Here is a 56642-nt window from a genome sequence, read left to right on the forward strand (position 1 = left end):
TGCTGCGCGCGGGCGCCTTGCAGCCAGCCCCTTGGCGAAGCAACGCGATCCCCTTGCGTAGTGTTAACAGGCCCTAGACACCGCGTTGTTGCGCTCGCGAAGCACCGCGTCGAAGCGCTCGATCCGCGCCAGCGCGAAGGCCGGGCGCTGCTGCACGCGCTGCCACCAATCCGCCAGGCGCGGGCTGCGCTCGCTCGACAGCGCCTGCGGCGCGAGTTCGGCGATGCGCGCCACGAAGGGCACGGCCGCGATGTCGGCCAGCGAATAGCGCCCGCCGACCAGCCATTCGGCATCGGGCTGCAGCATCGCCTCCATCTTGTCGACCAGCGCCAGCAGCTTCTCGAGCGCGGCGGCTTTCTCTTCGTCGGTATAGGGCTGGCGGGCGATGCGCAGCCAGGCCTCGCGCCGCTCGGGCGTGGGCACGCGGTCCAGGCGTTCCTGCAGCTGGGCGTCGCTCCACTGGCTCGCGCCGGGCTGCAGCGCGATGCTCCAGTTGAGGATCAGCAGGTTGGGCAGCGATTTCTCGTCGGTCCAGCGGACGAAATTGCGCATCACCGCACGCTGGTACGGGTCGGCGGGGCGCAGCGGCGGGGCGGGGTGCAGGTCGTCCAGGTACTCGCAGATCGTCGAGCTTTCGTAGAGCGATTCGCCGTTGTCGAGCTGCAGCGCGGGCACCACGCCGTTCGGATTCATCGCCAGGTAGGCCGGCGAATGGTGTTCCTGCCGCCCCATGTCGATCGGGACGCTCTCGTAGGCCAGCCCTTTCTCGGCCAGGCAGAGGCGCACGCGGCGCGAGGCGCTGGAGAGCCAGCCGTGGTAGAGCTTCATGGGATGAGCACCGCGGCGCCGGTGGTGGCGCGGCTTTCGAGTTCCTCGTGCGCGCGCCGCACGTCGGCGAGCGCATAGCGATGGCCGACCGCCAGCTTCACCTGGCCGCCCAGCACCACGTCGAACAGCGCCGCAGCGCCGCGCCGCAGGTCGGCGGCCGTGGAGATGAAGGTGCGCAGCGTCGGGCGCGACACGCTGAGCGACTTCGCATGCAGCCGCTGCAGGTCGAAGGCCTCCACGTCGCCCGATGCGGTGCCGTAGTTGATGGCCATGCCGAGCGGGCGCAGGCAGTCGAGCGACGGCAGGAACACGTCCTTGCCGACCGCGTCGTAGACCACGGCCACGCCCTGGCCGTCGGTGGCCGCCAGCGTGCGCGCGACGAAGTCCTCGCTGCGGTAGTCGATCACGTGGTGGCAGCCGTGCGCCAGCGCCACCGCCTTCTTCGCCTCGGAGCCGACGGTGCCGATCACGATGGCGCCGAGCGCGCGCGCCCACTGCGACAGGATCACGCCCATGCCGCCCGCCGCCGCATGCACCAGCACCGCCTCGCCGGGCTGCACCACGTGGAGCCGGCGCAGCAGGTACTCGGCCGTGAGGCCGCGCAGCAGCGTGGCGCCCGCCACTTCCTCCGACACGCCCGCCGGCAGCGGCACCACGCGGTGCGCCGGCACGTTGCGCACCGCCTGGTAGGCGCCGGGATGGAAATACGCCACCGACTGCCCCACCCGCAGGCCCGCAGTCTCGGTGCCGGGCCCGAGGGCGTCGACCGTGCCCGCGCCCTGCGCGCCGAGCACGACCGGAAACGCGGTCACCGCATGCGGCCCGTGCGAACCGCGGCGCTGGTAGATGTCGGCGAAGTTGAGCCCGATCGCCGACTGCCGGATGCGGACTTCGCCCGGGCCGGGCTCGCCGACGTCGACCTCGACCGTTTCGAGCACGTCGGGGCCGCCGTGGCGCTGGATTCGAATGGCTTGGGTGCGCATGGTGTCAGGCCTTGCTTGTCGACTTGCGCCGGCCGGTGGCGGCGCGCTGCGTCACCGCCAGTGCATCGGCCGCGACCTCGGGCGTGGCGATCGGCGCCGCCACCGGCACGCCGTGCGGCATGCTGGCGATGGCGTCGGCATACACGTTGCCGCCGCTCGAGATGTGCCCCGTCATGCCGCGGTCGGCGGCATCCTCGTCGCCATTGAGGATCGCCTCGAGCACCACGCGGTGCTCGGCCAGCGAGTTGCGGATGCGGCCGGGCCGGTCGAACAGCGTGCGCTGCGGATGGCGCATGCGCAGCCGCATCGCACGCAGCTGGCGCGCCAGCACTTCATTGAGGCTGCCGTCGTAGATGATTTCGTGGAAGCTGCGGTTGGCCGCGCCGTAGAGCTCGGCATCGTTCCTGGCGGCGGCATCGCGGCAGGCCTTGTCGGCCTCTTCGAGCAGCTTGCGCTGCACCGCCGGCATGCGGCGCGCCGCGAGCCGCGCTGCCAGGCCTTCGAGCTCCATCAGGATCTCGAGCATTGCGACGTATTCGGGCACCGACAGGCTCGCCACCACCGCGCCCTGGCGCGGCACCGTGGTGACCAGGCCCGCCGACATCAGCTGCAGCAGCGCTTCGCGTGCGGGGGTGCGCGACACCTCGAAGCGCTCCATCAGTTCCTGTTCGTCGATGCGGGAGCCGGCCGTCAGGTGGCCGGAAGTGATTTCCGCCTCGAGGGCGGCGCGGATCTTGTCGCTGAGGTTGATGCGTGTCGATGGGGGCATGGGCGTCTCCGATGGGTTGGATTCTACCTAGCACCGTGCACGGAAGATCGATTTAAGAATACGTATAAACCCGTTATGTATTTTTATAAGTTTCATACGTACACTGAAAAAGAGCCGGCGCATTTCGCCAACGACCCCGGCCACGGAGACCCCCATGCCACTGAACAGACGCCATTTCCACGCCCTGGCCGGCGCGGCCGCATCGGCAGCCGCGCTCTCGCCGTGGCTTGCCGCGCACGCCCAGGCCTCTTCTTCCTCGTCGCTCGACGCGCTGCACGAAGCCGCGAAGAAGGAGGGCGAACTCACCTGGTACATCGTCTACCTGCCCTCGGAAGATGCCGAGCTCATGTCGCGCACCTTCACCGCGCGCTATCCGGGCGTGAAGGTCAACGTGGTGCGCACCACCGCGCAGGTCGCGTTCCAGCGGCTCAACCAGGACCTGAAGGCGAAGACGGCCAACTGCGACGTCTTCTCCTCGACCGACGTCGCGCACTACCTCGACCTCAAGAAGCGCAAGCTCCTCGCCAGGTACGTGCCCGCGGCCTCTGCGTCGATGGACAAGCGGCTGCAGAACCTCGACCCCGACGGCTACTTCCACGTGGCGAGCGTCGCGATGGTCGGCCTGGTCTACAACACGCAGAAGGTCAAGCCCGAGGACGCGCCCAAGAGCTGGAACGACCTGATCGACCCGAAGTGGCGCGGCCTGGTGTCGGTGGGGCATCCGGGCTTCAGCGGCTTCGTGGGCGTCTGGGCGATCGAGATGCGCAAGCTCTATGGCGACGGCTGGTTCAAGAAGCTCGCAGCCAACAAGCCACAGGTGGGCCGCTCGATCATCGACACGGTCACCACCGTGACCTCGGGCGAACGGTCGATCGGGGCCGGTCCTATCAACCTCGCGGCCATGATGGCCAACAAGGGCAATCCGCTCGCCATCGTCGCACCGAAGGAGGGGCCGGTGCTCATGCTCTCGCCCTCGGCGATCATGGCCAACGCGCCGCATCCGAATGCGTCGAAGCTGTTCATGGAGTGGCTGCTCGGCAGCGAAGACGTCGACAAGCTCTCGATCGAGCGCTTCGGCGTGCCCAAGCGTGCAGGCGCCAAGCCGCGCCCGGGCGTGCTGGGCCTCGACGACAGCAAGGCCGCGCTGCGTCCCGATCCGCAGGAATCGGTGGACGGCGTGCCCGAAGTCATCGACCTGTGGCGCGATGCCTTCGGTGTCTGAGGCGGTGGTGCCGTCCTCCGCGCAGGTGCTGCGCGCACCGGTGCCGTCGCGGTTCGCCGATCCGTCGCTGTGGCTGTTCGGCATCCTCGTCGTGCTGCTGGTGCTGCTGGTCGCCAACCCGATCCTGCGGCTGGTGTGGGACAGCTTCAGCGCCACCGACGGCGGCGCCACGCTGCGCAACTACACGAGCGCTCTCGGGCGCAGCCGGAACCTGCAGGCGCTGCTGAATTCGCTGTACCTCGGCGGCGCGGTCACCGTGCTGGCGCTCGCGCTCGGCGTGCCGCTCGCGCTGGCGGTCTCGCGCACCAACATGCCGTTTCGCAACCTCACGCACATGGGCGTGCTCGCGGCCTTCGTCATGCCGAACTTCCTCGGCGCCATCGCGTGGATCCTGCTGGGCGGGCCGAACGCGGGCTGGCTCAACCGGCTCTGGCTCGGGGTGTTCGGCGGCGACGCGGGGCCCTTCAACATCTACAGCTTCTGGGGCCTGGCGTTCGTCATCGCGCTCTACACCTTTCCGCTGATCTACGTCTTCACCAAGTCGGCGCTCGACCTGATCTCGACCGAGCTCGAAGACGCCGCATCGATCCACGGCGCGGGCAAGTTCCGCACGCTCACGCGCGTCACGCTGCCGCTCGTCTTGCCGTCGATCGTGGGCGCGGCGATCCTGATCTTCCTGGAATCGGTGGCGCTCTACGGCACGCCCGCGCTGATCGCGATTCCCGCGGGCATCAACCTCGCGACCACGCAGATCGTGTCCTTCTTCGAGTACCCGATGCGCGTGGAGCAGGCGGCGGCGTTCTCGATGCCGATCCTGGTGCTCACGGTGGTGATGCTCTGGGTGCAGCGCCGGCTGCTCTCGCGCAAGGGCTTCGTCTCGGTGTCGGGCAAGGGGGGCGAGCGCCGGCCGTTCGACATCGGCTGGTGGAAGTGGCCGCTGCTGGGCTATGCCGCCTTCGTGTCGCTGCTCACGGTGGTGATGCCGCTCGCCATCCTGGTGACCGCATCGCTGTCGAAGGCCTGGGGTCGCGGGCTCGCCAGCGGCAACCTCACGCTAGCCAACTACCGCGCCATCTTCTTCGAGCAACTGACGGTGCGCGAAGCCATCGTGAACACCGTGCTGTATTCGGGCGCGACCGCGCTGGTCTGCGTGCTGATGGGCCTGTGCGTGGCCTATGCGGTGCAGCGGCGCATCACGCCGTGGCCGAACGTGGTGCAGTTTCTGGCGCTGGCGCCGATCGCGGTGCCGGGCCTGATCCTGGCGATCGGGCTCTACGCCGCCTACGCCGGGCCGCCGTTCTCGCTCTATGGCACCGGCACGCTGATCGTGGTGGCCTTCACCACGCGCTTCCTGCCGATCGCGGTGACCGCCTGCGCCGCCGCGGTGCGCTCGCTCAACCCCGAGCTCGAGGAAGCGGTGCGCGTGCTCGGCGGCGGGCGCATCACGGTGCTGTCGCGCGTGGTGTTCCCGCTGCTCAAGACCACGCTCGTGGGCGTGTTCATCCTGGTGTTCGTGATCTGCACCAAGGAGCTCTCGACCGCGGTGTTCCTCACGGGCCCGGCCTCGCGCGTGGTGTCGGTGCTGACGCTCGACCTCAGCGAGCAGGGCAACTACGAGGTGCTGGCCGCAATGGGCGTGGTGCTGGTGGTGATCACCACGCTGGTGGTGGCTGCCGGGATGCGCATCGCGGGGCGCGACTTCATGCTGCGCCGCGGCTGAACGAAACGAAGAACGAAACGAAGAACGAAACGAAGAACCCACCCATGTCCAAGCTTCGACTGCAGAACATCCACAAGCGCTACGGCGCCACCGCGGTGGTCAACGACCTGAGCCTCGAACTGCGCCAGGGCGAGCTCGTCACGCTGCTCGGCCCCTCGGGCTGCGGCAAGACGACCACGCTGCGCATGATCGCGGGCTTCATCGAACTATCGGAAGGCGCCATCGAGATGGACGGCCGCGAGATCTCGGGTGCCGGGCGCACCGTGCCGCCCGAGCACCGCGGCATGTCGATGATCTTCCAGAGCTATGCGATCTGGCCGAACATGACGGTCGCCGAGAACGTGAGCTTCGGCCTCGACGTGCGGCGCACGCCGGCCGAGGAGTCGAAGCGCCGCGTGGGCGAGATGCTCGAGGTGGTGCACCTGTCGCACCTGGCCGAGCGCTATCCGGCCGAGCTCTCGGGCGGCCAGCAGCAGCGCGTGGCGCTGGCGCGCGCGATGGTGGTGCGGCCCGAGGTGCTGCTGCTCGACGAACCGCTGTCGAACCTCGACGCCAACCTGCGCGAAGAGATGGCCGGCGAGATCCGGCGGCTGCACGACGAGTTCCGCTTCACCACGGTCTACGTCACGCACGACCAGTCGGAGGCGATGACCATCTCCGACCGCATTGCGGTGCTCAACCTCGGCCGGCTCGAACAGGTCGACACGCCGTGGAACCTCTACAACCGGCCGCACACGCCGTTCGTGGCGGGATTCATCGGCCGCACCAACCTCGTCAACGCGACGCTGAGCGCGGGCTGCATCCGGCTCGACGGCCTGCACGGCGAAGTGCCGGTCGACGGCGAGGCCGCCCGCGACCGCGCCGACGCGCGCGTGTCGATCCGTCCGCAGTCGCTCTATCTCGGCACACCCGTGAGCGGCTCGCTGCCGATGGGGCAGGTGTCGGTGGTGGCGCGCACCTACCTCGGCGAATACTGGGACTACGTGGTGCAGCCGGTGGGCGGCGGCGGCACGCTCAAGGTGCATGCGCCGCCGTCGAGCGTGCTCGAGATCGGGCACGAGTCGGCGCTGTCGCTCGACCCGCGCGGCGTCGCCGTGGTGAGCTGAGCATGCAGCTGCCACATCAAAGAAAGCACATGATGTCCGATACAGCCACTCCGTCCCCACTGCCGCTCTCGCGCTACAAGGTGCTGGACCTTACGATTGCCCGTGCCGGTCCCGTGGCCGTGCGGCTGCTGGCCGACTGGGGCGCCGACGTGACGCGCGTCGACCCGCCGCCCGCGCAGGACCGCGGCTCCGTCACCGGCCGCCGGCGCGGGTCCGACGAGCAGAACCTGCATCGCAACAAGCGCAGCCTCTGTCTCGACCTGAAATCGCCGCGCGGCGCGGAGGTGCTGCGGCGGCTCATCGCGCGCAGCGACGTGGTGGTCGAGAACTTCCGCGCCGACGTGAAGGAGCGGCTCGGCCTGGGCTACGAGCAGCTCCGTCGCATCAACCCGCGCATCATCCTCGCGAGCATCTCGGGCTTCGGTCAGGACGGGCCCTACAGCGACCGGCCCGGCGTCGACCAGATCGTGCAGGGCATGTGCGGGCTGAGCTCGGTCACCGGCGAGCCGGGCCGTGGGCCGGTGCGCGTGGGCATCGCCATCTCCGACACCACGGCGGGCATGTTCCTCGGCCAGGGCATCCTGCTCGCGCTGCTGCACCGCGAGCACACGGGCGAGGGCCAGTGGGTGCATACCTCGCTGATCGAGAGCATGCTCAACAAGCTCGACTTCCAGGCCGCGCGCTATACCGTCGACGGCGAGGTGGCGCAGCAGCAGGGCAATTCGCATCCCACGCTCGCACCCATGGGCACCTACCGCGCGCGCGACGGCATGGTCAACATCGCGGCCACAACGGCCCGAATGTGGGCGGGCTTCTGCGAGGCGCTCGATGCCCAGGCGCTGCTCGCGCACCCCGACTACCAGGAGGCTGCCTCGCGGCTCGCGCACCGCGCACAGCTCGATGCCGACATCGACGGCATCACCTCGCGCTTCGACACCGCCGAATTGGTGGCGCGGCTCAACCCCGCGGGCGTGCCGTGCGGCCCGATCTACGACATCGGCCAGGCCTTCGAGGACGCGCAGGTCAGGCACCTCGGCATGACGCGGCCCGCACGGCATCCGGTGCTCGGCGACATCGCGCTGCTGCGCTCGCCGATCAACCTTTCGGCTTGCCCGCATCCGGCGCAGTTCCACCTGGCGGGGCCCGACCCCGGCGCGCAAAGCGACGCGCTGCTCGAAGAGCTGGGCTACGACACGGGCGCCATCGAGGCGCTGCGCGCCGAAGGGGCAGTGGCATGAACCGCCTTCAATTGGCCACGCCGAAGATCATCGCCGAGATCGAGGACGGCGTGGGCTGGCTCACCTTCAACAACCCCGAGCGCCGCAACGCGGTGTCGCTCGAGATGTGGCAGGGGCTCGGCGATGCGGCCGAGGCCTTCGAGGCCGACCCGCAGGTGCGCGTGGTGGTGATGCGCGGTGCCGGCGGCCGGTCGTTCGCGGCCGGGGCCGACATTTCGGAGTTCGAGCAGTTCCGCGCCAATGCCGAGCAGAAGGCCGCCTACGGCAAGGTCGCCGCGCGCGGGCAGGGCGGGCTGGCACGGCTCAGCAAGCCGCTGGTCGCGATGATCGAGGGCTTCTGCATCGGCGGCGGGCTCGCGCTGGCGCTGACCGCCGACGTCCGGATCGCCACCGCGGGCTCGCGCTTCGGCATTCCCGCGGCCAAGCTGGGTCTGGGCTACGAATACGCGGGCATTGCGGGGCTCGCGCGGCTGGTGGGGCCCTCGGCCACGAAGGACATCCTGTTCAGCGCGCGTTTTCTCGAGGCTGACGAGGCGCATCGCATCGGCCTGGTGAACATGATCGCGGCCGACGGGCCGCAGCTCCTCGAACAGGTGCGCGCCTATGCCGCCGGCATTGCCGGCAACGCGCCGCTCACGGTCCATGCGGCCAAGGCGGCGGTGCGTGCCTTCGAAGGCTACTCGGCCACGCCCGAGGCCGAGGCGATCGAGGCATTGGTCGACCGCTGCTTCGACAGCGAGGACTACCGCGAAGGCCGCCGCGCCTTCATGGAAAAGCGCACCCCGGTTTTCAAAGGACGATGACAAAGATGGGCATTCCCGAACTGACGATCGACGGCGCCGTGGCGCGCATCACGCTTCGACGCCCCGCGCAGGCCAACCGGCTCGAATCCGATGACCTCGCGGCCATCGCCGCGCACATCGCGGCGGTGAACGCGAAGCCCGAGGTGCTGGTGCTCGCGCTGCAGGCCGAAGGAAAGTACTTCTGCAGCGGCTACGACATCGGGCGCATCGGTGCCTCGCGCGACGTGGCCTTCGACGCGGTGGTGAACGCGCTCGAGGAGGCCCGGCCCGTGACGCTGGCGCTGCTGCAGGGCAGCGTCTACGGCGGCGCCACCGACTTCTCGCTGGCCTGCGACTTCCGGCTCGGCGTGGTGGGCATGGACATGTTCATGCCGGCCGCGCGGCTCGGGCTGCACTTCTATGGCCGCGGCCTGGAACGCTACGTGACGCGGCTCGGCCTGGACAACGCCAAGCGGCTGTTCCTCACGGCCGAGCGCATCGGCGCCGAGGAGATGAAGGCGATCGGCTTCCTGACGCACCTGGTGCCTGCGGCCGAACTCGCGGCGGTGGGACAGCGCCTGATCGACACGCTCTCGGCGATGGCGCCGATCCCGCTCGTCGGCATGAAGAAGCACCTGAACCGCATCGCATGCGGCAGGCTCGACGCGGCCGAGCTCCAGCACGACATGGCGCAGGCCGCCCGGTCGGAAGACCTGCAGGAAGGCCAGCGCGCCTGGGCCGAGAAGCGGGCGCCGCGCTTCACCGGACGGTAGCGCAGGCGCACGCGACCGGTCAGGCCATGCGCTCCGACAGGAAGTCGAGAAACGATGTGATCCGCGCCGACAGCTGCGTGTTGCGGTAGTACACCGCGTTGACCGGCTGGCGCACGTCGACCGTGTCCCTGGGCAGCAACTGCACCAGGTCACCGCGCGCGCGGTCGGCCGCGGTCATGAAGTCGGACAGGCACACGATGCCCACGCCGGCAAGCGCGAGCTGGCGCAGCGTCTCGCCGCTCGATGCCGAGAGCGACGGCGTGATCGTCCATTCGTCGCCATGCAGGCCGCGCAGCGGCCAGCGGTTGAGCGACTCGGGCTGCGTGAAGCCGAGCAGCGCATGCCCGGCCAGCTCGGCCACCTTGCGCGGCTTGCCGTGCGCCGCGAGGTAGGCCGGGCTCGCGAGCACGCGCAGGCGGTGGGTGCCGAGCGGACGGGCATGCAGCGTGGAGTCGCGCAGCGGCCCGATGCGGATCGCGATGTCGGTGCGGCGCTCGAGCAGGTCGATCGGCAGATCGTCGGTGTCGAGCTCGAGCGCGATCTGCGGAAAGCGCCGGCGGAATTCCGGCACCAGCGGCACGATCGCATGCAGCATGAAAGGCGACGCTGCGTTCACGCGCAGCCGCCCGGCCGGCTGCTCGCGCCGCGCAGCGAGCAGCTCTTCGGCCTCGTCGATCGCATCGAGGATGGCCCGGGTGCGCTGCAGGAAGGCGGCGCCTTCCTCGGTCAGTTCGAGCCGGCGCGTGGTCCGCCGCAGCAGCGTGGTCTGGAGCTTCTGTTCGAGCCGGCTCAGCGCGCGGCTGACGCCCGAGACCGTCTGCGCGAGCTGCTCGGCCGCGGCCGTGATCGAGCCGGTGTCGACCACCGCACGGAACGCGGCCAGTTCATCGAGCGTGGTCTTCATGCGGCGCTTCGCCGGTGTTGCGGCTCGTGAGTGCCGCGAGCGCCTCGCTGTCGGTGCGGTAGCTGAAGAGCATCGGCCCCGGCGCGAGCAGCCCGGCGCGCTCGAGCACCTGCAGCGCCGGCAGCTTCAGGCCGCTCAGGTGCAGGCGCACGCCCTTGGCTTCGAGCATGCGGCGGATCGAGCCGAACACTTCGGCACCCGTGATGTCGATGCGGTTGATCGGCTGGGCGAACAGGCACACGTCGGTCAGCTCGGGCCGCTCGGCCAGCGCGACGGTCAGGGTGCGCTCGAGCGTGGAGGCAGTCGCGAAGTCGAGCTCGGCGTCCATGCGCAGCGCATAGAGCTGCGGCGCCAGCGGCGGCAGCTTCCAGAGCTGGCGGTCGCGCAGGCTGCCGTCGGGATGCAGCCCCACCTCGATGATGCGCGGATGCAGGTGGCGGTACATGTAGTGCGCCAGGCTCGCGAGCAGCCCGCCCAGCACGCCCCAGTAGATGCTCGGCGCCGTGGCGATGGTGAGCACGAAGGTGCCGAACGAGATGCCGGCCTCGATGCGCGACACGCGCCACAGCGCCACGAAGCTCGCCGGCCTGACCAGCCCGAGGATGGCCGTGACCACCACCGCCGCCAGCACCGCCTGCGGCACGTGGTAGAGCAGCGGCATCAGCCAGAGCAATGCGCCGGCCACGACCACCACGCTGAACAGCGTGGCCCAGCCGGTCTGCGCGCCGGCATAGAGCGTGATGGCCGAACGCGAGAACGACGAGCTGGTAGGGAACGCGCCCGAGAAGCCCGAGGCCAGCTTGGCCAGCCCCTGGCCGATCAGGTCCTGGTTCTCGTTCCACAGCGTGCCCGCGCGCGCGTTGTCGACCTTGGCGCTCGAGGCGGTCTCGAGAAAGCTAACGAGCGTGATCATCAGCGCCGGCAGCACCAGCGCGCTGAAGGTGTCCAGGGGCAGCAGGCTCGGCCAGTAGAAATCGGGCAGGCCCGAGGGCAGGCTGCCGACCACGGCACCGCCGCGCAACGCGTAGTCGATGGTCCAGCTGATGGCCGCCGCACCCGCGACCAGCGCCATCGTGGTCGGAAAGCGCGGCACCAGCCGCTTGCCGAGCCACAGCACCGCGATGCCGCCGAGCCCGAAGGCGATTGCCACGAAGTCGGGCGGTGGCCCGCCCTGCAGCACCTGCGGCAGGGCGCGCCCCGTGTAGCCGAGCAGCGCCGGCAGTTGCGAGATGGCGATCAGCACCGACGCGCCCTGCGTGAAGCCGATGAGCACCGGCGAGTTGACCAGCCGCAGCAGCCAGCCGAAGCGCCCGACGCCCAGCACGATCTGGATCACACCCGACATCAGCGTGAGCCACACCGCCATCGCCACCCATTCGGGGCTGCCGGGCACCGCGAGCGGCGCCAGCGAAGCGCCGACCAGCAGGCTAGTGAGTGCCGTGGGCCCGACCGACAGCCGCTGCGACGAGCTGAAGATCACTGCGATGAGCGCCGGGAACAGCGCGGCATACACGCCCGTGACCAGCGGCATTCCCGCGAGCGCCGCATAGGCCACGCCTTGCGGCAGCACCATCAGCGCCACCGTGATGCCGGCGATGGCCTCGTTGCGCAGCAGCGCGGCAGAAGGGCGGGGCCATGCAAGGCAGGGAACCCAGCGCGACAGGCGCTGGCGCAGGGAGGGCGAAGAGGAGGAGGCTGCGGAATTCATGAAGGGGAGATGGCGACCGCGTAGCACCCGCCTGTTGTGTTCCTAGGGCCTGCGGAACAGCAGCACGGAATTGGTTCCGCCGAAGGCAAAGGAGTTGCTGATGGCGGCTTCGATGCCGGGTGCGGCCGCATCGCCGGGCCTGACCAGGTCGAGGCTGCAGGCGGGATCGGGCGCGTCGCAATGCGCGTTGGGAGGCAGCTCGCGCCGGTGCAGCGCGAGGATGGTGATCACCGCTTCGATCGCACCCGCCGCGCCGAGCATGTGGCCGTGCAGTGCCTTGGTCGAGCTCACGCGCAGTCGGTCGAGGTCGGGGCCCCAGACTTCCGCGAGTGCGTTGCGTTCGACCACGTCGCCGATGCGGGTGGCCGTGCCATGTGCGTTGCAATAGCCCACGTCGCGCGGCTGCAGCCCCGCTTGGCGCAGCGCGGCTCGCAATGCGCGGGCCTGGCCCGGCGCGTCGGGCTTGGTGAGGTGGGTGGCATCGCTGTTCAGGCCCCAGCCGGCCAGCGTGGCATGGCTGCGGGCACCGCGGCGGCGTGCGCGTTCGGCGGATTCGAGCACCAGGAAGGCTGCGCCTTCGCCCAGTGCGAATCCGCTGCGGTCGCTCGCAAAGGGCCGCACCGAACTGGCCGCTTCGCCCGGCGCGAAGGTGGCCAGGGTCTGCATCGCCTGCCAGGCCAGCACCACGCCGGGCACGATCAGCGCCTCGCTGCCGCCCGCGATCGCGAGGTCGACCTCGCCGCGCTGCACCGCCTTGGCAGCTTCCGCGATGGCGACCGACGACGAAGCGCAGGCGACCGAGTAGGTCAGCACCGGGCCCTGCACCCCGTTGCGCATTGCGACGTGCGCCGCGGGCGCGTTGGGCATGAAGGCCGGAATGGTGAGCGGCGGTACGCGCATGCCGCCGCGGTAGGCGGCCTCGAGCGCCGCTGCACCGCCCATGCCGCAGCCGGCATAGACGCCGATGCGCTCGGGATCGGTGTCGGCGCGGTCGAGGAAGCCTGCGTCGTGCAGGGCAAGGTCGGCGGCGGCCACTGCGAGCTGGCTCACGCGGTCGACGCCCGCGAGCTGCAGCTTGGTGAACCAGCGGGTTTCGTCGAAAGCCACGGTGGCCGCGGCCGCGGGCTTGGGCAGGTCGGGAAAGACGGGCTGGATGGCCGAGCGGCCGTCGAGCAGCGCCTGGAACAGTGCGTCGGGCGCGCTGCCGTGCGGCGCCATGACGCCGAGCCCGGTGACGCTGACCTCGTGGTTCACGCGACCTTGGCGGCCCTGACCTTGTCGACCAGCAGCGCGAGCTCGCCCAGCGTGTCGATGTTCGCGTCGTCGTCGGGCATGGTGATGCCGAAATGGTCTTCGATGGCGAAAAGGAACTCGGCCAGGGCCAGCGAGTCGAGCCCGCCCGTTTCGCGCATCGATGCGTCGGGGTCGAGTTTCGACGGTTCGATACCGTACTTCTCGTGGATCAGGTCCTGCAATTCCTTCAGCGAACTCATCGTGCGATGCCTGTTGTCATTTGCCGTCGCTGATCGATCGGGCCGCCGCAAGGTGCGCCATGGGATCGACCCCTTCCTCGCTCGGCATGTGGTCAGTGATTGCCAATGATATCCGCTCCGACCGGCACAGTGCTCCGCTCGGCGCGCCCCGGCCGCCAGCGCAGCGACGGGTAGGCGAAGGCGATGCCGAGCAGCGCGCCGGCCAGCGCATCGAGCACCACGTGCTGTTTGACCGCCAGGGTCGAATACGCAATGGCCGCGAACCAGACCCAGTTGGCCACGCGAAAGGCCACCGGCGTGCGGGTCTCGCGCAGCACATGGTCGAGGCGGATGGCCGTGAAGATCGCCACCGCCACGTGCATCGAGGGGCAGGCATTGCCCGCGGCGTCCACGCCCTGCAGCATCGCGAAACCCGGGTAGCCCGACACGTCGATCGTGAGCGGCGGGATCTGCGTCGGCCACAGGTAGAACAGCCCCAGGCCAGTGAGGCACAGCGCGCCGATCCAGAGCCCGTACACCAGCAGTTCGCGGAAGTTCGGCAACAGCCCGGGCGCGAACCCGACGTAGAACCAGAGCGACAGGTACGCGCCGAGCGCGTAGGGCTGGAACGGGATCAGATGGTCGAGCGCGGTGAGCGGCATCACCGTGACGGGGTACGCCGGGTTGCGCAGCAGGTGGAAGTAGCCGATGAAGAACAGCCAGGTGAAGGCCGTGGTGCCGATCGCCTTGAGCCAGAAGAGGCGGCGCATGCGCGCACCGATGTCGGCGGTCCAGGTGGGGGGGCGATGCGGTCGGGAAGGGGGCGCCATGGGGCTGGTTTGTGGTCCGTGGTTTCGTCTTGAAACCCGCCGATCTTGCCAGAGCGCCATGACGGCGCCGCCTGCGCCCTCAGGCGAGCGCCGCGGAACGCTTCTTGTGCTGGAACGAGGTGGGCGAGCGCCCCGTGGCGGCCTTGAACATTGCGCAGAACGCGCTGTCGGTGGCATAGCCGCTGGCCGCCGCCACCTGGCTCACGGCCATGCCGCGCGCCAGCAGCGGCAGCGCGTGCGCCATCACGGCCTGCTGCCGCCACTGCTGCCAGCTCATGCCGAGCTGGTCGCGAAACAGTCGCGCCACGGTGCGCTCGCTGGCGCCGATGGCGGCGGCGCGTTCGGCCAGCGTCGCGCGGTCGGCGGGGTTGCGCAGCAGCACTTCGCACAGCTGGCGCAGCCGCTTGTCGGCGGGCAGCGGCACGTCGATGCGGATCTGCGGGGCGCGCTCGAGCTCGTCGATCAGGAGCGGCGCGATCATGCGTTCGCGCTGCGGCGCATGCGCATCGGCCAGCGGCAGGCCGTCGGGCGTGGTGTCGAGCGCGAGCATCAGCGCACGCAGCAGCGGGCTGATGTCGAGCACTTCGCATTTTTCCCACGGGGGGCCGAGCCAGGCATGCAGGTACACGGTGCGCAGCTCGGCGTCTTCGATCAGCATGATGCTGTGCGGCATGTCGGCCGGCACCCAGACCGCCCGCGACGGCGGCACGATGTAGCTGCCGTCCTGTGTGTTGAGGCGGATCACGCCGCGCGTCGAGAAGGTGAGCTGCGGCCACGGGTGCTGGTGCAGCTCGACGAAGGTGTCGGCGCTCAGGAAGTGTTCCTTGGCGCGAAGCGGCCGCACCGCGTCGGGCGCATAGAGGTGCGGCGTGAGCGACGCCACGCTGGTGACGGGTGACGGAGACGAAGGCGGTGAAGAAAGTGCGCGTGGCATGGTTTCGACAAATGTTGTCGCTGTATCGCCATTCTGCCGCGGCGCGCCCGCATAGCATCGGTGCCTGCCCTGGTTTTTTGTAAGCAATCCAATGTCCTCCCCGACTTCTACGAACGCCGCGCCCGCAACCAACCTGCGCGGCGATGCCCAACTGATCGGCCTCGTCGGCCTGGCCCATGCGATCAGCCATTTCAGCCAACTCATCCTCGCGCCGCTGTTCCCCTGGCTGAAGGACGCGTTCGACGTGAGCTACACCGAACTCGGTGCGGTGCTGACGGTGTTCTTCGTCGTCTCGTGCGTGGTGCAGGCCGCTTCGGGCTTCGTGGTCGACAAGCTCGGGCCGCGGCCGGTGCTGTTCGTGGGGCTCGGTGCGCTGGCGCTGGCGGCCTTCGGCTATGCGCTCGCGCAAAGCTACTGGATGCTGCTGCTGGCCGCGGTCGTCGGCGGCATCGGCAACGGGGTGTTCCACCCGGTCGACTACACCCTGTTCAACCGCAAGGTGGCGCCGACCCGGCTCGGCCACGCCTACAGCGTGCATGGCATTACCGGCAGTCTGGGCTGGGCGCTGGCGCCGGCTTTCGTGGTGCCGATCGCGATCGCCTTCTCGTGGCGCGTGGCGCTGGCTTCGGCGGGCGTGCTGGCGGTGGTGGTGCTGCTCGTGCTCTGGTTCTACCGCAGCGTGCTCGCGGTCGACGTGGCGGCGGTGCACAAGGCCACAGGGCAGGACGGGCCGGCGCCGATCGGCGGTGCGTTCGACTTCCTGCGCATTCCGGCCGTGTGGATGTGCTTCGGTTTCTTTTTCTTCTATGCCGTGGTGATCAGCGTGGTGCAGACCTTCGCGCCGGTGGCGGCCGGCCACCTGCATGCGGTGCCGGTGGCGCTGGTGGCGGTCTGCCTAACGGTGTACATGGTGGCGAGTGCGGCCGGCATGGTGGTGGGCGGCTTCCTGGCGTCCGATCCGAGCCGCTGTGAGCGCATCGTGGGCACCGGCTTCGGCGTGGCCGCCGCGCTGGCACTGGTGCTGGCCTTCGCGGAGTTTCCGCCGGTGCTGGTGCCGGTGCTGTTCGGCGCGATGGGCCTGGTCACGGGCGTGGCGGGGCCTTCCCGCGACCTGCTGGTCAAGCGCTCGACGCCGCCCAATGCCACCGGGCGTGTCTACGGCGTGGTGTATGCGGGGCTCGACATCGGCCAGGCGCTGGCGCCGCTGGTGTTCGGCCGGCTCATGGACCACGGCCAGTACACGAGCGTGATCGTGGGCCTCGCGCTGGTGCAGGGCATGCTGATCGCGAGCGCGTTCAACGTGACGCGCGCGCGCCGCACCACGCTCGTGGCCGCCTGAAAGAGACGCCCTTCAGCCCGCGCCGCGCTCCCAGCCCGGCACGAACGGAAAGCGCGCGGCCCAGAACGCGGCCAGGCGCGGATCGGCATCGACGCGCTTCACGGGATCGGCCATGCGCGGCGCCTCGCGGTAGAAGCGCTCGCGGTGCGGTGTCCAGCGCGACACCACGGCCACGTACAGGTCGAGCATGCTCAGGCGCTCGCCGAGCAGGTAGGGCGCGGGCGTGCCGATCTGCGCGTCCATCAGGCGCCAGCATTCGGCCACGCGCTCGGCGGTGCGCTCGAGCAGCGCGGGCTGCGCCGCCGGATCGGGCGCGAGCCGCGAAGGCGCGTCGCGCACCCAGAACATCGAATAGATCGCGGCCGGCACATAGACCATCCAGCGCAGGTAGCGCGCACGCAGCGGGTCGCCGGGCGCGGGGCAGAGGCCCGCCTCGGGATGGCGGTCGCCGAGCCAGAGCAGGATCGCCGCGCTCTCCGTCATGAGCTCGCCCGACGGCAGCACCAGCGCCGGCACCTGCCGCATCGGATTGACCGGCGCGATGCGCTCGCGCTCGGCGTCACCCTCCCAGGGCGCGACGTCGACGACGTCGACCTGCGCGCCGATCAGCGTGAGTGCGGCATGCACCGGCGTGGCGCCCGAGCCGGGCGCGCCGTAGAGGGTGTAGCGGTCGTTCGAAGGCGTGGAGGCGGAAGTCATCCGCCCAGATTACGCCAGCCGGTGACCGGTTGTCACGCGGCCAGCAGCGCGTCGACCTTCTTCAGGCCCTCGAGCGTCTTCACGCAGGCCTCGGCCACTTCGGTGCCCTTGACCGCGAAGTGGCGGTGGAAATATTTGCGGTGTTCCACATGCTCGTGGAAGTGGTGCGGCGTGAGCACGGCCGAGAAGATCGGCACGTCGGTCTCGAGCTGCAGCGACATCAATGTGCTGACGACGGTGCTCGCGACGAACTCGTGGCGGTAGATGCCGCCGTCGACCACCAGCGCGCAGGCGACGATGCCGGCGTACTTGCCGGAGCGCGCGAGCCGTCGCGCGTGCAGCGGGATCTCGAACGCGCCGGGCACGTCGAACACGTCGATCGTGTCGCGGGCCACGCCGAGCCGCTCCATTTCTTCGAGGAAGGCGTCGCGCGCCTGGTGGACGATGTCGGCATGCCACTGCGCCTGCACGAAGGCGATGCGCTGGCCGCGCGGTTGGCCCGACGCGTCGATGGCCGAAAGGGGAAGGTCGTTGATCTGACTCATGGTGTGCCTCTTGAAAGCAGGTTTCCTGAATCAGGGCGCACGAAACCGCAGGGCAGCCGAACGCGCTTTTCGCCATGGCGAAGCACGCGGGGCCGGCCCGCATTTCGCGCTCTCTTTCATCCGGACTGTGACCGTCGGCTTCGGAATCGCACCGAAATCTGCTGACCCCGCAGCCCTTGTCGGACTGCGGGCGCTCGCGGGCTCGTGCGGTCCTTCTTGCGAAGAGAACCGCCATGACCGCCGGTGGGGAATTTCGCCCCGCCCTGAGAACGCTGCCCCGGCTTGCACCGGAGCGGGGCCATTCTAGGCAGGACAGCGGCGGCACGCTGTCACCCATGAGCCAAAGCCCCTCGCCGGCCGAGGCGAGCGGATGCGGCGCTCAGCGCCGAACTAGAAACTGCGCCATGCGTTCGAGCTCTTCCTCGAGCCCGCGGCGGAATGCCGCATCGCGTGGCGCCTTGCCGGCATATCCCAAAGCGGGCTGCAGCCCGCCGGCGCCGGCCGCGGCATTGGCCCAGCCGATCACGCGGTCGCCCCACAGCATCGGCAGCGCGTAATAGCCGAACTGCCGCTTCGGCGCGGGCATGTAGGCCTCGAACTTGTACGACCAACCCCAAAGCTGCTCGAAGCGGCGGCGGTCCCACACCACCGGGTCGAACGGGGCGAGCAGGCGCACCGCGTCGTCGGGCGCGTGCCGCCGCGAGGCCGGGTTCTCGTCGGCGGGCCAGTACCAGGTGGTGCCGTCGATGCGGCAGCTGGCGAGCATATCCTCGCGTGCGATGCGCAGCGCGGCCTGGGTCTGCGCCGAAAGATGCGGCGCGCCGTAGCCGAGCAGCCGCACGAGATACGTCAAGCTCGCCGCGGGCAGCGGTGCGTATTTGCGCACCACCAGTTCGATCAGTGCGGCGGCGCGCAGGGCGCGGCCCGCGGGGCTTTCATCGGCGGGTGGATGGGCCACGGCCGCGTACACGCGCGTGCCGCTGTCGCGCCGCACCACGCGCAACTGGCCGCGGTAGTGCAGGCCGTCGAGCAGCCGCGTCGTCGCATTGCTCGAGCCGCCCCAGTAGTTCTTCACGCTGCCGTGCGCAAAGTGCTGTTCGACTTCGCGCGGATGCACGGCCCCGCGCTCGCGCACGAAGGCGAGCACGTCGGCAGCCTTGCGGCGGGTGTCTTCGTCCCATTGCGTGCGGGCTTCGCGCGGATGCATCAGCGCCAGGTGCTCGCGCGGCAGGAAGCCGTAGTTGACGAGGCAGTCTTCCTCGACTGCCAGGCGGGTGTAGCGGCTTTCCAGGTCGCCCGCGCGGTAGTCCTTCACGCGGTGGCGCAGCGTGAGGTCTTGTGCGCGCGCGGGTGCGCGGATCGGATCGGCCTGCACGAAGCCGAGCTGGCGGATCGCGGCCGGCAGCGTGGTCGGCCGGAAGAGGGTGCGCGCCACCGCGTAGCGGCGCAAGTCGTCGAGGGTCGGGTCAGCCATGCGCCGAATTGCAGCACAGGCGGGGAGGCCTTGCTTCGGCTGCCCGATCCTTGGGTCTACACCGCCGAACGGTGCCGCTCGATGCAGGTGTCGAGCGTCTCGGCGCCTGGGCGCTGCCACCAATCGAGGTTGGAGAAGATCTCGACTTCGCTGAAGCCCGCGAAGCCTGCGGCCTCGACCCAGCCGCGGATCTTCTTGAGCTCGACCACGCCGTCGCCCATCATCCCGCGGTCGGACAGCAGGTCGCGCGTCGGCGTGCGCCAGTCGCACACGTGGTAGGCCAGCAGGCGCTCGCGGCCGGCGCGGGCGATCTGCTGCTCGAGCTTCGGGTCCCACCACACGTGGTAGATGTCGAGCGCCACGCCCAGCATGCCGCTCTTGTCCGCGTCGAGTTCGTCGCAGATGTCGAGCGCATGTTCGAGCGTGTTGATGCAGGCGCGGTCGGCGGCCTGCATCGGGTGCAGGGGCTCGATCGCCAGCGGCATGCCGACCTCGCGCGCGTAGTCGAGCGACGCGGCAATGCCGTCGCGCACCTCGCTGCGGGCGCGCGCGATATCGGTGTAGGCCGCCTTGCCTTCGAGCGCGCCGGGCAGGGCGCCCACCACCAGCACGACGCAAGGGGCGTCGAGCGTCTTGGCTTCGTCGATGGCACGGCGGTTGTCGTCGAGCGCGGCCTTCAGGCCGGCCGCATCGGGTGCCGGGAAGAAGCCGCCGCGGCAGTAGCCCGACAGGCCGATGCCGTGCGCCTTCAGCTGCCTGGCCACCTTGTCGAGCCCGACCGCCGCCACCTGGTCGCGCCAGGGGCTGATCGCGCGGATGCCGCGCTCGGCGCACTGGTCGATGATGCGGTCCAGCGGCACCTCGGCGCCCGACTGCTTGCGCACCGTGGCGGTGTTGATCGACAGCCAGTCGTGGTTTGGCGAGAAATCGCGCATCGGCCGCTCAACTTTCCACGCCGTGCAGCGCCAGCAGCGTTTGCATGCGCTTCACCGCGAGTTCCGGCTGTTCGAGCAGGTTGGCCGCGTCCGCAAGACGGAACAGCTCGGCAAAGTGTTGCAGCGAGCGCGTGCTCTGCTGGCCGCCCACCATCGTGAAGTGCTTCTGGTGGCCGTTGAGCCAGGCCATGAACACCACGCCGGTCTTGTAGAAGCGCGTGGGCGCCGCGAAGATGTGGCGCGACAGCGGCACGGTGGGCCCGAGGATCGCGTGGAACTTCTCGGTGTTGCCTTGCGCGAGCGCACCGAGCGCGGCACTGGCCGCCGGCGCGATGGCGTCGAAGATGCCGAGCAGCGCGTCGCTCTGGCCATGCATGGGTTCGCTGCCGAAGCCGTCGCCGGCAATCAGCTCGGCGTAGTTGAAGTCGTCGCCGGTGTACATGCGCACGCCGGACGGCAGGCGCCGGCGCATCGCGATTTCCTTGTCCTTGTCGAGCAGCGAGATCTTGATGCCATCGACCTTCTGCGGATGCGCCGCGATGATGCCCACGGCCGTGTCCATCGCTGCATCGACATCCTTCGTGCCCCAGTAGCCTGCGAGCGCCGGATCGAACATGTCGCCGAGCCAGTGCAGCACCACGGGCTGCTTCGCCTGGCTGAGGATGCGGTCGTACACGCGTTCGTAGTCGGCCGGGCTCTTGGCAACGCGGGCGAGCGCGCGGCTCGCCATGACGATCAGCTTGCCGCCCAGCGCCTCGATCGCGGCCATCTGCTCCTCGTAGCCGCGGATCACGTCGTCGACGCTCTTCACGTCGTCGATGTTCAGGTGGTCGGTGCCGCAGCCCGAGGCCACCAGCGCGCCCGGCACATCCTTGGCCGCGTCGAGCGAGCGGCGGATCAGCTCGAGCGAGGTCGGCCAGTCGAGGCCCATGCCGCGCTGCGCCGTGTCCATGGCCTCGGCCACGCCCAGGCCGAGCGAGAACAGGTGGCGGCGGTAGGCGATCGTGGTGTCCCAGTCGACGGCGGACTGCAGCCACGGGTCGATGGCCGCGAGCGGGTCGGCCACGACGTGGGCGGCCGAGTAGGCGATGCGGTTGAACTTGACGCCCGCGTCGGGCTTGACCGGTGCGGTGCCGCGCAGGGCGTAGGGCGCGAGCGCGCCGCTCGCGGTGGGAAGGGTCAGCGACAGTGCCATGGCGACGGGCCTCAGACCTTCAGCGCCGGCACGTCGACCCAGCGGCGGTCCTGCCACGATTCGAGCGCGGCCTCGACCAGCTGCACGCCCTTGGCGCCTTCGGGCAGCGTCCACTTGTAGGGCTCGTTCTCGACCACGTGGCGAATGAAGTGCTCCCACTGGATCTTGAAGCCGTTGTCATAGGCCTGCGAATCGGGGATCTCCTGCCACTGGTCGAAGAAGTTCATCGTCTGCTTCTCGTCGGGGTTCCACACCGGGCGCGGCGTGGCCACGCGCGACTGGGCGCGGCAGCTCGACAGGCCCGCCACGGCCGAGCCGTCGGTGCCGTCGACGTGGAAGGTCACCAGGTCGTCGCGCCGCACGCGCGTGGCCCAGCTCATGTTGAGCTGCGCGATCACCGGCTCGCCGTTGTGGCCGGTGAGTTCGCAGGTGGCGTAGGCCGCGTCGTCGGCGGTGGCCTCGTAGGGCTTGCCGGCTTCGTCCCAGCGCGTCGGGATGTGGGTGGCACCGATGCACGAGACCGACTTCACTTCGCCGAACAGGTTGTCGAGGACATAGCGCCAGTGGCACATCATGTCGAGGATCATGCCGCCGCCGTCTTCCTTGCGGTAGTTCCAGCTCGGGCGCTGGATCGGCTGCAGGTCGCCCTCGAACACCCAGTAGCCGAACTCCAGGCGCACGCTGAGCATGCGGCCGAAGAAGCCCGCGCGGCGCAGCATGTCGAGCTTGCGCAGGCCGGGCAGGAAGAGCTTGTCCTGCACCGCGCCGTGCTTCAGGCCCGATTCCTGCGCGAGGCGCGCGATCTCGACGGCTTCGTTGAGGTTGGTGGCGATCGGCTTCTCGCAGTACACGTGCTTGCCGGCGCGGATCGCCTTGGCGAGCAGCGTCGGGCGCATCTGCGTGGTGCCGGCGTCGAAGAAGACCGTGTCTTCCTTGTTCTCGAGGGCCTTGTCCAGGTCGGTACCCCAGCGCGCGATACCGTGGGTCTTGGCGAGCGCTTCCATCTTCTCGGCGTTGCGGCCGATGAGGATCGGGTCGGGCATGACCTTGTCGCCATTGGAAAGCGTGACGCCGCCCTGGGCGCGGATTGCGCAGATGGAGCGGATCAAATGCTGGTTCATGCCCATGCGTCCGGTGACGCCGTGCATGATCAGTCCGAGTCGTTGTGTAGCCATGTCTTCAGCCGAAAAGGAGTTGGAGAGAGAAGAAAGAAGAAGAAGGGAGACGGGCCGATGCAGCTCACTGCGGCGACAGGCCGGCGGCCTTGACGAGCGTCGCGTTGCTCTTGATCTCGTCCTTGATGTAGGCGTCGAACTGCTCGGGCTTGAGCGTCCAGGCGTCGGCGCCGAGCTTCAGGAAGCGTTCCTTGACCTCGGGCGAGGCGAGTGCCTTGGCCACCTCGTCGTGCAGGCGGTTGACGATGTCGCGCGGCGTCTTGGCGGGCGCCATCATGCCGATCCAGAAGTTGAATTCCGAGCCGGGCACGCCCGCTTCGGTGGTGGTCGGCACGTCGGGCAGGGCGGCGGAGCGCTTGGGCGAACCCACGGCCAGCGCGAGCAGCTGACCGTCCTTGATCTGGCCGATCACCGGCGCGATCGGCGAGAAGTAGTAGTCGACCCGGCCCGAGAGCACTTCGGTCACGGCCTCGGCCGAACCCTTGAACGGGATGTTGGTGGCGTCGATCTTCGCGGCCATCTTGAACTTCTCGGCATTCAGGTGGGTGGCGCTGCCCTGGCCTGCCGATGCGAAGTTGATGGTGCCGGGCTTGGCCTTGGCGGCCGCCACCAGCTCCTGCAGCGTCTTGATGCCCTTGGAGGGAGCGATGACCAGTGCGTTCGACAGCGACGAGATGGGCGACACCCCGGCGAAGTCGGCCACCGTGTCGAACGGCAGCTTTGCAAAGGTCGAGGGGCTGACCGTGTGCGACGACGAGTGGATCATGACCGTGTAGCCGTCGGGCGCGGCCGTGGCCACGGCCTGCTGGCCGATGGTGCCGCTGGCGCCGCCGCGGTTGTCCACCACCAGCGTCTGGCCCATGCTCTGGCCCATCTTGTCGGCGATGGCGCGCGCAATGATGTCGGTGGTGCTGCCGGCCGCGAACGGCACGATCACGCGGATCGGTTTGGTGGGATAGCCGTTTTGCGCCGACGCGAGGCCCGGCATCAGGGCGGCCATGCAGGTGAGCGTGGCCAGTGCGGTGGTGCGTGCGAGTTGCTTCATGGTTGTCTCCGTGCGGGCGGGCCGCTTGTCGTAGAAATCGATTAATTCACCAGCGGGTGAATTGTGGATTCTAGAAAGCCCGCCGCACCAGCGCAACCGCTGCGAATCCGTGAATACCCTTAAAGGCCCGCGAACGGGCGTGCGCCGCTCAGTGCAGCACGTACCCGAGCACCAGGTCGGTCATGTGCGAGAGGCGCTGCGCCATCGCCTTGGGCGCGCGCAGGTCGCGCCCGAACACCGCCGACAGCGTGTTGTTGTTCGACAGGTAGAAGTAGCAGAGCGAGGCGATCGAGATGTAGAGCTGCACCGGGTCGACGCCGGCGCGGAACAGGTTGTCGCGCTTGCCGCGCTCGAGCACCGTGTCGAGCAGTTGCACCAGCGGCGAGTTCATCTCCTGGATGCGTCCGGAGCGCTTCAGATGCGCAGCGCCATGCAGGTTCTCGCTGTTGAGCAGCGTGATGAACTCGGGATGCTCGAGGTAGTAATGCCAGGTGAACGAGACCAGCTGCCGGATGGCCTCGACGGGATCGATCTCGTCGAGGTGCAGCTTCTGCTCGGCTTCGCGGATGTCGGCGTAGGTGCGCTCGAGCACCGCGAGGAACAGGTCGTCCTTGCTGCCGAAGTAGTAGTAGATGAGGCGTTTGTTGAGCCCCGCCCGCGCGGCGATGCTGTCCATGCGCGCGCCGGCCAGCCCGCGCTGGGCGAACTCGTCGCGTGCCGACGCAAGGATGGCGAGCTGCGACCGATCGGCGTCGCGCGAGCGCGGCTCGAGCGCTTCGGGCGGGGAATCCTTGGGGGCCTTCATGGCGCGAATTTAACCATTTGGTGAATTAACGCAAGGCGACGAGAGGGGGTGCACATAATTGCCGAGACATTGACTGCAACGAGGTTCGACTTCTCATGAGTACATCACAACCCGCGGGCCACCTGATCGTCGAGTGCCTGATCGCACAGGGCATGGAGATCGCATTCGGCGTGCCGGGCGAAAGCTTCCTCGCGGTGCTCGACGGCTTCCATGCCTTCGGCGACCGCGCCCGCTTCATCGTCAACCGCCAGGAGGGCGGTGCGGCCTTCATGGCCGAGGCGCACGGCAAGCTCACCGGTCGGCCGGGCGTGTGCTTCGTGACGCGCGGCCCGGGTGCCACCAACGCCTCGATCGGCGTGCACAACGCGTTCCAGGATTCGACGCCGATGGTGCTGTTCGTCGGCGACGTGGGCAGCGACTTCCGCGACCGCGAGGCCTTCCAGGAGGTGGATTACGCGAGCTTCTTCGGCCCGAGCACCAAGGGCTTCGCCAAGCGCGTCGAGCGCATCGACGACGCCGACCGCATTCCCGAGTACGTGTCGCGTGCCTTCGCGACCGCGATGAACGGCCGCCCCGGCCCCGTCGTGCTGGTGCTGCCCGAGGACATGCTGCGCACGCACACCGCGGCACGGCCGCTGCCGCGCGTCGAGGCCGTGCAGCCGTGGAGCGACCCCGGCGCGCTGCGCAGCCTGCGCGAGCTGTTGCTGAAGTCCGAACGCCCGCTGGTGATCGCGGGCGGCGGCGGCTGGACGCCGCAGGCCGCGCAGGCGCTGCAGCGCTTTGCCGAGAACTGGCGCCTGCCCGTGGCCAACGCCTTCCGCTTTCAGGACACCTTCGACAACCACCATCCGCTCTATGCGGGCGACGTGGGCATCGCGATCAACCCCAAGCTGGCGCAGCGCGTGAAGGACAGCGACCTCGTCATTGCGATCGGTCCGCGCCTGGGCGAGATGACGACTGGCGGCTACACGCTGCTCGAAGCGCCCAAGGCGCGCCAGAAGCTGGTGCACATCCATGCCAGCGCCGAGGAGCTCAACCGCGTCTACCAGGCCGACCTGGCGATCAACGCCGGCATGAGCGCCGCCGCGCGCAGCCTCGAGGTGCTGAGCGCGCCACCGACGCTGCCCTGGGAAGCCTGGACCGCGCAGGCACATGCCGACTACGAGGCCAACCTCGTGCCGCAGGCGCTCGCGGGCATGCCCGCCGATGCGCCGCGCGGGCCCGTCGACATGGCAGAGGTCGTGGCGCTGCTGCAGAAGCACCTGCCGGCCGATGCCGCCATCACCAACGGGGCAGGCAACTTCGCGAGCTGGGTGCACCGCTACTTCCGCTACCACGGCCTGGCCAAGGGCGCGAAGACGCAGCTGGCACCCACCAGCGGCGCGATGGGCTACGGCGTGCCGGCTGCCATCGCGGCCAACCTCGCGACCGGCCGCGTGGGCTTCACGATCGCGGGCGACGGCGATTTCCTCATGAACGGGCAGGAGCTCGCGACGGCGGCGCAGCACGGCGGCAAGACGATCATCGTGCTGCTCAACAACGGCATGTTCGGCACCATCCGCATGCACCAGGAGCGCGAGTACCCCGAGCGCACGAGCGGCACCGCGCTGCGCAATCCCGACTTCTGCGGCCTCGCGCGCGCTTACGGCTACGCGGCCGAGCGCGTGACCGAGACCGCGCAGTTCGAAGCCGCGCTGCTGCGTGCGCTGGCTGCCGACACCGGCACGCTGATCGAGATTCCGCTCGACCCCGAGGTGATCAGCACGCGAGGCACGCTGGGCACGATCACGCGCGCGGCAAGGCAGCAGCAACAGGCGCAGGGCTGAAGGCGGCGAGATGCTGCGCGACCTCTGCGCGCAGGATGGGCGAGCGCAGCTCGAACACCTCGAACAGGCCCAGTGCCTCGAGCGTGGGGATCAGTGCGACGAGGTCCTCGCGTGCGGTCTGGCGCTCCGCAACGGATGCGCCGGCGTCCTCGAGCACGCGCACGTTGGCGAGGAAGGCGCCGACCGAGCCCTTGCGCACGGTCCGGCCGCCGAGCAGGGCGAAATCGTGGTCGTCGGGCAAGACATCCTGGGCTTTCATGGCAATTCCTTCGGGAAGACGGGGATAGGTGGATCGATGAGGATTCCGATGCTAGGCAGAACCCCTTCGGCGGGCTTGCGGCGCTGGGCCGATCGACATCGCGATCGGGCCATGCATCGATCCGCGCAGGGACGCGATGGCTGCTGATCCTTCCCCACCGCACCTGCACCTCTCGGTCGATGCCCACGACGCCGCGCGCGTGACCCACGCGCATGCGCATGCGCAGGGACAACTGTTCGCCTTGCGCGCCGGCCTGCTGCTGATCGAGACGCCGGCCGGCCGGTGGGTTCTGCCGCCCGGTTGGATCGGCTGGATCGCGCCGCGCTGCACGCATGCGGCGCACAGCCGTGGCGCGACGGCCGGCTGGAGCCTCTACCTCGATCCGGCACTGACCGGCGCGCTGCCGGCGCAGCCGCATGTGTTCGCATCGACGCCGCTGGTCCGCGAACTCGTGGCGCGGCTGCTTTCGCTGCCGCAGGAGCCCGACGCCGATCAGGCGCAGCGCCGGTTGCGGCTGGTGGCGGTGCTGCTCGATGAACTGGCCGCGAATGCGGGGGCTTCGCTGCACCTCCCGATGCCGCGCGACGCGCGCCTGCTCGCGATGGCCGCCGCCCTGGCCGAAGACCCGTCGCCGGACGACACGATCGCGCAATGGGCCGGGCACATCGGCATGGCGGCACGCACGCTCACGCGGCGCTTCGCGGCCGAGACCGGCTTGAGTTTCGCGCAGTGGCGCCAGCAGGCGCGGCTCTTCAAGGCGGTGCAGTTGCTGGGCGCTGGAGCGCCGGTGACCGCGGTGGCGCTCACGGTGGGCTACAGCTCGGTGAGCGCTTTCATCGAGACCTTCCGGCGGCATTTCGGCTGCACTCCTTCGCGCTTCCTTGCGCCGGCGGTGGACGCGATGCGCTGAGGCTTCGAGGAAGAAAAGCACGGACGAAAAAAAGCCGGCTTTCGCCGGCTTTCCTGAGCGACCCGGGTGCCTGCGGCACGGAGGTCGTTCGGGGTGGTGCGCTTACTTGACGTGCTTGCCGATCAGCGCGGCCAGTTCGAACATCGACACTTGCGGCTTGCCGAAGATTTCCTTCAGCTTGGCATCGGCGTTGATGTTGCGCTTGTTGGCCTTGTCCTGCAGGTTGTTCTTCTTGATGTAGTCCCACAGCTTGCTCACGACGGCGGTGCGCGGCAGCGGCGTGGAGCCGACCACGGCGGCGAGTGCCGGGCTGGGGGTCAGCGCCTTCATGAAGGCGGCGTTGGGCGTGCGCTTCTTGGCGGGAGCGGCCTTCTTGGCAGGGGCCTTCTTCGCAGGAGCAGCAGCCTTCTTGGCAGGAGCAGCAGCCTTCTTTGCAGGTGCGGCAGCCTTCTTCGCAGGAGCAGCAGCCTTCTTGGCCGGAGCCGCCTTCTTTGCAGGTGCAGCCTTTTTAGCCGGAGCTTTCTTGGCCGGAGCCTTTTTTGCAGTTGCCATGGTTGATTTCCTTTTTTGGTTGAACGTTCACCAATGAAAGACTGGCGTCTCCAGTGGCACTGCGGATGCTAAAGGAGAAAAAACGCGTTTCCAAGGGAAAAAACGCTTTTTTCATTGGGAGTTGTTGTTTTTTCAGAGGGGCGTATGCGTCTCTTCAGCTCCGGCGTGCGGGCCACGTGGCGAGCACCACGCCGACGAGTGCAAGCGCGAACGCAACCAGCTGTGCCGCAGAGAGGTTCTCCCCGAGCGCCAGCACGCCCACGAATGCCGCACTCACGGGCAGCATCACGGTGAAGACGCCGGCCTGCGCAGCGGGCACGTTGCGCAGGCCCGTCATCCAGAGCCACACCGTCCAGATGCTCGCGGCGAGCGCATAGAGCACGAGCAGCGCCCACATCTCGATGCGCACGGCCGAGAAGTCGAAGTGCCATGCGAGCCACACGCCGAACGGCATCGACAACACGAAGCCCCAGAGGTTGATCAGCGACGAGATCCGCTTCGGGCCGAGCCGGCCCGTGAGCGACTTGCCGATCACCGCGTACGCGGCCTCGCAGAGCACCGCGCAGAAGACCAGCAGGTTGCCGAGCCAAGGCATCGCGGACGGCGACGCGCCGCCGGGCGTTGCCGCGGGCGCATGCGCCGGCGTCAGCGCCAGCAGGCCGATGCCGAGTGCGGCGCAGCCGATGGCGAGTGCGATGCGCACCGTGATGCGCTCGCGCAGGAAGAGCCAGCTCGCCACCGCGACCGCAGCGGGGATCGACGCCATGATCACGCCGGCCGACACCGCGCTCGTCATGCTCACGCCGAACAGCATGCAGATCGAGAACAGGAAGTTGCCGAGGAACGACTCGAGGAACACGAGCCAGCGCGTGCGCCCGCTCATGGGAGGTTCGCCGGGCGCGCGGCGCAGCCAGTGCGGCATCGCGAGCGCCGCGATGCCGAAGCGCAGCCACGCGAGCAGCAGCACCGGGAACGCGACGGTCAGGGGCTTGGAAAGTGCCACGTAGGCGCCGACGAGCGACATGCTCAGGGCCAGGCAGCCATAGGCCGCGAGGCGGCTCGAGGTGGGGGCGGTAGCGGTCAATGGGAGCTTGTTGAACAAGGAGCCGCCGATGATGCCCCAGCCGCTCGACACCCAGGGCCGCACGGCGCGTGTTCGAGGCCGCGCCATTTTTCACACTGAAAGATTGACTCCACAATGCGGAATGGGCACCTGCTGCGCTGCAATATTTTTTCTCAATATGAGAAAGACTATTTCATATAGAGGGATACGCGTCTAAGTTGTTGATTTTGTTGATGCAAAAATATGTCTTCTATAAGACATAAGAGTGGTGCACAGGTTTAAAGTGGATGCCAAGGCCCCAGCGGCCGATGCCTTCAACAACCTCACGGAGTGACCATGCCCCAGACCCTTACCGAACAACTGAGCCGCGAACAGCAGATTGCCGCCCTCGAGAAAGACTGGGCCACCAACCCGCGCTGGAAGGGCATCAAGCGCAACTACAGCGCCGCCGACGTGGTCCGCCTGCGCGGCTCGCTGCCGATCGAGAACACGCTCGCGCGCCGCGGCGCCGAAAAGCTGTGGGACCTGATCAACGGCGGCGCCAAGAAGGGCTACGTCAACTCCTTCGGCGCCATCTCGGGCGGCCAGGCGCTGCAGCAGGCCAAGGCCGGCCTCGAAGCCGTCTACCTGTCGGGCTGGCAAGTGGCTGCCGACGGCAACACCTCGGAGACGATGTACCCCGACCAGTCGCTCTACGCTTACGACTCGGTGCCGGCCATGGTCCGCCGCATCAACAACACCTTCAAGCGCGCCGACGAAATCCAGTGGGGCCGTGGCCTGAATCCCGGCGACAAGGAGTTCATCGACTTCTTCCTGCCGATCGTGGCCGATGCGGAAGCCGGCTTCGGCGGCGTGCTCAACGCCTTCGAGCTGATGAAGAACATGATCGCCGCGGGCGCTGCGGGCGTGCACTTCGAAGACCAGCTGGCCGCCGTCAAGAAGTGCGGCCACATGGGCGGCAAGGTCCTGGTGCCGACGCACGAAGCGGTCGAGAAGCTGCAGGCCGCGCGTTTTGCCGCCGACGTGATGGGCGTGCCGACCATCGTGCTGGCCCGCACCGACGCCGAGGCCGCCAACCTGATCACCTCAGACCACGATGCCAACGACAAGCCTTTCCTCACCGGCGAGCGCACGCAAGAGGGCTTCTTCCGCGTCAGGAACGGGTCGGAGCAGGCCATCAGCCGCGGCCTGGCCTATGCCGAAGTGGCCGACCTCGTGTGGTGCGAAACCGGCACGCCGGACTTGGGTTTCGCGCGCGAGTTCGCCGATGCCATGCACGCCAAGTTCCCGGGCAAGCTGCTGAGCTACAACTGCTCGCCGTCGTTCAACTGGAAGAAGCACCTCGACGACAAGACCATCGCTTCGTTCCAGGACGAGCTTTCGGCGATGGGCTACAAGTACCAGTTCATCACGCTGGCCGGCATCCACAGCAACTGGTACAACACCTTCAAGTTCTCGCACGCCTATGCGCGCGGCGAAGGCATGAAGCACTACGTTGAAATGGTGCAGGAGCCGGAATTCGCGGCGCGCGAACTGGGCTACACCTTCGTGTCGCACCAGCAGGAAGTCGGCGCCGGCTACTTCGACGACGTCACCACCGTGGTGCAGGGCGGCGCGTCCAGCGTCAAGGCGCTGACCGGTTCGACCGAGGAAGAACAGTTCCACTGATCGGGCAGGCGGTCTCGCTCGAATGAAGCCCGGCCCGCGTGCCGGGCTTTTTTGCGTCTCTGCGGCTAGAATCGGCGCTTTCCTACGTCAACAAGGGCGAGAAAGGCAATCTGGTTATGACACCGCGAACTACGGACACCGCACTGGTTGTCCGTCTCGAAGAAGGCAGCTTCGTCGAGACGGCCCGTTAGGCCGCGCGCGCTGGTTCTTCCAGCCAACCAGACCCCAGCAAAGCGCGGCCAACCCCCGCGCTTTTTGCTTTTTCTCAGCAGGTTTTTCACATGATCCAGATCACGCTTCCCGACAACTCGCGCCGCGAGTTTCCCGGCCCGGTTTCGGTGGCCGAAGTCGCCCAGTCCATCGGCCCGGGCCTTGCCAAGATGACGGTGGCCGGCAAGGTCGACGGCCGCCTCGTCGATGCCAGCGACGTCATCGACCACGACGCCAAGCTGCAGATCATCACGCCCAAGGACGACGAGGGCCTGGAGATCATCCGCCACTCGACGGCTCACCTGGTCGGCCATGCCGTGAAGCAGCTCTATCCGACGGCCAAGATGGTGATCGGCCCGGTGATCGAGGAAGGCTTCTACTACGACATCTCGTACGAGCGCCCCTTCACGCCCGAGGACATGGCGGCCATCGAGGCGCGCATGCGCGAGCTGATCGCGCAGGACTACGACGTCGTCAAGAAGATGACGCCGCGCGCCGAGGTGATCGAGGTCTTCAAGTCGCGCGGCGAAGACTACAAGCTGCGCCTCGTCGAAGACATGCCCGACGAGCAGGCCATGGGCCTGTACTACCACCAGGAATACGTCGACATGTGCCGCGGCCCGCACGTGCCGAACACGCGCTTCCTGAAGGTCTTCAAGCTCACGAAGCTGGCCGGCGCCTACTGGCGCGGCGACGCCAAGAACGAGCAGCTGCAGCGCATTTACGGCACGGCCTGGGCCGACAAGAAGCAGCTCGACCAGTACATCCAGCGCATCGAGGAGGCCGAGAAGCGCGACCACCGCAAGCTCGGCAAGGAACTCGACCTGTTCCACATCGACGAAGTGGCGCCGGGCGTGGTGTTCTGGCACCCCAAGGGCTGGGCGATCTGGCAGCAGGTCGAGCAGTACATGCGCGCCATCTACCGCGACACGGGCTACTGGGAAGTGAAGGGCCCGCAGATCCTCGACAAGAGCCTGTGGGAGAAGACGGGCCACTGGCAGAACTACCGCGACAACATGTTCACGACGGAGTCGGAAAAGCGCGAATACGCGCTCAAGCCGATGAACTGCCCCGGCCATGTGCTGATCTTCAAGAGCGACCTGCGCAGCTACCGCGACCTGCCGCTGCGCTACGGCGAGTTCGGCCAGTGCCACCGCAACGAACCGAGCGGCGCGCTGCACGGCATCATGCGCGTGCGCGGCTTCACGCAGGACGACGGCCACATCTTCTGCACGGAAGACCAGATCCTCGAAGAGTGCGTGGCCTACACGGCGCAGCTGCAGAAGGTGTACGCCGACTTCGGCTTCACGGACATTCTCTACAAGGTCGCGACGCGGCCCGACAACCGCGTCGGCTCGGACGAACTCTGGGACAAGGCCGAGCATGCCGTCATGGAGGCGCTGCGCCGCTCGGGCGTCGACTTCATCATCTCGCCCGGCGATGGCGCCTTCTATGGCCCCAAGATCGAATACACGCTGAAGGACGCACTCGGCCGCCAATGGCAGTGCGGCACGATGCAGGTCGACTTCAACACGGCCGAGCGGCTGGGCGGCGAATACGTCACGGAATCGAGTGGCCGCGCCAACCCCGTTATGCTGCACCGCGCGATCGTCGGCAGCCTCGAACGCTTCATCGGCATGCTCATCGAGCATCACGCCGGCGCGCTGCCCGCATGGCTCGCGCCGGTGCAGGTGGCGGTGCTCAATATCAGCGAAGGGCAGGCCGATTACGCCAGCGCAGTGGCGAAAACGCTGCAGAATCAAGGGCTTAGGGTTCAGCTGGATCTGCACAACGAGAAGATTACGTATAAAATACGCAAGCATTCGTTGCAAAAGCTTCCCTATATCCTCGTCGTCGGCGACAAAGAGAAGGAAGCTGGTGCCGTCGCAGTGCGCGCCCGGGGCAATCAAGACCTCGGTGCAATGTCCCTCGAATCGTTCATGCAACGGCTCGTCCAGGATGTTGCTGACAAGCGTTGATTTGTCCGCGAGGCACCCCAAAGTGTGCTTTTCGAACCATTTTGCCGCTTGTCCGCGAGGGCTGACCCGGCGTCCGCTACAGATTTTGTAGCAATTTTTGAAGGATTCTGACCATCGCTACTGCATTTCGCGACCGCCGCCACCGCGAGGAACGCCAACACCGCCTGAACCGGGAAATCATGGCCCCGGAAGTCCGCCTTGTCGGCCCGGAAAACGAGCCAATGGGTGTCATGAGTCTCTCCGAGGCCTTGCGCCTTGCCGGTGAGGCCGATGTGGATCTGGTTGAGGTCGTCGCGGCGGCCAATCCGCCGGTCTGCCGCCTGATCGAGTACGGCAAGTTCAAGTACCACGAGCAGAAGAAGGCGGCCGAGGCGAAGTCGAAGCAGAAGGTCATCGAGGTCAAGGAAATCAAGTTCCGGCCCGGCACCGACGACGGCGACTACAACATCAAGATGCGCAACATTCGGCGCTTTCTTGAAGAGGGTGACAAGTGCAAGATCACGCTCCGCTTCCGCGGCCGCGAAATCACGCACCAGGAACTCGGTCTGGCCCTGCTGCAGCGCATTCGCGAAGAGCTGGGCGACACGATCGTCGTCGAGCAGTTTCCGAAGCTCGAGGGCCGGCAGATGATCATGATGATCGCACCGGGCCGCAAGAAGCCGGGCGCCAGCCCCAAGCCGGCTTCGTCGGAAACGCCGGCGCCCGCGTCGGCCTGAGCGAAACGCCCGCAAGGGCGTGACAGGGAAGGTTATCGAAGGGATTTCGCTGTTGCCGGCACTTCGCAAGAAGCGCAGGCAGCAGCGGGATGAAGAAGTGTCTCGGGGCCAACAAGTCCGTGGAGTATCCGCGGCGCCTCACGAGCACAAACTAAAGGAGCATTCACATGCCCAAAATGAAGACCAAGAGCAGCGCGAAAAAACGTTTCCGCGTTCGTCCCGGTGGCACCGTCAAGCGCGGTCAAGCCTTCAAGCGTCACATCCTGACCAAGAAGACCACCAAGAACAAGCGTCACCTGCGTGGTGCAACCGCAGTCCACGAGACCAACATGGTTTCGATGGCCGCGATGTTGCCCGGCATGGGCATTTGATCAACTGACGAACAAGGAGTAATCACATGCCTCGCGTCAAACGTGGTGTAACGGCTCGCGCCCGCCACAAAAAAGTTCTCGCACTCGCCAAGGGTTTCCGCGGTCGCCGCGGCAATGTCTTCCGCATCGCCAAACAGGCGGTGATGAAGGCTGGGCAATATGCCTACCGTGACCGCCGCACCAAGAAGCGCGTGTTCCGTCAACTGTGGATCGCGCGTATCAACGCCGCCTCGCGTGAACTGGGCCTGACCTACAGCCAGTTCGCCAACGGCATCCGCAAGGCCGGGATCGAGATCGACCGCAAGATGCTTGCGGACATCGCCGTGCACGACAAGGCGGCTTTTGCCGGCATCGTGGAGCAGGTCAAGGCCAAGCTGGCTGCTTGATTCTGCACAGCAGGGCGCTGCCTTCGGGCGGCTCCTGCGCCCACGGCTCAAGGGCTGGCGCTTGAAAAAGCTCCAGCTCTTTTTTATTTCCCCTCGAAATTTGTTGTTGTTGCTATGAACGAGTTGGACTCCCTGGTCGCCACCGCAGGCGCCGCCTTTGCCCAGGCCAAGACGCCCGCCGAACTCGAGAACGCCAAGGCGCAGTTCCTCGGCAAGTCGGGCCGCATCACCGAGCTGATGAAGGGCATGGCCTCGCTGAGCGTCGACGAGAAGAAGTCGCGCGGTGCCGCGATCAACGTGGCCAAGCAGGCCATCGAGTCCGCGCTGACCGAGCGCCGCCAGCAGCTGGCCGACGAAGAGCTTTCGCTGCAGCTGCGCGCCGAGGCGCTCGACGTGAGCCTGCCGGGGCGCCGCCGCACCGCCGGTGGCCTGCACCCGGTGAGCCGCACGCTCGAGCGCATCGAGGAGATCTTCTCGAGCATGGGCTTCGACGTGGCTGACGGCCCCGAAGTCGAGAGCGACTGGCACAGCTTCACCTCGCTCAACAACCCGCCGAACCATCCTGCGCGCTCGATGCAGGACACCTTCTACGTCGACCTGAACGGCGAAGACGGCATTCCGTACAACCTGCGTCCGCACACCAGCCCGATGCAGGTTCGCTATGCGCACCAGCACATCAAGAAGTACGCGGCCGAGTTCGAAGCCGCCGCGGCCGACAGCACCGGCACCGCCAAGGCGCCCGAGATCCGCGTGATCGCGCCAGGCCGCACCTACCGCGTCGACAGCGACGCCACGCACTCGCCCATGTTCCACCAGTGCGAAGGCCTGTGGCTCGGCGAGAACGTGAGCTTCAAGGACCTGAAGGTCGTCTTCACCGACTTCTGCCGTACCTTCTTCGAGCGCGACGACCTGGTGCTGCGCTTCCGCCCGAGCTTCTTCCCGTTTACCGAGCCCAGCGCCGAGATCGACATCCAGTTTGCGAGCGGCCCGCTGGCCGGGCGCTGGCTCGAGGTGGCGGGTTCGGGTCAGGTGCATCCGAACGTGGTGCGCAACATGGGGCTCGACCCCGAGCGCTACATCGGCTTTGCGTTCGGCATGGGGCCCGACCGGCTCACCATGCTGCGCTACGGCGTGAACGACCTGCGGCTCTTCTTCGACGGCGACTTGCGCTTTCTCTCGCAGTTCCAGTAAGCACCACGCTCCAGACACACACCTACCGAATACGAGATCGAAGAGATGCAATTCCCGGAATCCTGGCTGCGCGAGTTCTGCAATCCCCCGCTCGACAGCGCCGCACTGGCCGAAACGCTCACCATGGGCGGCCTCGAGGTCGAGGAGCGCCGCCCCGTGGCGCCGCCGTTCAGCCGCATCGTCGTCGGCGAGATCAAGGAAGCGGTGCAGCACCCCAACGCCGACCGGCTGCGAGTCTGCCAGGTCGACGCGGGGCAGGGCGCCTTGCTCAACATCGTCTGCGGCGCGCCCAATGCGCGCGTCGGCATCAAGGTGCCTTGCGCGCTGGTCGGCGCCGAGCTGCCGCCCGGTGAAGACGGCAAGCCCTTTCTCATCAAGCTCGGCAAGCTGCGCGGCGTTGAAAGCCAGGGCATGCTGTGCTCGGCGCGCGAGCTGCACCTGAGCGAAGACCACGGCGGCCTGCTCGAACTGGCCGTCGACGCGCCCGTGGGTGCCGACGTGCGCGAGGTGCTCAAGCTCGACGACGCGCTGCTCACGCTGAAGCTCACGCCCAACCTCGCCCACGGCCTCAGCGTGTATGGCGTGGCGCGCGAACTCGCGGCGCTCACCGGCGCACCGCTCAAGACACCGGCCATCGCACCCGTGGCAACGTCGTTCGCCGACGTGCTGCCCGTGAAGGTCGAGGCGCCCGAACTCTGCGGCCGCTTCTCGGGCCGCATCGTGCGCGGCGTGAACACCCAGGTGGCCACGCCCGCGTGGATGGTCGAGCGACTCGCGCGCTGTGGCCAGCGCAGCGTCACGCCGCTGGTCGACATCTCGAACTACGTCATGTTCGAGTACGGCCAGCCCAGCCACATCTTCGACCTCGACAAGATCCACGGCGGGCTCACCGTGCGCTGGGGCAAGGCGGGCGAGCAGCTCAAGCTGCTCAATGGCAACACCATCGGCGTCGACGACAAGGTCGGCGTGATCGCCGACGACCAGGCCGTCGAATCGCTCGCCGGCATCATGGGCGGCGACGCCACCGCCGTGTCCGACGACACGCGCAACATCTACATCGAGGCAGCCTTCTGGTGGCCCGAGGCGGTGCAGGGCCGTTCGCGCCGCTTCAATTTCTCGACCGATGCCGGCCACCGCTACGAGCGCGGCGTGGATCCGAGCCGCACGGTGGAGATCATCGAGCGCATCACCCAGCTCGTCATCGAGATCTGCGGCGGCCAGGCCGGCGCCATGGACGACAAGATTTTGCGCGTGCCCGAAGCCATGCCCGTCACGTTGCGCGTGGCGCGTGCCGCGCGCGTCATCGGCATGCCGCTCACGCAGGCGCAATGCGCCGATGCGCTGCGCCGCCTCGGCTTTGCGCTGAGCGAAGGCGAGGGCACCCTGACCGTCACGCCGCCGCCGCACCGCTTCGACCTGCTGATCGAGGAAGACCTCATCGAAGAAGTGGCGCGCCTGATCGGCTTCAACAACCTGCCGACCACCGCGCCGCTCGCGCCCATCACCGCACGCGTGCGGCCCGAGGCGCAGCGCAGCCGCTTCGCGGTACGCCGCAGCTTGGCGGCGCTCGGCTACCAGGAAACCATCAACTTCAGCTTCGTCGAGGCGCACTGGGAGCAAGACCTTGCGGGCAATGCCAATCCCGTGAAGCTGCTCAACCCCATCGCCAGCCAGATGAGCGTCATGCGCTCGTCGCTCGTCGGCTCGCTGCTGCAGGTGCTCAAGTTCAACCTGGACCGCAAGGCGCCGCGCGTGCGCGTGTTCGAAGTCGGCCGCGTCTTTCTGCGCGACGACAGCGTGCTCACCACCGACAGCACCGTGCGCGGCATTCACCAGCCCATGCGCGTGGCGGGCCTTGCCTGGGGCGACGCCGAGGCATCGCGCTGGGACGGCAAGCCGCAGCGCGTCGACTTCTACGACGCGAAGGGCGACGTCGAAGCGCTGCTCGCACCGCGGGTGCCGAGCTTCGAGCCGGCCGAGCATCCTGCGCTGCACCCGGGGCGCTCCGCACGCGTGCTGCTCGACGGCAAGGCCATCGGCGTCGTCGGCGAGCTGCATCCGCGCTGGCGCCAGAAGTGGGATCTCGCCTCGGCGCCCATCGTGTTCGAGCTCGAGCTCGATGCCGTCACCGCGCGTCCTGTGCCGGTGGCGCGGCCGGTGCCCAGGAACCAGGCGGTCGAGCGCGACATTGCCGTGGTCGTGGCCGAGGCTGTCACGCACAATGCGCTGATGCAGGCCATCCAATCGGCGGCCGCCGCGCAGGGGTTGCTGCGTGACGCCACGCTGTTCGACATCTATCGCCCACAGCCTGCGCGCGACGGCGTATCAGCAACCACATCCGGCGGCCTCGCGCAGGGAGAGAAGAGCATGGCGGTGCGCCTGAGCTTTCAGGACGACAGCGCCACGCTCACGGACGAGCAGGTCGAACCGGCCGTGCGCGCCATCGTCGAACAACTGGGCGCCCAGCTCGGCGCACGCCTCAGGGGGTGATGAAAAAAATGAACGCTGCGGAATTCACGCTCGAGGCCCTCGAGACGCCCGCGCTCACCAAGGCGCACCTGGCCGACCTGCTGTTCGAGCAGATCGGCCTCAACAAGCGCGAGTCGAAGGACATGGTCGAGGCCTTCTTCGACCTCATCGCCAACAGCCTCATCGAAGGTTCCGACGTCAAGATCTCGGGCTTCGGCAACTTCCAGATCCGCGTGAAGGCGCCGCGCCCGGGCCGCAATCCGCGCACCGGCGAAGCCATCCCGATCGGCGAGCGCCGCGTCGCGACCTTTCATGCGAGCGCCAAGCTCAAAGAGCAGATCCAGGGGAGCGCCGAGCAGCCGAGCGGCACCGCCGAGGTCGAGTGGAGCCTGGGCGCCGAATAGTGCTTGTTGCGGCGCGCGTGCGTAGAGTAATCTCTAAGGTTTGCTGCGCACGGTCTTGATTTCAATGGAGAAAACACTCCCGCCCATTCCCGTCAAACGCTACTTCACCATCGGTGAGGTCGGCGAGCTCTGCGGCGTCAAGCCGCACGTGCTTCGCTATTGGGAGCAAGAGTTCACGCAGCTGCGCCCCATGAAGCGGCGCGGCAACCGGCGCTACTACCAGCACCACGAGGTGCTCATGATCCGCCGCATCCGCGACCTGCTCTACGACCAGGGCTTCACGATCAGCGGCGCGCGCAACAAGCTGCAAGAACTCGTGCAGGGCGAGCGCGACCGCCGCAAGTCCGGCGTGGTGCCGCTCGAGGGCATGGAAGCCGTCGAGATCGATCACGAGGCCTTCGAAGCGGCCATCCACCAGGACGAAGAAGCCGAGGCCAGCGCAGTTGCTGCACCGCGTGCCGTGAACACCATCGATCCCACGCAGCTGATGCACCTTCGGCGCGAGCTTTTCGAAATTCGTGAACTGCTGTCCGTCGGACGCTGATTTCTGCCGGCTATAATCGCTGGCTTCGGTGTGTGGCGCAGCCTGGTAGCGCACTTGCATGGGGTGCAAGGGGTCGAAGGTTCGAATCCTTTCACACCGACCAACAAACGTCCAAGGGCGTCCGGTTTCATCGACCGGACGCCCTTTTTCATTGGAAACTTTATCGCCACGCCGGAGCTTGCAGCAATGGATGATCCTGCAGGGCGTCTGCGATGAAGTCGACGAACGCCCGCACTGGCCCGGGCAGATGCTTGCGGTCGCGGAAGCAGACGAAGTACTCCAAGGGCCCCGGGTCGGCAAGCGCCGGCGCCGGTTCGGCACCGGCCAGAAACAACGGCTCCAGCAGGCCGGCGGCGATCAGAGGGTTGGCAATGAAGCTGCTGAGTCGGGTCACGCCTGCACCGGCCACGACCAAGGCGGCCAGGGTGTCGATGTCGTTGCAAACCGTCGCAGTGCGGAGGGTCGGCGCAAAACGCACACCGTCGCGCAGAAACGGCCATTCCACAACGCGCCCGTCCATTGGCCTGCGAAACGTCAAGCAGGAGTGCGATGCCAGATCCTCAGGCGTGGTGGGGCGACCATGCTGATGGAGGTAGCCTGGCGCCGCGCACAGCAGGATGGGGGAAGTGGCTATGCGCCGTGCCACCAGGCCTGGGCCCAGCACATCGCGGTATCGGATGCTGGCGTCTACATCCTCTTTCACGTGGTCTACATCGCGGTCTGCCATCAGCAACTCGAGGTTTACCTGTGGATAGCGCGACAGGAAGGCCGGCATCAGCGGTGCCACTACGTGGCGACCAAAGGCCGCAGAGCATGAGAGCTTGAGCCGACCCTGCACCACATCGTGCAGCGCCGAGAGTTCGGACTTGGCGTAGGCCAGTCCATCGATCAAGGGCCTGACCTGGGCGAAGTACACCTCACCCGCAGCCGTCAGTGCCTGCGAGCGGGTCGTGCGCGTCAGCAGCCGCGTGCCGAGTTCTTTTTCGAGCCGACCCAGGTTCTGGCTGGCGGCCGCAGCGCTGATGCCCAGATGGCGTGCCGCAGCGGCGATGCTGCCGCCTTCCACCGCCCGCACAAACGTCTCGATGCCACGCAAATAAGACATGAATTCCTCTCGTCGGGATGCGGTTCGTAAGCTTAGCTTGGTAGTGAAAGTGCCTTCGGCCGCCTACCGGGAAATTGCTTCGGCGTTCAAAGTTGCGGCAGCCGAGGGCGAACCTGCCCAACACCCGTATCGACAAGGAGAACACATGTCCGACAGCAACTTTGATCCACCCGCGCCGCCGAAGAAAAACCAATGGTTGAAGCGCTACTATTTTTCTCGGGCAACATTTTCAGTTGCCTGGGTCGTTGCCGCGTTCGCGCTGGGCACGAGCAACGCTGCCATTTCTGCTGCCTTGCTTCTTGCCTATCCGCTCTGGGACGCCGGCGCCAATTTTGTCGATGCACTGCGCAGTGGAGGGATGAAGCGAAACGCAACGCAGGCTATCAATGTTGGCGTCAGCGCCCTGACGGCAGTCGCGGTCGCCATCGCGCTCGGGAAGAGCATGAATGCGGTGCTCGTCGTGTATGGGGTCTGGGCGGCTCTGGCCGGGCTCTTTCAGCTCGCGACAGCGGTGCGGCGCTGGAAAAGCCATGCGGCGCAATGGGCGATGATCCTGAGCGGAGCTCAATCGGCGCTGGCGGGCGTCATATTCCTCAAGCAGGCAAGCGGCCCCAAGCTGCCCAGCATTGCGGACATTGCTCCTTACGCGGCCTTTGGTGCCTTGTATTTTTTCGTCTCGGCCATCTCGCTGACGGTGTCGGATTTGCGCCGCCACAAAGCCTTGTCCATCCATGCTTGACATCAACATGCCAGATCTGCGCGAGACCGTTACCGCCGCCAGCCTGCCTTCGCCGTACGCGGCAGGCCGACGTCACGGTCTGCTACAATCCACTCTCGCTCACAATGCTGAGCGTTGCCTGGCCAGGCAAGCTGAATCTCACACCAGCGCGTCGAAGTCACTACGACGAGAAAAACAACAATGACTTCCGCAAAAGAATATTTGCCGTAGCGTGGACCGCGTAAGAGTTCACGACCAAATTCCGAACAAGCCCGCCTGGTCTCAGCGCGGGCTTTTTCATGTCCCACCGCCCGGGCCTTGCACAATTGTCGCTGATGCGAATCCAAGAGCTGAAACGCCGACTGCGCGATGCTGGCGCTGGCCCAAGCCACGAGCAGCGCATCTTGCGCCTGTGGTCGCATGCATTGCCCCGAGGCAGCGGCAGGCGCCTGCCGGAGACCTTCTTCCCGTCTACCTTGCTCGCCGAGCTGCCAGCGATCGAAGCCGAGCTAGCGGGGCTCGCTCGCATCCAGGCCGTTCACCCTGGTGCCGACGGCGCCGAGCGCCTGCTTGTTGCCTTGGCCGACGGGCAAACCGTCGAAAGTGTGTTGCTGCCTCGAGACGGACTTTGCGTTTCGTCACAGGTCGGCTGCGCCGTGGGATGCCAGTTCTGCATGACCGGCCGTGATGGCTTGATCCGGCAGGTTGGCAGTGCCGAGATCGTGGCCCAGGTTGCCCTTGCGCGCACGCGGCGCCCCGTGCGCAAGGTCGTCTTCATGGGCATGGGCGAGCCCGCGCACAACCTCGACAACGTGCTCGAGGCCATTGAGCTGCTCGGCACCATCGGCAACATAGGCCATAAGAACCTCGTGTTCTCCACGGTCGGCGATCCACGCGTGTTCGAGCGGCTGCCGCGTGAACGCGTGAAGCCTGCGCTTGCCTTGTCGCTGCACACCACCAAGGCCGAACTGCGCAAGCGCCTCTTGCCGCGTGCGCCCGCCATGACGCCCGACGAGCTGGTCGACGCAGGCGAGCGCTACGCCCGCAGCACTGGGTACCCCATTCAGTACCAGTGGACGCTGCTCGAAGGCGTCAACGACGGCGAGGACGAGATCGACGGCATCGTCGCGTTGCTTTCGGGCAAGTACGGCGTGCTCAACATCATTCCGTTCAACGCGGTCGATGGCGTGGCTTTCGCACGCCCCGCTTGGGTGCGCTGCAAGCAGATCGCCCACACGTTGCACCAGCGCGGCATTCTCACCAAGCTGCGCGATTCGGCAGGGCAGGACGTAGAGGGCGGTTGCGGTCAGTTGAGAGCGCGGGCGGCACAGCACGTGATCGAGCGCCAACGTGCATACATCCAGCCGCTGTCATATTTCCGAAGTGTTGGGTAGCAAAAGGTAATAGTCGTCAATTAGTTGGCATTCGAGTCGCCCTGGCAACGGTCTCAATCCCAAACGTTTTGCAACGAAAGATAAAATCCGAGCGAGAACGAGGCATTCAGCGACAGCGGGTCCTCTGTGAGCATGTCGCTCAAAAAGAAACAAAACGTAGAGGTCTGTCTTGATTCGAGAAGTAAACGCGGCTGCAGCGGCCGTCGCTGGGTTGTTGGTGCTGGCCGTGCTGCAAGGCTGTGCCGTGGTTCCGGGTATGGGCACTGCAGAGCCCTACCAGGTTGCCGAAGACCTCCCACCCAAGTTTCAGTACCTCCCCGATGCGGCGCCCGAAGACCGCATCACCCCCATCACCCCCGCGCTGGTGCGCACCTTCGCCAAGACCGCGCCCACGGCCTTGCCGCCCGAAGTGAGCGCGCTGTTCGGCAAGCCGCAGCGCTACACCATCGGCCCGGGCGACGTCGTCGGCGTCATCGTGTATGACCACCCCGAGCTGCTGCCCAACGCGGGCGCCGTGATCTCGCAGCAGGCCGACCCCACGGGCGTGAGCGTGGCGCCCGGCTTCATCGTCGATTCGTCAGGCGAGATCGCGTTTCCGTATGTCGGCCGCGTTCGCGTGGCCGGGCTCACCGAAGCCGAGGCTGGCGAGCTGATCTCCAAGCTCATCGTCACCCAGGTGCGCGAGCCCGAAGTGACCGTGCGCATCCAGTCGTTCAGAAGCCGCCGCGTGTATGTGGAAGGCGAAGTTCGCTCGCCTGGTTCGCAGATCGTCACCGACCTGCCGATGACGCTGAGCGAGGCCATCAACCGTGCGGGCGGCATCACCGCCAACGGCAACCGCGCCGCGGTGACCCTGGTGCGCGACGGCAACTCGATCGACATCGACCTCACGCGCCTGCGCGAAGCCGGCCGCGACGGCAACGACATTCCGCTGAAGAACGGTGACACCGTCCGCATCGCCAACCGCGAAGACGCCAAGGTGTACGTGATGGGCGAAATCCTGCGTCCCTCGGCGCTGACGATGCGCAGCAACGGCCGCCTCAACCTGAATGAAGCACTGGGCGAAGCGGGCGGGCCGATCCTGACCACGTCCAACCCTGGCCAGATCTTCGTCATTCGCCAGGGCGCCACCGGGCTGCCCGCGATCTTTCACCTCGACGCCAAGAACCCGGCGGCCCTGGTGCTGGCCAGGCAGTTCAGGCTCGAACCGCAAGACGTGGTGTATGTCGACCCGGTTCCGCTCGTGAGGTGGAACCGCGTGATCAGCTTGATCTTGCCTGCTGCGCAGGTGGTGAATTTGGGCGGAGAGACGGCGGACCGATTCCGCTGATCCTGGTGACCTCGGCTGCATTGGGCTATTCGCGAATGCAGCCGGCTTTTCTTTTCTGCCGCTCGTCGGGGTCATTGCCTCGGCGCAGCGTCTCCCAATTCGTGCGCTTATGAAGATCCTCCTCGTGTTCGGAACCCGGCCAGAGGCCATCAAAATGGCGCCTCTCGTCAAGCATTTGCAGACCTTGCCGGCCTTTGAAACCCGGGTTTGTGTGACTGCCCAGCATCGCGAAATGCTGGACCAGGTGCTTAATCTCTTCGAGATCACACCGGATTTCGATCTCAATCTTATGAAGCCGGGCCAGGATCTGACCGACATCACGGCAGGAGTGCTGCAGGGATTGAAGGAGACTTTGAGTAAGTGGCGACCCGACGCTGTGCTCGTTCACGGCGACACCTCCACCACGCTGGCTGCCACGCTTGCTGCCTTCTATCAACGCATTCCAGTGGGTCACGTCGAAGCTGGGCTTCGCACTGGCAATCTCTACTCGCCGTGGCCTGAAGAGGCCAATCGAAAGCTGACAAGTGTTCTGGCGCATTGGCACTTTGCCCCGACCAGTGCTTCTCGTGACAACCTCCTGGCAGAGGGGGTGGCGCCGCATACGGTGCATGTGACTGGAAATACCGTGATCGACGCACTGCTGCAGGTGCGAGATCGGATAAAGAGCGACCCGGTTCTGCAGCAAAGCTTTGCGGACCAATTTCGCTTCATCGATCCGGCCAAGCGTCTTGTTCTCGTGACCGGGCATCGTCGAGAGAACTTCGGCGGGGGGTTCGAGCGCATCTGCGAGGCGCTCGCACGCATTGCAACCAATCACGCCGATGTACAGGTGGTGTACCCGGTGCACCTCAACCCCCAAGTGCAGGAACCGGTGCGGCGCTTACTGGGCAACATCGGCAATGTGCATCTGATTCAGCCGCTCGATTACCTGCCGTTCGTCTACCTGATGGACCGTAGCGCCTTGATCTTGACGGATTCGGGCGGCATCCAGGAGGAAGCACCTTCGCTCGGAAAGCCGGTGCTGGTGATGCGAGATACCACGGAGCGTCCAGAGGCCGTGGCTGCCGGCACCGTGAAACTGGTGGGCACCGATGCGCACAGGATTGTGGCCCAAACCCACGCGCTGCTGACCGACGCTGAGGCGTATCAAGCGATGGCCCATGCGCACAACCCCTACGGCGATGGACACGCATGCCAGCGCATCGGCGAGGTATTGCTGCAAGCCAAGACCAACCTGTCCCTTCCTCAAACTGCGATCGCATGACTTTCAAGACCATTTCCGTTATTGGCCTCGGGTATATCGGCCTTCCAACTGCCGCCGTTCTTGCATCGCGCAAGGTCAAGGTCATTGGTGTGGACGTCAATCAAAAGGCTGTAGACACCATCAACAGTGGGCAGATCCACATCGTCGAGCCGGATCTCGACATCGTGGTGCATGCGGCAGTCACCGAGGGGTACTTGCGCGCGACCACCCGCGCGGAGCCGGCGGATGCTTTCCTCATTGCCGTTCCGACCCCCTTCAAAAGCGGTCCGACTGGTGATCATGAGCCTGACTTGAGCTATATCGAAGCGGCAAGTCTCTCGATTGCACCGGTGCTCAAGAAGGGTGACCTCGTCATTCTGGAGTCCACCTCACCGGTGGGGGCGACCGAGCAAATGGCTGGTTGGCTTGCGCGAGCAAGACCGGATCTTACCTTTCCGCAGAGCCACGGGGATGCTTCGGATATCAGAGTCGCCTATTGCCCTGAACGGGTATTACCAGGACATGTTTTGCGCGAGCTTGTGCAGAACGATCGGGTGATCGGCGGGATGACAACGAAATGCGCAGAAGCCGCAATTTCTCTTTACAAGATTTTTTTGTTGGGCGAATGCGTGGAGACAAACGCGCGAACTGCAGAAATGTGCAAACTGACGGAAAATAGTTTCCGCGATGTTAATATTGCGTTCGCAAATGAATTGTCGATAATCTGCGACGAGCAAGAAATTAATGTGTGGGAGTTAATACGACTGGCAAATCGCCATCCCAGGGTAAATATCCTTCAGCCTGGACCGGGCGTGGGCGGTCACTGCATTGCGGTGGATCCATGGTTTATCGTCAGTGCCGCGCCAAACTCAGCACGACTAATTCGCGAGGCGCGCAACGTTAATGACAGAAAACCTGTGTGGGTGGTCAAAAAGGTGGAGCACGCCGTTGCGGAACTGCTTAAAAGAGAGCGCAAGAGCTTAGATCAGCTTAGGATTGCCTGTCTCGGTTTGGCCTTCAAGCCTGATATCGATGACCTGCGAGAAAGCCCTAGCGTCGAAATTGTAAAAGTCCTATATGAGAAATATGGGTCCTCTTTGATCGCTGTGGAGCCTAATATTGAGGAGCTGCCGGGTAGTTTGATGAGCATGCCGGAAATAACGCAATTTGAGGAAGCAGTCTTGCAAGCTGATGTTTTGGTGATCCTGGTCAAGCACAGACTGTTTGTAGAGAAGCTCCCTCAAATTTGCAGAGGTAAGGTAGTGATTGACGCCTGCGGAGCCTTGGATTAATAGATGTTCAAGCACTTCTGTTCTCGAGCTTTCTTGAGCTGCTGGCGAATGTTTCTTCTTGCCAACCAATATGCTTGGTAACTCTTCCCGCTATTTTTTCCTCGCGATTGCGTCGGCGGGATTGCTGCCGTTCGTTCCTCGTCTAGACGATCCTGCTGTCTATCTGTTCGGATTCTTTTTCCTTCTAGTCGTCGCTTTTGCGCTGGTCAGGTTTGCTAGAGTTCCCACAATGGACAAGTACGGGTTTTATACGCTGCTGTTCATTGTCTATCTTACGTTCAACTCAATTATTGCGATAATGAACGGCGTGGAGCTTGCGGATTGGTTTCGTGGTATTGTCCCATTCTTGTTTTTTGCCACCTACATCATCGCCGCAAAGATATATTCTCAAAGCCTAGATAGGCTGCACTATGCAATTTGGGTTGCTTGCCTGTTATGGGCTGGACGTCTCCTAATAAGTGTAGGAGTCTCTTTCCTCGAGGTCCTGCGAGGAGGTCTTGGTCGTCTTTCGTACGTCGCAACAGAGGCATTGATTCCTCTAGGGATGATTGGATTTATAGTCAGCCTTTCGCATCCCTCCCTCAACAAAAGCCGTCGCTACGTATTCGCCGGGAGCTTCTTTTTGTTGGTTGCGATGATTGGCTATCGTAGTCAGATCGCATTGTGCATCGCAGTATTTATTGCTTGGGTGTCCATCTATGGATCCCTAAAACGCATCCTCGTCACACTCATTATTGCACTTCCTGCTGGTGCTTTTGTGTTGATTGATTCGAATTTGCCTCTTATCGATGCTGTGATGGGGCGATTCGAAACAATCTCAGAAGAAAAAACTGGAGTGAGAAGCAGTGAGTTGCAATACGCACTCGAGAAATTTCAAGAATCTCCGCTAGTTGGTAAGGGGTTGTCTTACCCAATTCCAGTGGAACTTACGCGGCAAGGCAGTATTCTTGAAGGATTTGAAGTCGATCAGGTTCGATACATGCACAACATTGTTGGTTATTTCCTGATGGACACTGGATTGTTGGGATTCATTTTCATCCTGGTGCTCTTTGGATTCGTGGCAAAGAAGATTAAAAGCTCATGGCGGCATTTCGTCAATTATCCGCCGATGTTAGGAATTGTTTTTGCTTGGTTGGCTATCTCTGTGTTTTTTCTTGTTTCCGCTTCATTTCGTCAAATTCAAACAGTCGCTCTATATTCATTGATGAGTTATATGATCATCAAAAGATCTAAGGAGGCGTAGAGTTGAAATCAGTGGGTGCTTTGTTGCAATTGAATGCAATGCTGTTGCTGGTGATTCAACTTATTCTCGTTCCTCGCTTATTTGGCCCTGAGAATTTTGCAATTGCAATGCTTTTATTGGCGCCATCTTTTATCGTACAAGGAATTTTTGAGCCAATATCTCAATGGCACGTTTTTCTGAAAAAGGGTGCTGGAATCTTTTGGGTTTTGGTGTGTTTGTGGGTTGCTGTTTTGGTGGTAATTGGTTTTCAAGTTTACCTCTATGTTAATCGTCATGCGTCCGTAGCGATGGTTCTGCTCGCTGTGCATGCTTTTGCTTTTCTCCTGCTTACATTGCATACCCTCTGGGCACTTGAAGCCAGAAGACATAGAACCCTAATTGCATCTCAGATTTTTGGTATAGCTGCGTATTTGATGGTTTCTATGTTTTCAATTGATGAAGGCAGCTTAGGGATCGTGGGTGCAAACTTGGCCATGTGCACAATTGGAGTTGCCGTTCTTTCTGTGGCAAAAGCACAATTGTTGCCTATCTATGGAAAATTTGAATTTAAAGATTTTGCACGGGGAATTTTTGCGAGCTTGCCGCGCGTCCCTACAATATTTTTGAATTCTGTTTCGGTGATGTTGGTTGGTTTTTTTGTTGCTCCTATTCTTCTTGCTCATTATCGCGTTTCTGTCTCTTCGGTTAATGCATTGAAATATGTAACTCCTTACAGTTCGAATCAAATAATTCATCGTTTGAGCCAGGCCATGCAATTGGAGAGCAAAGATGAGCGATTCAAAGTCCTGTTTGTTCAGATGCTCTCTGCGTGCGGATTTTGGATTTTCGGATCTTTCTGTGTACTCCTGATTTTTCCCTACTATGTGCAGTACGTATTCGGATCGTCTGATCTTCCAGCGTTCTGGTGGATGATTCCGACCGCGGGAGCATTGTTCCAACTTCTTCAGCCATTGGTATTTTTTCTAAAAGAGAATATAGCGACAAAGTGGCTTCTTGTTGTGGTGGTCTTGCCGTGTGCCGTTATTTGTCCAATTTATATAATCAACCCATTTGTCGCATTCTTTATTAATTGTGTGCTCTCGGTGGCTTTTGCAATTGTTGCAGTCTGCCGGGTTTTTCGATAGCGTTTGAAAGATTAGTTTGAAGCAGATTTTGCAAAATTTGTCCTCCGGCAAAAGCATCATTTGTGTTGCGCCTTCACCTCAGTGCACCCGCGGGAGCCTGGCGATCAATACGGCTGTTTCTTTGATTTCGGCTGGAACTGAGCGGATGCTTGTCAACTTTGGGCAAGCTTCGTATTGGGAAAAGGCACGGCAACAACCTGAAAAAGTCCAGATGGTGCTTGGCAAAGTTCGCACAGATGGCTTGATAACGACAATCGATGCCGTGCGATCGAAGCTGGCTCAGCCATTGCCTTTGGGCTATTGCAATGTGGGCGTGGTATTCGGGGTGGGAGCAGGGGTTGACAGTTTTCAACCTGGAGACCGCGTCATTTCCAACGGACCACACGCAGATGTTGTGAAGGTTTCCCAGAATCTCTGTGCACGTATCCCCGCGTCGGTGGACGACGAATCCGCGTCATTCACTGTAGTCGCAAGCATTGGCTTACAAGGCATCCGTCTCGCGCAGCCGACGTTGGGCGAGGCCTTCGTCGTCACTGGAGTCGGATTGATTGGATTGCTCACAGTCCAGTTGCTTCGCGCACACGGCTGCCGCGTACTCGCAATCGACTTCGACGACTCGAAGCTGGAACTAGCGCGGCAATTCGGTGCATCTACCTGCAACCCTGGTTCCGGAGAAGATCCGGTGGCCGCTGGCATGGCATTCAGCAGAGGGCAGGGTGTCGATGGCGTCATCATCACTGCATCGACAAAGTCCAGCGACCCCGTCACGCAGGCTGCCCGCATGAGCCGCAAGCGTGGGCGCATCGTGCTTGTCGGTGTCACTGGGCTCGAACTGAATCGCGCGGACTTCTACGAAAAGGAGCTGAGCTTTCAGGTTTCCTGCTCGTACGGCCCGGGCAGATATGACCCTGCCTACGAGGAACAAGGGCAAGACTATCCGTTTGGATTCGTCCGCTGGACTGAGCAACGAAATTTCGAAGCCGTTCTCGACATGATGGCAAGTGGCCAACTCGACGTGAAGCCGCTGATCACGCACCGCTTCGCATTCGAAGATGCGCCTCAGGCCTACGACGCGCTGACGCAGGACAAGGGGGCGCTTGGCATCTTGTTGCGCTACTCCTCGCCAGTTGAGGAGCGCATGGTGCAGCAGGTGACATTGGCCCCCGACGCAAAGTTCGACGCGCAGAAGCCGGTTCTCGGCTTCATCGGTGCCGGCAACTACGCGTCGCGCATGCTGATTCCGGCATTCAAGGCCGCGGGCGCGCAGTTCCACACGATCGTCACGGCTGGTGGCATCAATGGTGTCATTCACGGGGAGAAGGCAGGCTTTGCCGCGGCATCCACCGACGTGAAGGCGATGTTGGCGAGCGGTGAGATCAACACCGTCGCCATCGTCACTCGACACGACTCTCACGCAGGGTTCGTGTCGCAGGCGCTGCAGGCAGGCAAACACGTGTTTGTTGAAAAGCCACTCGCCATCGATCGGGCGGGGCTGGATGAAGTCAGGGCTGCCTACGAGCAGGCTCATCAGGCTGGGGCGGGTCCGCAGCTGATGGTGGGTTTCAACCGGCGCTTTTCGCCGCAAGTGCAGAAAATGAAGGCACTGTTGAATGCCGTCAAGGCACCGAAGTCTTTCATCATGACGATGAATGCGGGGGCCATTCCGGCCAACCACTGGACACAAGACAATGATGTCGGCGGCGGGCGAATCATTGGCGAAGCGTGCCACTTCGTGGATCTCATGCGGTTCCTGGCCGGGAGTCCGGTGGTTTCCGTCCAGGCTCGTCGGATGGGCGATGCGCCTGGCGAGGCGATCACCGAAGACAAGGCATCGATAACTCTCGGCTTCGAAGACGGCTCTTTCGGCACGATCATGTACCTGGCCAATGGTGCTGCGAGCTTTCCGAAGGAGAGGGTGGAAGTGTTTGCGTCAGGTCGCGTGCTCCAGCTCGACAACTTCCGCAAGCTCCGGGGCTTCGGCTGGCCGGGTTTCACCAAGCTCAACCTGTGGAAGCAGGACAAGGGGCAGAGCGCATGCGCGGCGGCCTTTTTGCAAGCGGTCCAGTCCGGGGTGCCTGCCATCCCGCCGGAAGAGATTTTTGAAGTGGGGCGTGTCACGCTTGATGTGACAGACCAGTTGCGAAGCCAATGAGCGCCTTCGCCGTCAAGGCCCGAACGGCGCTCGCGCTTGGCCTGCCCAACCTGCGCAGGGTGGCCGTTTACCGCCTTGAAACGCGCCTGCGTTGGAGCCGAGTACGTCGTTTGCGGGCGGATTTGGTCAGCGGGCCGTTCTTTGCACCAAGCAGGTTGCCGCCGGTTTCCGCGACACCAGTGTCTTCTTGGCACCGCGCAGCACGGCTTTTGAGTTTCTGGCCCTTCGAGGTTTCCGCGGAACCACCCGATTGGCTGGCCAATCCGTTGACCGGCAAGCGCATGCCGGAACCGCAGAGACCGTGGTGGGAAATTCCTGATTTCGATCCCGCCGTGGGCGACATCAAGCTCCTTTGGGAGCTGTCTCGCATGGACTGGGTGCTGGCTTTTGCGCAGCAGGCACGTCAAGGCGACCAGGCCGCTCTTGAACGCCTCAACAACTGGTTGAACGACTGGTGCGCGGTAAATCACCCCTATCGAGGCCCCAATTGGAAGTGCGGCCAAGAAGCTTCTCTGCGTGTCATGCATCTGGCGATGGCTGCCGTGATGCTCGGACAGGCGCGCAGCGCGGTGCCCGCGCTTTGCGAACTGGTCCACATGCACCTCCAGCGTATTGCGCCTACCGTTCAATACGCCATGGCCCAAGACAACAACCACGGAACGTCGGAAGCCGCCGCGCTTTTCATCGGTGGGAGCTGGCTGGCGGCTCATGGGCGCAGCGATGGAGAAGGGTGGCGCCGCCAAGGCGTGCGCTGGCTCGAAGACCGCGCTGCAAGGCTTATCGGCGATCAAGGCTCGTTCAGCCAGTACTCGCTGAACTATCACCGCGTGATGCTCGACACCCTTTCCATGGCAGAAGTCTGGCGCAGGCACATGTCGGAGCCGGCCTTTTCGGATGGTTGGTACCAACGGGCTTCCGCTGCTACGCGATGGCTTTACTCAATGGTCAGCCCTGCCGATGGCGATGCACCCAACGTCGGCGCGAACGATGGCGCTCGACTGCTGCAACTTGCTGACACAGCCTACCGCGACCACCGCCCGACGGTGCAGCTGGCGATGGCCTTGTTCGAGCAGCGCCGCGCCTACGCGAAGGATGGGCCGTGGAATGACGCGCTGCGTTGGCTCGACGTCGATCTGCCTGCCATGACCGCAGAGCCGCCGGTCAGCATGATGGCGGACGACGGAGGCTTCGCAATGCTGCGCAAAGGGCCGGCCTTCGCATTGCTGCGCTACCCGCGCTTCCGCTTCCGCCCCAGCCAGGCGGACGCGCTGCACGTCGACTTGTGGGTGGACGGCCAGAATCTGTTGCGTGATGGCGGCACGTTCAGCTACAACACAGATCCGCGTTGGCTCAAGTACTTCGGCGGCACGGCAAGTCACAACACGGTGCAATTCGACGACCGGGACCAGATGCCCCGGCTAGGGCGCTTTCTGCTGGGTGACTGGCTGAAGACATCCTTTCACGAAGCACTGTCGCAAGATGAATTGGGCTGGACAGTGGCGGCGGGTTACCGCGATGGGCAAGGCGCTCTGCACCGGCGGCGCGTCCGTCTCGAAGCCGGATGTCTGCGCGTCGAGGACGAGCTGAGCGGCTTTCGCGACAAGGCAGTGCTGCGCTGGCGTCTTGCACCCGGCTCGTGGCGCCTCGATGGCATGCACGTAAGCGACGGCAAGTTCACCCTCAGCGTGGAGTCGAGCGAAGAGATTGGCCGGATCGCAATCGAAGAAGGCTTCGAGTCGCGCCACTACATGGAAAAGACGCCGCTTCCCGTTCTTGAGGTAGAAGCGCGCAAGCCCTGCAAGCTAGTCACTTGCTTGCGATGGAATGTATGAAGGTTCTCTATTTTCACCAGCATTTCTCGACGCCCAAAGGCGCCGCGGGAATCCGCTCCTACGAAATGGCTCGCCACCTCGTGGCGCTTGGCCATCAGGTCACGATGGTTTGCGGCAGCTACAGCGGCGGTGAAACCGGGCTGGTAACGCCATTCGAGCGGGGTCGCAGGCGCGGTCGAGTCGACGGCATCGACATCGTTGAGTTTCAGCTGGCTTACTCCAACAGCGACGGGCTTTTCAAGCGTGCCATGTTGTTCCTGAAGTTCGCCATGCGCAGCGTTGCACTGGCGCTGAGCGAGCCTTGCGATGTGGTGTTCGCCACCACGACGCCTTTGACGGCCGGTATTCCGGGCATCTTTGCGCGCTGGCTGCGCCGCAAGCCTTTCGTGTTCGAAGTGCGGGACCTCTGGCCAGAACTGCCCAAGGCAATGGGTGTGATCCGCAATCCGCTGGTTCTGGGCGCCATGTCGCTGCTCGAATGGGCGAGCTATCGATCGGCGCATCGGCTGGTCGGCCTTTCGCCGGGAATCGTCGAGGGAATTGCGCGTCGCGGTGTGCCGCGCGAGCGCATCGCACTTGTGCCCAACGGGTGCGATCTAGGAATCTTCGGCCAATCGTCCGAGCCTTGGCGGCCTGCCGGCGTCGGCGAGAAGGATCTATTGGCAGTCTTTGCCGGCACACACGGTATGGCCAACGGGCTCGACGCGGTGCTGGATGCGGCGCACGAGTTGAAGCGCCGCGAACGCGGTGACATCAAGCTGCTGTTGATTGGGCAAGGCAAGCTGAAAGAAAAGCTACGGCAACGTGCCGATCGTGAAGGTCTCGACAACGTGATATTTCATGATCCCGTTGGAAAAGCTCGACTGGCAGGCCTGATGGCGCGCACCGATGTTGGCCTCCAGATTCTCGCCAACGTTCCGGCCTTCTACTACGGAACGTCGCCCAACAAGTTCTTCGACTACATCGCCGCAGGACTGCCGGTGTTGAACAACTATCCGGGATGGTTGGCCGATCAAATCGCGGCGAACGAGTGCGGTTTTGCGGTGCCGCCGGACAATGCGGCCGCATTTGCAGACGCGCTTGAAAAGGCTGCCGACAACCGCGAGGCATTGAAGGCAATGGGGCAGCGCGGCCGTGCTTTGGCAGAGCGCGAATTCGACCGGGCGAAGCTGGCGGCAAAATGGGCCGACTGGGTCGTCGGGGCCTCGCCTCTTTCTGCGGACGCGATCGAGCGCGCGATTGGCGAAGGCAAAGGCATGGAGCCGAAATGAAGCGCGCCTTCGACATCGTCGTTTCGTTGGGGGCGCTGGTGCTTCTGTGTATCCCGCTTCTGCTGTTGGTTGTGCTGGTTCGCGCCAGGCTCGGTAGCCCGGTGTTCTTTCGCCAGCGACGCCCTGGTTTGGCTGGGCGGCCTTTCGAAGTGCTCAAGTTCCGCACTATGACCGATGGACGAGCTGCTGATGGCAGTCTGCTTTCTGATGCACAGCGGCTCACACCATTCGGCCGCTTTCTTCGAGCCAGCAGCATGGACGAACTGCCTGAGCTGTGGAATGTGCTCAAGGGAGAGATGAGCCTGGTCGGCCCGCGCCCATTGCTCATGGACTACCTGCCGCTCTACTCGGCAGAGCAGGCCCGCCGCCATGAGGTGCGCCCCGGCATTACGGGGTGGGCGCAGGTCAATGGCCGCAATGCGCTGAGCTGGGATGAAAAGTTCAAGCTCGACGTCTGGTACGTCGACAACCGGACGATGTGGCTCGACATCAAGATCCTGTGGCTAACGGTTCGCAAGGTGCTGGTGCGTGAGGGCATTTCGGCCGAAGGCGAGGCAACCATGCCGAGATTTACGGGAGGCCGTTCGTGACCGATCCTCTGTTCGCGGTGTACGGCGCCAGTGGTTGCGGTCGCGGCATCATGCCGCTGGCGCGAGCGCAGCTTGAGAAGCAAGGCATTGGATCTGCGCGGCTCGTCTTTGTCGACGACGGCCCCGCAGCATCTGTGATCAATGGACACCGGGTTCTCCGCTACGCCGAGTTTCTGCAGCAACCTGCAAGCGAGCGCCACGTCGTGCTGGCCATTGCCAATGGCAAGGTGCGCGAACAATTGGCCGCACGTTGCGCGGCCGATGGAGTTCGCCCCTGGACGGTGATCGCGGACAGCGTGGTGCAGATGGATGAAGTTGCACTGGGCGAGGGCGCGGCCCTTAGCCCTTTTGTCACCATCACTTCCAACATTCGCATCGGCAGGCATTTCCACGCCAATCTCTACAGTTATGTCGAGCACGACTGCATGATCGGCGATTTCGTGACGTTCGCGCCGGGTGCCAAGTGCAACGGCAATGTGGTCATCGAAGACCACGCCTACATCGGCTCGGGCGCGGTCATCAAGCAGGGCCGACCGGGCAAGCCCTTGGTCATCGGACGTGGTGCCGTCGTCGGCATGGGCGCCGTGGTCACGCGTGACGTGCCGGCTGGCGCCACGGTGGTGGGCAACCCGGCCCGTCTCTTTTCTCCCAAAGGCTGATTTGTTGTGTTGAATACCTCTTTCTCCCCCTGGCCCAGTTTCACCACTGAAGAAGCCGAGGCCGTGCAGCGCGTGCTGTTGTCCAACAAGGTCAACTACTGGACCGGGCAGGAATGCCGTGAGTTCGAAAAAGAGTTCGCCGCCTGGACGGGCACCGCGCACGCGGTGTCGCTGGCCAACGGCACGCTCGCGCTCGACGTTGCGTTGAAGGCTCTGGGCATCGGGCCGGGCGACGAAGTGGTGGTCACGCCGCGCACCTTCATTGCCAGCGTGTCGTGCGTGGTCAATGCGGGCGCGACACCGGTGTTTGCCGATGTAGAGGCCGACAGCGGCAACCTTTCGGCGGCCACCATTGCCCGCGTGCTCACGCCGCGCACGCGCGCGGTGATTTGTGTGCACCTGGGCGGTTGGCCCTGCGACATGGATCCGATCATGGCGCTGGCCGAACAGCATGGCTTCAAGGTGATTGAAGACTGCGCGCAGGCGCATGGTGCACGCTACAAGGGCCGCGCGGTCGGCGCCATCGGCCATGTGGGCGCATGGTCCTTCTGCCAGGACAAGATCATGACCACGGGCGGCGAGGGCGGCATGGTCACCACCAACGACGAGTCGCTGTGGCGCGCCATGTGGGAGTTCAAAGACCACGGCAAGAGCCACGATGCAGTATTCAAGCGCGAGCACCCGCCCGGGTTCCGCTGGCTGCACGAAAGCTTTGGCACCAACTGGCGCATGCTCGAAATGCAGGCTGTCATCGGCCGCATCCAGTTGCGCCGCATGGCCGATTGGACGGCGCAGCGCACGCGGCACGCCGAAGCGATCTGGGCCGCCTGCCAGCCGCATGCGGCGGTGCGTGTGCCCGCGCTGCCCCAAGGCAGCGTGCATGCGCACTACAAATGCTATGTCTACGTGCAGCCGTCGCGCCTCGCGCCCGGCTGGACCCGCGACCGCATCGTGAGTGCGATCCAAGCCATGGGCGTTCCGTGCTACCAGGGCTCGTGCTCCGAGGTGTACCTCGAGAAGGCTTTCGACGGCACCGGCTGGCGGCCGGCCGAGCGCTTGCCGGTGGCGCGAGAGTTGGGCGACACCAGCATCATGTTCCTGGTGCACCCCACGCTGACGGCCGCCGAGATGGACGCAACCTGTGCGGCCATTGCGCGCGTGCTTGACGACGCGAGCGCAGCATGAGCGTGCTTGCCGTGCTCAGCCGATGGCCGCGACGCGGTGCCGCGGTCTGGCGGTGGCTGTTGGGGTTGGCGATGCTCGCGCTGCTGGTGCTGAGCCTGGCGCCATTGTCGAGCAGCCTGCCTAGCACGGGATGGGACAAGGGCAACCACGCACTCGGGTTTGCGATCCTGGGTTGGCTGGGGCGGTGGAGCTGGCCGGGTCGCATGGCCATCGTCTTGCCGGCGCTGATGGGCTACGGCGCCTTGATCGAACTGCTGCAGTCTTTCACGCCCGACCGGCTCGCCGAGTACGGCGATCTGCTGGCGGACGGTGTGGGCTTGTCGCTTGGGGCCGGAATGGCGTTTCTGTCGGAGCGATGGCGCTCCGCAGGCCGGAGGCTGCGATGACCGAACGTTTGCCGAGGGAATTGTCATGATCGATCGGATGGCCCAGCCGTTGCTGGCCTTGCCGCGCTCCGTGAAGCGATCGCTGGCGC

54 protein-coding genes, 1 tRNA gene and 1 riboswitch (1 of these 56 running past the window's edge) are annotated in these 56642 nt (G+C 65.2%); of the genes, 34 read left to right on the forward strand and 21 right to left on the reverse strand.

The genetic code is table 11. The annotated features are described in order from the left end of the window. Positions 1-63 precede the first annotated feature (63 nt). From AC3A6G_RS22945 to AC3A6G_RS22955, 3 genes are read right to left on the reverse strand one after another with little or no spacing between them, the layout of a single operon-like run. A complete protein-coding gene (locus tag AC3A6G_RS22945) occupies positions 64-828 on the reverse strand; it encodes a glutathione S-transferase family protein (protein WP_487860006.1) in 765 nt (254 codons plus the stop codon). Next, on the reverse strand, positions 825-1811 hold the full coding sequence (locus tag AC3A6G_RS22950) for a quinone oxidoreductase family protein (protein ID WP_487860007.1): 987 nt from the start codon (positions 1809-1811) through the stop codon (positions 825-827). The genes AC3A6G_RS22945 and AC3A6G_RS22950 overlap by 4 nt, the downstream gene beginning before the upstream one ends. 4 nt (positions 1812-1815) lie before the next feature. Continuing rightward, a complete protein-coding gene (locus AC3A6G_RS22955; RefSeq protein ID WP_487874653.1) occupies positions 1816-2580 on the reverse strand; it encodes a GntR family transcriptional regulator in 765 nt (254 codons plus the stop codon). Between the two features lie 154 nt (positions 2581-2734). Between AC3A6G_RS22955 and AC3A6G_RS22960 the strand changes: the two genes are divergently transcribed. From AC3A6G_RS22960 to AC3A6G_RS22985, 6 genes are read left to right on the forward strand one after another with little or no spacing between them, the layout of a single operon-like run. Beyond that, the gene (locus AC3A6G_RS22960; RefSeq protein WP_487860009.1) at positions 2735-3802 is read left to right on the forward strand and encodes an ABC transporter substrate-binding protein; all 1068 of its coding nucleotides are present in this window, start codon (positions 2735-2737) and stop codon (positions 3800-3802) included. After that, positions 3786-5522: an ABC transporter permease gene (locus AC3A6G_RS22965; RefSeq protein ID WP_487860010.1), complete on the forward strand. Its 1737-nt coding sequence runs from the start codon at positions 3786-3788 to the stop codon at positions 5520-5522. Before AC3A6G_RS22960 ends, AC3A6G_RS22965 begins: the two co-directional genes overlap by 17 nt. A gap of 44 nt (positions 5523-5566) precedes the next feature. Next, positions 5567-6628 (forward strand): ABC transporter ATP-binding protein, encoded by a 1062-nt coding sequence (locus tag AC3A6G_RS22970; protein ID WP_487860011.1) that lies wholly within the window; start codon positions 5567-5569, stop codon positions 6626-6628. 32 nt (positions 6629-6660) lie between these two features. Next, positions 6661-7866, forward strand: a complete 1206-nt coding sequence (locus tag AC3A6G_RS22975) for a CaiB/BaiF CoA transferase family protein (RefSeq protein ID WP_487860058.1) — start codon at positions 6661-6663, stop codon at positions 7864-7866. Then, positions 7863-8669: an enoyl-CoA hydratase gene (locus tag AC3A6G_RS22980; protein ID WP_487874654.1), complete on the forward strand. Its 807-nt coding sequence runs from the start codon at positions 7863-7865 to the stop codon at positions 8667-8669. Before AC3A6G_RS22975 ends, AC3A6G_RS22980 begins: the two co-directional genes overlap by 4 nt. 5 nt (positions 8670-8674) lie before the next feature. Further along, positions 8675-9421, forward strand: a complete 747-nt coding sequence (locus tag AC3A6G_RS22985; protein WP_487874655.1) for an enoyl-CoA hydratase/isomerase family protein — start codon at positions 8675-8677, stop codon at positions 9419-9421. Positions 9422-9440: 19 nt separating this feature from the next. Here the strand turns inward: AC3A6G_RS22985 and AC3A6G_RS22990 are convergent, their stop codons facing one another. The 6 genes from AC3A6G_RS22990 to AC3A6G_RS23015 form a co-directional block, all read right to left on the reverse strand. Further along, positions 9441-10325 carry a LysR substrate-binding domain-containing protein gene (locus AC3A6G_RS22990; RefSeq protein ID WP_487874656.1) on the reverse strand — a complete coding sequence of 295 codons (885 nt, stop codon included), beginning with the start codon at positions 10323-10325 and terminating at the stop codon, positions 9441-9443. Further along, entirely contained in the window at positions 10306-12033 is a 1728-nt protein-coding gene (locus AC3A6G_RS22995; protein WP_487860015.1) for a SulP family inorganic anion transporter, read from the reverse strand. Before AC3A6G_RS22995 ends, AC3A6G_RS22990 begins: the two co-directional genes overlap by 20 nt. A 42-nt stretch (positions 12034-12075) precedes the next feature. Next, on the reverse strand, positions 12076-13287 hold the full coding sequence (locus AC3A6G_RS23000) for a beta-ketoacyl-[acyl-carrier-protein] synthase family protein (protein WP_487874657.1): 1212 nt from the start codon (positions 13285-13287) through the stop codon (positions 12076-12078). Then, positions 13284-13526, reverse strand: a complete 243-nt coding sequence (locus AC3A6G_RS23005; RefSeq protein ID WP_487860017.1) for an acyl carrier protein — start codon at positions 13524-13526, stop codon at positions 13284-13286. The genes AC3A6G_RS23000 and AC3A6G_RS23005 overlap by 4 nt, the downstream gene beginning before the upstream one ends. A 92-nt stretch (positions 13527-13618) precedes the next feature. Further along, positions 13619-14335: a phosphatase PAP2 family protein gene (locus tag AC3A6G_RS23010; RefSeq protein WP_487863599.1), complete on the reverse strand. Its 717-nt coding sequence runs from the start codon at positions 14333-14335 to the stop codon at positions 13619-13621. A 79-nt stretch (positions 14336-14414) separates the two neighbouring features. Next, positions 14415-15269: an AraC family transcriptional regulator gene (locus AC3A6G_RS23015; protein ID WP_487860019.1), complete on the reverse strand. Its 855-nt coding sequence runs from the start codon at positions 15267-15269 to the stop codon at positions 14415-14417. A 91-nt stretch (positions 15270-15360) separates the two neighbouring features. On the opposite strand from AC3A6G_RS23015, the gene AC3A6G_RS23020 reads away from it, so the two are divergent. Beyond that, on the forward strand, positions 15361-16608 hold the full coding sequence (locus AC3A6G_RS23020; RefSeq protein WP_487860020.1) for an MFS transporter: 1248 nt from the start codon (positions 15361-15363) through the stop codon (positions 16606-16608). Positions 16609-16620: 12 nt separating this feature from the next. Here AC3A6G_RS23020 and AC3A6G_RS23025 read toward each other — a convergent pair whose 3' ends face one another. The 8 genes from AC3A6G_RS23025 to AC3A6G_RS23060 form a co-directional block, all read right to left on the reverse strand. After that, positions 16621-17307, reverse strand: coding sequence for a glutathione S-transferase family protein (locus tag AC3A6G_RS23025; RefSeq protein WP_487860021.1), 687 nt, complete (start codon positions 17305-17307; stop codon positions 16621-16623). A gap of 32 nt (positions 17308-17339) precedes the next feature. Beyond that, positions 17340-17852, reverse strand: a complete 513-nt coding sequence (locus AC3A6G_RS23030; RefSeq protein WP_487863601.1) for a 6,7-dimethyl-8-ribityllumazine synthase — start codon at positions 17850-17852, stop codon at positions 17340-17342. Positions 17853-17956: 104 nt separating this feature from the next. Continuing rightward, positions 17957-18127, reverse strand: a riboswitch (FMN riboswitch). A gap of 104 nt (positions 18128-18231) precedes the next feature. Further along, on the reverse strand, positions 18232-19326 hold the full coding sequence (locus AC3A6G_RS23035) for a DNA glycosylase AlkZ-like family protein (protein WP_487874658.1): 1095 nt from the start codon (positions 19324-19326) through the stop codon (positions 18232-18234). A 56-nt stretch (positions 19327-19382) separates the two neighbouring features. Then, positions 19383-20261, reverse strand: a complete 879-nt coding sequence (locus tag AC3A6G_RS23040; protein ID WP_487874659.1) for a sugar phosphate isomerase/epimerase family protein — start codon at positions 20259-20261, stop codon at positions 19383-19385. Between the two features lie 7 nt (positions 20262-20268). After that, complete coding sequence (locus AC3A6G_RS23045; RefSeq protein WP_487874660.1) at positions 20269-21456, reverse strand: dihydrodipicolinate synthase family protein; 1188 nt, start codon at positions 21454-21456, stop codon at positions 20269-20271. Between the two features lie 11 nt (positions 21457-21467). Beyond that, the gene (locus tag AC3A6G_RS23050) at positions 21468-22631 is read right to left on the reverse strand and encodes a Gfo/Idh/MocA family protein (protein ID WP_487874661.1); all 1164 of its coding nucleotides are present in this window, start codon (positions 22629-22631) and stop codon (positions 21468-21470) included. A 64-nt stretch (positions 22632-22695) separates the two neighbouring features. Beyond that, entirely contained in the window at positions 22696-23676 is a 981-nt protein-coding gene (locus tag AC3A6G_RS23055; protein ID WP_487860027.1) for a tripartite tricarboxylate transporter substrate binding protein, read from the reverse strand. Positions 23677-23824: 148 nt separating this feature from the next. Continuing rightward, positions 23825-24481, reverse strand: coding sequence for a TetR/AcrR family transcriptional regulator (locus AC3A6G_RS23060; RefSeq protein ID WP_487874662.1), 657 nt, complete (start codon positions 24479-24481; stop codon positions 23825-23827). A gap of 95 nt (positions 24482-24576) precedes the next feature. Here AC3A6G_RS23060 and AC3A6G_RS23065 point away from each other — a divergent pair, with 95 nt between their 5' ends. After that, positions 24577-26307 carry a thiamine pyrophosphate-binding protein gene (locus AC3A6G_RS23065; protein WP_487860029.1) on the forward strand — a complete coding sequence of 577 codons (1731 nt, stop codon included), beginning with the start codon at positions 24577-24579 and terminating at the stop codon, positions 26305-26307. Here the strand turns inward: AC3A6G_RS23065 and AC3A6G_RS23070 are convergent. Next, a complete protein-coding gene (locus AC3A6G_RS23070; protein ID WP_487874663.1) occupies positions 26267-26566 on the reverse strand; it encodes a hypothetical protein in 300 nt (99 codons plus the stop codon). The two genes, AC3A6G_RS23065 and AC3A6G_RS23070, sit on opposite strands and share 41 nt — an antisense overlap. Positions 26567-26702: 136 nt before the next feature. Between AC3A6G_RS23070 and AC3A6G_RS23075 the strand changes: the two genes are divergently transcribed. After that, positions 26703-27476: an AraC family transcriptional regulator gene (locus tag AC3A6G_RS23075; protein ID WP_487860031.1), complete on the forward strand. Its 774-nt coding sequence runs from the start codon at positions 26703-26705 to the stop codon at positions 27474-27476. A gap of 102 nt (positions 27477-27578) precedes the next feature. Here the strand turns inward: AC3A6G_RS23075 and AC3A6G_RS23080 are convergent, their stop codons facing one another. Both AC3A6G_RS23080 and AC3A6G_RS23085 read right to left on the reverse strand, forming a co-directional pair. Next, complete coding sequence (locus AC3A6G_RS23080; protein ID WP_487860032.1) at positions 27579-28028, reverse strand: SWIB/MDM2 domain-containing protein; 450 nt, start codon at positions 28026-28028, stop codon at positions 27579-27581. 154 nt (positions 28029-28182) lie between these two features. Then, positions 28183-29052 carry a DMT family transporter gene (locus tag AC3A6G_RS23085; protein WP_487863893.1) on the reverse strand — a complete coding sequence of 290 codons (870 nt, stop codon included), beginning with the start codon at positions 29050-29052 and terminating at the stop codon, positions 28183-28185. 375 nt (positions 29053-29427) lie between these two features. Between AC3A6G_RS23085 and aceA the strand changes: the two genes are divergently transcribed. From aceA to AC3A6G_RS23135, 10 genes are all read left to right on the forward strand, one after another. Further along, positions 29428-30759, forward strand: coding sequence for an isocitrate lyase (aceA, locus tag AC3A6G_RS23090; RefSeq protein ID WP_487860033.1), 1332 nt, complete (start codon positions 29428-29430; stop codon positions 30757-30759). Positions 30760-31040: 281 nt separating this feature from the next. Continuing rightward, positions 31041-32948 carry a threonine--tRNA ligase gene (gene thrS, locus AC3A6G_RS23095; protein WP_487874664.1) on the forward strand — a complete coding sequence of 636 codons (1908 nt, stop codon included), beginning with the start codon at positions 31041-31043 and terminating at the stop codon, positions 32946-32948. A 104-nt stretch (positions 32949-33052) separates the two neighbouring features. Further along, on the forward strand, positions 33053-33664 hold the full coding sequence (gene infC / locus AC3A6G_RS23100; RefSeq protein ID WP_487860060.1) for a translation initiation factor IF-3: 612 nt from the start codon (positions 33053-33055) through the stop codon (positions 33662-33664). Between the two features lie 167 nt (positions 33665-33831). Continuing rightward, on the forward strand, positions 33832-34035 hold the full coding sequence (rpmI, locus tag AC3A6G_RS23105; RefSeq protein WP_158720412.1) for a 50S ribosomal protein L35: 204 nt from the start codon (positions 33832-33834) through the stop codon (positions 34033-34035). A gap of 26 nt (positions 34036-34061) precedes the next feature. Then, positions 34062-34421 (forward strand): 50S ribosomal protein L20, encoded by a 360-nt coding sequence (rplT, locus tag AC3A6G_RS23110; protein ID WP_012747009.1) that lies wholly within the window; start codon positions 34062-34064, stop codon positions 34419-34421. A 114-nt stretch (positions 34422-34535) separates the two neighbouring features. Further along, on the forward strand, positions 34536-35612 hold the full coding sequence (pheS, locus tag AC3A6G_RS23115) for a phenylalanine--tRNA ligase subunit alpha (protein ID WP_487874665.1): 1077 nt from the start codon (positions 34536-34538) through the stop codon (positions 35610-35612). A 45-nt stretch (positions 35613-35657) separates the two neighbouring features. Continuing rightward, complete coding sequence (pheT, locus tag AC3A6G_RS23120; RefSeq protein ID WP_487874666.1) at positions 35658-38102, forward strand: phenylalanine--tRNA ligase subunit beta; 2445 nt, start codon at positions 35658-35660, stop codon at positions 38100-38102. Positions 38103-38110: 8 nt separating this feature from the next. After that, on the forward strand, positions 38111-38485 hold the full coding sequence (locus tag AC3A6G_RS23125; protein ID WP_487860037.1) for an integration host factor subunit alpha: 375 nt from the start codon (positions 38111-38113) through the stop codon (positions 38483-38485). Between the two features lie 64 nt (positions 38486-38549). Further along, positions 38550-39029, forward strand: coding sequence for a MerR family transcriptional regulator (locus tag AC3A6G_RS23130; RefSeq protein WP_487874667.1), 480 nt, complete (start codon positions 38550-38552; stop codon positions 39027-39029). 26 nt (positions 39030-39055) lie between these two features. Then, positions 39056-39132 (forward strand) — tRNA-Pro (locus tag AC3A6G_RS23135). A 57-nt stretch (positions 39133-39189) separates the two neighbouring features. Here AC3A6G_RS23135 and AC3A6G_RS23140 read toward each other — a convergent pair. Next, positions 39190-40134: a LysR family transcriptional regulator gene (locus AC3A6G_RS23140; protein WP_487874668.1), complete on the reverse strand. Its 945-nt coding sequence runs from the start codon at positions 40132-40134 to the stop codon at positions 39190-39192. Positions 40135-40279: 145 nt separating this feature from the next. Between AC3A6G_RS23140 and AC3A6G_RS23145 the strand changes: the two genes are divergently transcribed. The 15 genes from AC3A6G_RS23145 to AC3A6G_RS23215 all read left to right on the forward strand — a co-directional run. Continuing rightward, positions 40280-40873 carry a DUF308 domain-containing protein gene (locus AC3A6G_RS23145; protein ID WP_487874669.1) on the forward strand — a complete coding sequence of 198 codons (594 nt, stop codon included), beginning with the start codon at positions 40280-40282 and terminating at the stop codon, positions 40871-40873. A 314-nt stretch (positions 40874-41187) separates the two neighbouring features. Continuing rightward, entirely contained in the window at positions 41188-42246 is a 1059-nt protein-coding gene (locus AC3A6G_RS23150; protein WP_487874728.1) for an RNA methyltransferase, read from the forward strand. A 169-nt stretch (positions 42247-42415) separates the two neighbouring features. Then, entirely contained in the window at positions 42416-43576 is a 1161-nt protein-coding gene (locus AC3A6G_RS23155; protein ID WP_487874670.1) for a polysaccharide biosynthesis/export family protein, read from the forward strand. A gap of 109 nt (positions 43577-43685) precedes the next feature. Continuing rightward, positions 43686-44840, forward strand: coding sequence for a non-hydrolyzing UDP-N-acetylglucosamine 2-epimerase (gene wecB / locus AC3A6G_RS23160; protein WP_487874671.1), 1155 nt, complete (start codon positions 43686-43688; stop codon positions 44838-44840). Then, positions 44837-46111, forward strand: a complete 1275-nt coding sequence (wecC, locus tag AC3A6G_RS23165) for a UDP-N-acetyl-D-mannosamine dehydrogenase (protein WP_487874672.1) — start codon at positions 44837-44839, stop codon at positions 46109-46111. Before wecB ends, wecC begins: the two co-directional genes overlap by 4 nt. A 58-nt stretch (positions 46112-46169) precedes the next feature. Then, complete coding sequence (locus AC3A6G_RS23170; protein WP_487874673.1) at positions 46170-47354, forward strand: O-antigen ligase family protein; 1185 nt, start codon at positions 46170-46172, stop codon at positions 47352-47354. Positions 47355-47356: 2 nt separating this feature from the next. Further along, positions 47357-48478: a hypothetical protein gene (locus AC3A6G_RS23175; protein WP_487874674.1), complete on the forward strand. Its 1122-nt coding sequence runs from the start codon at positions 47357-47359 to the stop codon at positions 48476-48478. Positions 48479-48494: 16 nt separating this feature from the next. Continuing rightward, the gene (locus AC3A6G_RS23180) at positions 48495-50630 is read left to right on the forward strand and encodes a bi-domain-containing oxidoreductase (RefSeq protein ID WP_487874675.1); all 2136 of its coding nucleotides are present in this window, start codon (positions 48495-48497) and stop codon (positions 50628-50630) included. Continuing rightward, complete coding sequence (locus AC3A6G_RS23185; protein WP_487874676.1) at positions 50627-52462, forward strand: heparinase II/III family protein; 1836 nt, start codon at positions 50627-50629, stop codon at positions 52460-52462. Before AC3A6G_RS23180 ends, AC3A6G_RS23185 begins: the two co-directional genes overlap by 4 nt. Next, positions 52459-53733: a glycosyltransferase family 4 protein gene (locus tag AC3A6G_RS23190; protein WP_487874677.1), complete on the forward strand. Its 1275-nt coding sequence runs from the start codon at positions 52459-52461 to the stop codon at positions 53731-53733. The genes AC3A6G_RS23185 and AC3A6G_RS23190 overlap by 4 nt, the downstream gene beginning before the upstream one ends. Then, on the forward strand, positions 53730-54323 hold the full coding sequence (locus tag AC3A6G_RS23195; protein ID WP_487874678.1) for a sugar transferase: 594 nt from the start codon (positions 53730-53732) through the stop codon (positions 54321-54323). The genes AC3A6G_RS23190 and AC3A6G_RS23195 overlap by 4 nt, the downstream gene beginning before the upstream one ends. After that, complete coding sequence (locus AC3A6G_RS23200) at positions 54320-54982, forward strand: acetyltransferase (RefSeq protein WP_487874679.1); 663 nt, start codon at positions 54320-54322, stop codon at positions 54980-54982. Before AC3A6G_RS23195 ends, AC3A6G_RS23200 begins: the two co-directional genes overlap by 4 nt. A 6-nt stretch (positions 54983-54988) precedes the next feature. Further along, positions 54989-56167, forward strand: coding sequence for a DegT/DnrJ/EryC1/StrS family aminotransferase (locus AC3A6G_RS23205; protein WP_487874680.1), 1179 nt, complete (start codon positions 54989-54991; stop codon positions 56165-56167). Next, positions 56164-56553 (forward strand): VanZ family protein, encoded by a 390-nt coding sequence (locus tag AC3A6G_RS23210; RefSeq protein ID WP_487874681.1) that lies wholly within the window; start codon positions 56164-56166, stop codon positions 56551-56553. Before AC3A6G_RS23205 ends, AC3A6G_RS23210 begins: the two co-directional genes overlap by 4 nt. 25 nt (positions 56554-56578) lie before the next feature. Further along, positions 56579-56642 carry the start of a polysaccharide biosynthesis protein gene (locus AC3A6G_RS23215; protein WP_487874682.1) on the forward strand. It continues 1910 nt past the right edge of the window, so the window shows 64 of its 1974 coding nt (coding positions 1-64); it begins with the start codon at positions 56579-56581; its stop codon lies beyond the right edge, outside the window.

It is taken from the genome of Variovorax sp. Soil_C_26, assembly GCF_057657075.1.

Coding starts and splice junctions, on each gene's coding strand:
- thrS (WP_487874664.1), top strand. CDS start 31,041: ATGATCCAGATCACGCTTCCCGACAACTCGCGCCGCGAGTTTCCCGGC.
- AC3A6G_RS23040 (WP_487874659.1), bottom strand. CDS start 20,261: ATGCGCGATTTCTCGCCAAACCACGACTGGCTGTCGATCAACACCGCC.
- AC3A6G_RS23210 (WP_487874681.1), top strand. CDS start 56,164: ATGAGCGTGCTTGCCGTGCTCAGCCGATGGCCGCGACGCGGTGCCGCG.
- AC3A6G_RS23140 (WP_487874668.1), bottom strand. CDS start 40,134: ATGTCTTATTTGCGTGGCATCGAGACGTTTGTGCGGGCGGTGGAAGGC.
- AC3A6G_RS22980 (WP_487874654.1), top strand. CDS start 7,863: ATGAACCGCCTTCAATTGGCCACGCCGAAGATCATCGCCGAGATCGAG.
- AC3A6G_RS23035 (WP_487874658.1), bottom strand. CDS start 19,326: ATGGCTGACCCGACCCTCGACGACTTGCGCCGCTACGCGGTGGCGCGC.
- AC3A6G_RS23025 (WP_487860021.1), bottom strand. CDS start 17,307: ATGACTTCCGCCTCCACGCCTTCGAACGACCGCTACACCCTCTACGGC.
- AC3A6G_RS23195 (WP_487874678.1), top strand. CDS start 53,730: ATGAAGCGCGCCTTCGACATCGTCGTTTCGTTGGGGGCGCTGGTGCTT.
- AC3A6G_RS22950 (WP_487860007.1), bottom strand. CDS start 1,811: ATGCGCACCCAAGCCATTCGAATCCAGCGCCACGGCGGCCCCGACGTG.
- AC3A6G_RS23125 (WP_487860037.1), top strand. CDS start 38,111: ATGAACGCTGCGGAATTCACGCTCGAGGCCCTCGAGACGCCCGCGCTC.
- pheS (WP_487874665.1), top strand. CDS start 34,536: ATGAACGAGTTGGACTCCCTGGTCGCCACCGCAGGCGCCGCCTTTGCC.
- AC3A6G_RS23030 (WP_487863601.1), bottom strand. CDS start 17,852: ATGAGTCAGATCAACGACCTTCCCCTTTCGGCCATCGACGCGTCGGGC.
- AC3A6G_RS23005 (WP_487860017.1), bottom strand. CDS start 13,526: ATGAGTTCGCTGAAGGAATTGCAGGACCTGATCCACGAGAAGTACGGT.
- AC3A6G_RS22990 (WP_487874656.1), bottom strand. CDS start 10,325: ATGAAGACCACGCTCGATGAACTGGCCGCGTTCCGTGCGGTGGTCGAC.
- AC3A6G_RS23085 (WP_487863893.1), bottom strand. CDS start 29,052: ATGTCGCTCGTCGGCGCCTACGTGGCACTTTCCAAGCCCCTGACCGTC.
- AC3A6G_RS23145 (WP_487874669.1), top strand. CDS start 40,280: ATGTCCGACAGCAACTTTGATCCACCCGCGCCGCCGAAGAAAAACCAA.
- AC3A6G_RS22945 (WP_487860006.1), bottom strand. CDS start 828: ATGAAGCTCTACCACGGCTGGCTCTCCAGCGCCTCGCGCCGCGTGCGC.
- AC3A6G_RS23150 (WP_487874728.1), top strand. CDS start 41,188: ATGCGAATCCAAGAGCTGAAACGCCGACTGCGCGATGCTGGCGCTGGC.
- AC3A6G_RS23185 (WP_487874676.1), top strand. CDS start 50,627: ATGAGCGCCTTCGCCGTCAAGGCCCGAACGGCGCTCGCGCTTGGCCTG.
- aceA (WP_487860033.1), top strand. CDS start 29,428: ATGCCCCAGACCCTTACCGAACAACTGAGCCGCGAACAGCAGATTGCC.
- AC3A6G_RS23065 (WP_487860029.1), top strand. CDS start 24,577: ATGAGTACATCACAACCCGCGGGCCACCTGATCGTCGAGTGCCTGATC.
- pheT (WP_487874666.1), top strand. CDS start 35,658: ATGCAATTCCCGGAATCCTGGCTGCGCGAGTTCTGCAATCCCCCGCTC.
- AC3A6G_RS23045 (WP_487874660.1), bottom strand. CDS start 21,456: ATGGCACTGTCGCTGACCCTTCCCACCGCGAGCGGCGCGCTCGCGCCC.
- AC3A6G_RS22965 (WP_487860010.1), top strand. CDS start 3,786: ATGCCTTCGGTGTCTGAGGCGGTGGTGCCGTCCTCCGCGCAGGTGCTG.
- rplT (WP_012747009.1), top strand. CDS start 34,062: ATGCCTCGCGTCAAACGTGGTGTAACGGCTCGCGCCCGCCACAAAAAA.
- AC3A6G_RS22995 (WP_487860015.1), bottom strand. CDS start 12,033: ATGAATTCCGCAGCCTCCTCCTCTTCGCCCTCCCTGCGCCAGCGCCTG.
- AC3A6G_RS23050 (WP_487874661.1), bottom strand. CDS start 22,631: ATGGCTACACAACGACTCGGACTGATCATGCACGGCGTCACCGGACGC.
- wecB (WP_487874671.1), top strand. CDS start 43,686: ATGAAGATCCTCCTCGTGTTCGGAACCCGGCCAGAGGCCATCAAAATG.
- AC3A6G_RS22960 (WP_487860009.1), top strand. CDS start 2,735: ATGCCACTGAACAGACGCCATTTCCACGCCCTGGCCGGCGCGGCCGCA.
- AC3A6G_RS22985 (WP_487874655.1), top strand. CDS start 8,675: ATGGGCATTCCCGAACTGACGATCGACGGCGCCGTGGCGCGCATCACG.
- AC3A6G_RS22970 (WP_487860011.1), top strand. CDS start 5,567: ATGTCCAAGCTTCGACTGCAGAACATCCACAAGCGCTACGGCGCCACC.
- AC3A6G_RS23020 (WP_487860020.1), top strand. CDS start 15,361: ATGTCCTCCCCGACTTCTACGAACGCCGCGCCCGCAACCAACCTGCGC.
- rpmI (WP_158720412.1), top strand. CDS start 33,832: ATGCCCAAAATGAAGACCAAGAGCAGCGCGAAAAAACGTTTCCGCGTT.
- AC3A6G_RS23010 (WP_487863599.1), bottom strand. CDS start 14,335: ATGGCGCCCCCTTCCCGACCGCATCGCCCCCCCACCTGGACCGCCGAC.
- AC3A6G_RS23055 (WP_487860027.1), bottom strand. CDS start 23,676: ATGAAGCAACTCGCACGCACCACCGCACTGGCCACGCTCACCTGCATG.
- AC3A6G_RS23190 (WP_487874677.1), top strand. CDS start 52,459: ATGAAGGTTCTCTATTTTCACCAGCATTTCTCGACGCCCAAAGGCGCC.
- AC3A6G_RS22975 (WP_487860058.1), top strand. CDS start 6,661: ATGTCCGATACAGCCACTCCGTCCCCACTGCCGCTCTCGCGCTACAAG.
- AC3A6G_RS23015 (WP_487860019.1), bottom strand. CDS start 15,269: ATGCCACGCGCACTTTCTTCACCGCCTTCGTCTCCGTCACCCGTCACC.
- AC3A6G_RS23130 (WP_487874667.1), top strand. CDS start 38,550: ATGGAGAAAACACTCCCGCCCATTCCCGTCAAACGCTACTTCACCATC.
- AC3A6G_RS22955 (WP_487874653.1), bottom strand. CDS start 2,580: ATGCCCCCATCGACACGCATCAACCTCAGCGACAAGATCCGCGCCGCC.
- AC3A6G_RS23070 (WP_487874663.1), bottom strand. CDS start 26,566: ATGAAAGCCCAGGATGTCTTGCCCGACGACCACGATTTCGCCCTGCTC.
- wecC (WP_487874672.1), top strand. CDS start 44,837: ATGACTTTCAAGACCATTTCCGTTATTGGCCTCGGGTATATCGGCCTT.
- AC3A6G_RS23075 (WP_487860031.1), top strand. CDS start 26,703: ATGGCTGCTGATCCTTCCCCACCGCACCTGCACCTCTCGGTCGATGCC.
- AC3A6G_RS23080 (WP_487860032.1), bottom strand. CDS start 28,028: ATGGCAACTGCAAAAAAGGCTCCGGCCAAGAAAGCTCCGGCTAAAAAG.
- AC3A6G_RS23060 (WP_487874662.1), bottom strand. CDS start 24,481: ATGAAGGCCCCCAAGGATTCCCCGCCCGAAGCGCTCGAGCCGCGCTCG.